Below are 56,965 nucleotides of genomic sequence, written 5' to 3' on the forward strand. Positions count from 1 at the left end.
TTCATTTCAAGGTGAACGATCTGAGCTTTCTGAGAAGTAACATTAAAGTGGAGGCCCATTGGAGATAAAAGCTCTTCCGCCCAGGCTCCAGCTGTCAGAATTACTTTGTCCGCTATAAAGGTCTCACTACCTACCGTAACACCAGTCACTTCGTCTTCTGACAAATAAAGCTTAGCATCACCATACATGATGGTAGCTCCGTGTTTTTCAGCTGAGCGAAGTAGCGCATTACGAAGAGCTGAACCGTTCACTCTTGCCGCGCCACTAACAAATACAGACTGGTAATCTCCAGCTATAGGGGGGAATATTTCTCTTGTTTCCTCAGAAGATAGCTTCTTGATTTCCCCGATTTCTGGTGCATCTTCTCGTCGCTTTTTAGCACGCTCGATCATTTTATCTAATTTTGTTTCATCAGTATGGAGGCTGATTGCCCCTACTTTCTTATAACCCGTTTCTGTTTCACCATCCTTTATTAATTGGTCAATCAAGTCTGGATAATATTTTGCTCCCCCTTTAGCAAGTCGATACCAGACTTTATTCCGACGTTGGGAAAGCCATGGACAAACAATACCAGCTGCCGCTTCTGTCGCTTGTCCAGGTTCACTACGATCGATAATCGTAACGTCTATTCCTTCTTTTGCAAGATGATAAGCCGTTGAAGCTCCAAGGATACCGGAGCCGACAATAATTGTTGAATTCATATGTAACACCTTTTTCATTGATTTCGATTCTTTGTCCATTTTACATAAATTCAGTTAAGCACACAAACCGACTGTATTGACTAATATTCTTTTAATGAAAACGCACCTTTTTTCAACCTATTTCTTCAGGTGAAGTCTTTCATTATGCTAAAATAACACCATTACACGAAGAAGGAGTCTCACTATGAAAAAAACATTAGACCACATTGGAATTGCAGTCAGACGTTTAGATGAAGGAGTTCAGTTTTATACAGAAGTATTAGGTGGCAAGCTTTTCGACCGTTACCGTAGTGAAGCAACAGGTGTAGAAAGCGAAATTGCCGTTATAGATCTTGATGGCAGTCGTATTGAACTACTGATGCCTACGAATAATTCCACTTCCCCAATCGCACGTTTTATGAAACAAAAAGGGAAAGGAGTCCACCATGTTGCCTATGTTGTCGATAACCTTGATGAGGCGATAAAGGAATTAGCTCAACAGAATATTCGTGTAATGGAAGATACGCGACGAGTGAACAAACACGGTAGAAGATTAATTTATTTAAATCCAGCTGATACAGAAGGAACAATCATTGAATACTGTGATTATCCTGAATCAGGTAAAACTACAATTGAATAACTGCCAGTCGAATGACAAGGATCATAAACAACAAGAATGTGAGTACAAGTAGTACATTCAATCTTGTCGGTAGGTCATTATTCCGATTATTTTTATCGCTCATATGATTTCTCCTTCCTTATATGTTAACTACGTTCAAAAAGGCGGTGCTTATGAAGCATATCTATAATCTTTTTTACTTCGGTTACTTGCAAGCCATTTCTTGTCTGTTTCCATTAATTATTTTTGTAACGCTAGCATTAAGCGAAAGAATGACGCTTTTTTTTCTACCAAGGTATGATTTTATTCTTATCGTTTGCATTTTAGCACAAATCTTCTTATTAATAACCAAATTTGAGACAATTGATGAAATGAAAGTGATTCTTGTTTTTCACATTATTGGTTTGGCACTCGAGATATATAAAGTTCATATGGGTTCCTGGTCTTATCCAGAGGAAGCTATCTTCAAAATAGCGGGCGTTCCACTGTATAGCGGATTCATGTATGCAAGTGTTGCTAGTTACATGTGCCAGGCCTGGCGAAGACTGGATTTACAATTAGTGAATTGGCCTACTTCCTGGATGACGATCGGTTTAGGAATTGCCATCTATGGAAACTTTTTTACCCATCATTTTCTATATGATTTTCGCTGGGTGTTGAAGATCCTTGTTGTGATTCTCTTCTTTCGAACGATGGTGTACTTTACAGTCAATCATACAATTTACAAGATGTCTCTCCCTATATCATTCGTACTCATTGGTTTTTTCATATGGATTGCTGAAAATATTGCGACGTTTTTCGGAGCATGGGCGTATCCAAATCAGCAAAGTGATTGGGAAATCGTACATATTGGTAAAATTAGCTCGTGGCTTTTATTAGTCATTGTGAGCTTTATGATCGTAGCTCAGTTAAAGCATACAAAATATGAAAAATTAATTCACAACAAAAATGCAGCTCTTTAAGAGAGCTGCATTTTATAATCCATCTATTTCTAATGAAATGTTCGTCTCCAGATGAACATAGCTATTTTCTATGAACTGTGAATGCTACGATATGGCAATTTCCATCCATAACGGAGGGACAGCATTCGTAGAAAGACAATGGCACCAAATAAGAACATGAGCTGAGGTAATTCTTGTGGATAACCAAGCCCAATTAACAGCCCTGCCATCATGGCCCACACTGCATAAACCTCTTTTTGTAAAACGGTCGGTTTTCTTCTCGCTAATAAATCACGAATAATTCCACCACCAGTTCCCGTCATGGCTGCAGCAACCATGGCAGCAATAAAAGGATGACCCATTTCTTCTGCGAATAGCGCGCCCTGGATCGCAAATGCAGCAAGACCAATTGCATCAAAGAAGCTCCCCCACTTCTCCCAATAGTAGTTAATCCAGCTTGCAGGAAAAACAAAAATGATTAGGATTGTACCGATCGCAATCATAATAAGCACATCCTGTTCCCAAATCGAAGCGACTGGCACCCCTATTAATAAATTCCGTATAATTCCACCACCAAATGCTGTAGCAAGTCCAAGAACAATCACACCGAGAAAATCAAACTCCTCCTCTAGTGCAACGAGTGCTCCACTTGCAGCAAAGGCAATTGTACCAATGATATTTAATATTTCCCAAGTCACACCATTACGCCCTTTCACGATCTATTGAAAGTTAAAGTGTACGTCAGCTTTTATCTGTTATCAACCCTTATTTTTTGGTTAAAAGAATTAAAAAACCTCCTAGTGGAGGTTTAAGAAGAAAGATGATAATACATTTCGATGATGTCCTCATCTGAATGAGGAATTTCATTTCCTTTTACAATTTGAGCACCGTTGATACATCCACTTGTTAAAAGGATAATATCTTGTTCGCTGCCAAGTTGTAAAGATTTCAAGACGCCCTCTCTTCTTGTGTTCGTTCGATAAATATTAGGATCATTGGGATTCAAAAATCCTGACATAACCTTGTCGACAATGAGAGATGGCTCATGATAGCCGGGATGATCAACTGTGACGATAATTTCATCCGCTCTACCTTCAATTGCTTTCGCCATTTTAGGCATCTTCTCAAAATCCCTGATCCCAATTCCAGCAATCATAACAATGAGCTTGCGATGATCCATCTTTTTCACTTCATCTACAAGACGTGTTAAAGCTACTGGAGTATGCGCGTAATCCAGGATGATCGTTTCCCGGTTAGGCCCACTAATTACTTGAAAACGACCTTCAGGGCTTTCTAATTGTGGCAGCACTTTAATAATCGTTTGCAGTCGGTATCCAAGTAATAAAGCTGTCCCTACAGCAGAAAGCACGTTTGCAACATTATAATCTGCAAAAACTGGTACAAAAACATCGTATGCTTCACCATGTGAGAGCAATTTGAATGAGGTACCATCTAGTCTATATTCCAACTCAGTGGCTATGAGATCCGCTTCTGCATGTGGATTTAAGCTATAAGTCACTTTACGATGTTCATAAGCTCGGCTAAGCTCAACGCCCATTTCATCGTCTACATTGACTACAGCCGCTTTTGCTTGATTGAAGAGTTTTTCTTTACAAGCTTTGTAGTGTTCAAAAGTATGGTGATATTCCAGGTGTTCTGGAGAGATATTAGTGTGAATGGCGACATCAAATTCAATTCCTTCTACGCGCTTTTGATCAAGGGCAATAGATGAAACCTCCATCGCTACTCCCCCATCTCCTTCGTTGATCAAATCCTTGAAGATGCGATGAAGGTCAAGTGACTCAGGAGTCGTTGGTGTGCTTTTCTTATAGGGAATTTTTTTCTTTGAAGACCAAATGCCGGTTGTTCCAATAGACCCTGTTGGCAATCCAAGCAGTGTGAGTAACGAGCGCACATAAGCTGCAACGGTTGTTTTACCATTTGTACCTGTAACGCCAACTGTCTTTAATTTCTCGTCTGATGAGCCATAATATTGTTTTGAAAAGGATGCCATTGCGTTTCTAACATCATCAACAAGAATAAAAGTACAATTAGGATAACTGTGAGCAAGACTTGTAATGAGATCATCTTGATCTGCTACTACTGCTACTGATCCATTCTTAATCGCATCTTCTATGTATTTATGTCCATCGTGATTCTCGCCTTTAATTGCAAAAAAAACAGAAGAAGACCCTGACATTTTCGAATGAAATGTAAGACGCTTAATCGTTTGAATGTCTGGTCCATATATATGGGTGATCGGAGTGTATTGAAGTTGGTTAAAATTAATCTTCATGGTGAATTCCTCGCTTCAGTGGTATCATTTACTTTTATTGGAAAATTTTTATAACGAAAGTAAATAATATATTTTTACTTAAATTCCCCATTTTTCCTTACTTAAAACAACATCGTTACATTTAGCATACTCAATTAGTACCATGCTTCATTCATGTGAAATCAACAGACAGCTAACGAGCTGTCTGTTATGTTCATTATTCTGCCGCGTTGTAATGATTGCGAACTAGGTCTGTTAAACTCAGTTCATCTAATAAGTGTACAGGTACTAATAATGTAATCGTGACAACACCAGGATGCCTCCCTATTTCAATCGAACCAGTGATCGTTGCTCTATTCATAACTTCTGGAACTGATATTCCCAGAGTTTCTGCTGCACGATTAAGGCCGTTATCTGTTGCCTCATTAAGGTTTGCTCCTGTGCCTATAAAAGAAAGAGGTAAAGATTCTTCTATTTTTGCAACCCCGTACATATCTGCTACTTGTTTAGCTGATGCTTTTTCCTTATCGGTGAAAGGTTTAGCTAAATGAGGTAGTTCTTCTAGTACCGGGAGTAAAATAGGGCCTTCAATGTTAAGATTCTTGATTACCTTTGCTTGAAGGTTTACGATACCAGATACGTCAGCAGTATGGCCGGCGATTTCTCCATTCCCCTGCATGGCATGCATATCCCCAATATAAATGCCTCCACCTGGGACCTTTACAGGACAAATGAGAACCGCACCTTCTCTAACGCGATTAATATCCATATGACCATCTGTACGATCTTCTAATTCCTCTTTCGTTACGCCATAATCATGCGGAGCATCAATGAGAAATTGACCGAAGTCTCCAGCATTATGAGAATCGGGCAATGGGCGTGAAGGTGTTGTTCCGAGCTGCCCTAAAAATGGACGGAGCCTAGCCATTGTTCCAACGAGATCACTTGGCGCAAAAGTAACAACTGGATTTTGTACAGAGTTCTCGGGAGTAGCCATAAATGATTTTCCATGTTCTGCTATGTACTTCGCAGCTGCCTCATCCACTGTCACACCTATTGTTCGATTCGAATCAAATGCCATTGTATACCCATTCGTAAACACAAATGGCGTCACATCTTCTCCACAATTTGAACACCGAATAGCTTCTGGTCCTGTACCTTCAATCTTAGTCTCTGGATATAGTTCACCGCAGCCAGGACACTTGACAGCAACGAAAGGATCACCGACAAATCTTCCATCAACGGGACGATCATTTCCTGAAGCAGTAGCCATAGATGTAACTTGAACGGATTTAATTCGAATCGCTATGGCGTCACCAACTTCAGCCCCTTCCACAAAAACAGGTTTTGTTACTTCATGGCCGCCTCTTAAGCAGGGGGTGATCATGGGTCCCCAACAGCCAGGTGCAGTATTTGCAATAATATGACCGCCGTCCTTCAATGGTCCTATCATCTCTTCCTTTGGATCCAAAATACCATTCGTAAACTCATTTACAAAAACGGTTTGCTTCGCTTCCATTGCCTCTCCCCTTTTCATCATTATTCCTACCTACATTATAAGAGTAATGTCGATTCATGTAAAAATTTAATTGGCTAAATACAAAAAAACTTTGAATTCAAAGAAATATTCCTTCTCTAAATCACTTCTTTTCAGTGATTGACGAAATGCAAAACCTTGCCTATACTGAATAAACGCAAACGTAAAGACAGGTGATGAAATGGAATTTAAAATGCAGTATCTTTCCTTTTATTTAATACAAGTAGAAGGAAGCGGAGAAAGTGAAGAACGACGTTACAAGCATTATCAAACTCTTGACGCAGATGCCTATGAGGAAAGCTCACTAAAAGACTTTCTAAACGGTGAGTTAACGAAAATAATGAAACGTAAAGTAGATCGTCACGCGAAGTCAGAAGGAGCACCTACGAAAATTGGGCGCTTCATTGTTGAGCAAGGTCATGATTTAACATCGAATCCAAATTATAATTTATTCGATCGGACACGCTATGCTGAATCAGCAGATGATTTCGAAACTTCATCCGATCAAATTGTTCAAATGTATTTGGATACAAGCGCTATCAGAGGTGGCGTGTTAATTGTGGCCACTTCAAAGCTTACAAAACTCTTTGATGATCCTTTTCTCTTTATCTTGAAGTGCGACTTTGAACCGAAAGTAGCAACAATTACTGATGAAGATACGCTGATTCAGAATGTGGAAATGGCGATCACAACAAAAAGCATGAAATCCGTCCAATACCCCTACATGCCAGAAGAAGGCATGATTGACAGTGCTGAGATTAAAGTCCATCAGTCCTCTCACGCCCGTTACTTCGAAGACTTCTTAAAATGGGTCGAATACGAAAAGTCGATGCCTGAAATCGTGAAGACTCAGACGATGGGTATGGTACAAGAGCATATCCAAGAAACGTATCAGGAAGAAAGCGAAGAAAAAGAAGAGTTCGAACAAGCGATAGAGGAATGGTCTCAGAGTCCTAAGCGAGAGCTACAGGAGCGCTTTACGACCGAACAAGTCGTGGAAGCTACTTCACAAATCGTGGAACACTCCCCTGACGTTGAGTGGAAGCTGAAGCTTGACCATGTGTCAGTCAAAGCCATGCTGTCTGACTTCGGCGAATCGATTCATCTTGCGAAGGTAAACGGCAAGTATGTGCTTGCGATTGAAGCCGATTCGATTACGTTCGAGAAAGGCTTTTCTCCTGTCGAGTTTCATAAGCCTGATACGCTTCAGGAAGTGGTGGAGCGGATTTATAAGAAGAATGAGAATGAATCATAATTAAAGCGTTTTGGTCTCCCGAAAGTCCTGATAAAGAAGAATCCATTTAATTTCTTAAATAAGGTGCCTCGCAAATGGAAAGAACATTTTGCGGGGTATTTTCATTTTCGTATTGCTCAGTGAAACGAACAGATTAGTAAAAAGACGATCAGAAAGCAAAACCGATTTCCAACTCTCACCAAATGCCGTTATCGATTTCTCACTACTTAAGACGGAATAACTCCTTAATGGATGATAAAACTAGTAATCTATTTTGATATAGTGACTGCATCTTCTCTTGCCATTTCTTATTCTATCGCGTTTATTTTTCCCTTTTTCTGGGTAGAAAATCATATCATTTAATTAAAGGTGGAATTGAACTTATGACATCCTTTGAAAATGCATTAAAACATCAAGTAGGATTAGGTACTGCTCCTTTAGGTAATATGTTCAGGGAAGTTCCAGAAGAAGAAGCACGCAAAACGATTCAAACCGCGTGGGATCAAGGAGTACGTTATTTTGATACTGCCCCTTTCTACGGTGCAGGTTTGGCAGAGATGCGCCTTGGTAACGTACTATCGCAATATAACCGGGATGACTACTTATTAAGTACAAAAGTCGGCCGTTATATCACTGACGATACAGAAAACAAGGAAGGTTTATTCCAACATGCCCGGAATAATAAAGTGATTACGGACTACACGGAAGATGCAACGAAACGATCTATTGAACAAAGCTTGGAGCGATTAAAAACAGATCGATTAGACTTTGTCTTTGTTCATGACGTTTCCCCTGATTTTCACGGGGATGAGTGGCTAGCCAAATTTGATGAAGCTCGTGAAGGAGCTTTTCGTGTGTTGACACGCCTGCGCAAAGAAGGAGTAATCAAGTCGTGGGGCCTTGGTGTTAATACGACAGAACCGATTGAAAAAGCAATGGAACTTGAAGAAACTCAACCGGATGTATGCTTGTCGGCTACCCAATATACATTGCTACAGCATGAACAGGCTTTACAAAAAATGTTGAAAAAAGCTGTAGAAAATAATGTTGACATCGTCATTGGATCACCTTATAACTCCGGTGTATTGCTGGGCGGGGATTATTACAATTATGAGAAGGCGGATGCTGATATTATTGCCAGAGTCAATCAGCTAAACGAAATAGGTCAGAAATATGATGTCCCATTAAAAGCAGCAGCCCTTCAATTTTCAACTTCTCATCCTGCCGTAAAATCAGTCATTCCGGGATCAACACGTCCAGATCGAATTAAGGAAGATCTCAATATGATTCAACGTGATATACCGAAAGCGTTCTGGGATGAATTGCTCAGCAGAGGATTCATTTCATCAAATGCCCCTTTGCCTAGCAATGTTAGATAGATTATTTTTCTTGGTAAGTTTCGCTTAACTAAAAGAGCAATAATTAAAGCTCAAAGAAAGAATGGACTTCTCTTCATGAGAAGTCCATTCTTTCTTATATATTTTCCAATGGCACTGTAACCCTAAACAGATACTTTATTGAGTTCAACCCCATAGCCAAACTGTAACAATTACTTTCTAAATATCTTTCGCTTATGCCACTTGAAATAGACTTTATTTTCCTGATGAATGCTGATTTTTGCTCGCTCCACTAATCCGTAAATTTCGTAGTCTTTTTCTTGCATAATCGAAGAAATATGCAAGCGACCCTGGCCATCAAACGCAATTAGCCCTTCCTCATATAAACCTGCATGGTTTCGACAAAGTAACAACCCATTATAAGGATCCAATCGCTCATCATTGGAGCAATCCTTCCACGGTTTAGAGTGACTAGCCTTCAATAATTCCGGCAAGTTAATTGCACATAATGCACATTGTTCTCTCCATAACGGGGCTACTTCATTTCTAAATTTAAGCTTGCCCCACCTCATTTTCGTTTTTGCTTCTGATTCCGTTTCTGTAATCACCGGAACGAGCGTATTCCGATCGGTTCGTCTTACTTCATCGACTGTAAGTTCTAATTGCTCTTCATTTACGCGATAAAAATTCGACTCACTAATAAGCTCAAGCAATTTAATCGTTAATGCTTCATTACAAGGATATAAGTATCCAGGATTCCCGCTAGCATCATTTTGAAACGGCGAATATTTAAGAGGTAATAAAGGAGAAATTTCTTGAAACTTCTCTTTCACATTCACCGGAACATCCAATTCTTGATATTCTAACTTCACTAAATACCCCTGTTTAGATTCAGTTTGATCCCACAACGTTGACGGTTGCATTTCTTCGCTACAATCAACCTTTGCAATACTAACGGCAACAATATCTCCCTTAACATAGTGGAAAATAGGATCTCCTTGTCTCACTTCTTTCAGCCTTTTCCAAGAATGAGGTACCTGACCTCCCCTGTCCTCTTTAGGAGACCAAATCACTCCCGATTCTTTTTCCTCATGGTATGTATCTCCTTGCATGACAATAAAACTATTCATCTTTCTTCCCCCACCTGACGAGCATATTCCTCTAGTTGTTATTCTACATGAATCACAAGGGTTTTTCCCTTTTAAAACGTTATTCCTTGTCTTAGTATGAGTATATGGTGGATGAAAGAATCATTCAAGTAAAGTCTACGCAATTTTTCTGACAAAAAACCTTATAAGATAGTTTCTATTGCATCATTTGCATGACCACATACAAATAATCCTACCACCACACGAGCAATATCATCTGCGTAAAGAGCTTTAGTATGAACGAGGTCAGAAAGTCTTTCTTGAAGTTGTCTAATAGTCATGAATTAAATTCATACGCGAACTCAAAAGAGACCAACAAAGTTTCCTTTGTTGGTCTCTTTCTTAGTATATGGATGTCGTTTAAATTCTATAAATTGAGAGCTTCTCTTAATTGGCTCTTCAATAATTCTAGCTGATCGAGATCTGGAATAAAGTAAGAAGGACCACTTACATCTGGTGTCGTACCCCTGATTTCTTTCGTTTCAATTGCAGTTGAACTAAGTGATGGAAATTCTCTCTGCAGAGCGAGAATCTCTCCTGGTGTAATATTTGTTTCCACATTATTTTTTAATACATTTGAAATTTTATTAATCTCAAAGATCGTGTCTCCAGACTTCATTTCGTCGACCGTTGCTTTAATAAATTGCCTTTGACGCTCTTCTCTTGAATACACCGTATTTATATCACGTTTCCTCATTCTTACAAAGGCTAGTGCCTCTTCACCATTCATTTCGGTTAAGCCTTCATCGAAATAGATGCGATCATTTGAATAGTAGTTTTTTTCCCAGAAAGGGTATTTAACATCAACTTCCACTCCGCCGATAGCGTCAACAATATCATGAAAACCATCAAAATCAACAGCTACATACCGATCTATCGGAATATTCAATAGATCTTCCACCGTTTCTACAGCTAATTTCTTTGCCCCATAATCACTAAGATATCCGTATGTATAAGCAGCGTTTATTTTATGACTACCATCATATTCCTCTCCTACTTTCTCTATAGGAACTTCTACCTTCGTATCTCTTGGAATACTTGTCATAGTAACATTCTTTGAACCAGGATCAAGTGTGAGAACAATTTGGGTATCAGCTCTTCCACCCTTTCCATCAGAAGAGTAGTTTTCAATTCCAAGAAGGAGAATCGAAATCGGTTCTTCTCCAATGTCCACTTCTGTCTCTCTCAATTCTGAAATATCATTCTCCCGATCAAGCTCACTATAAGATTGCTTCGCCGTGTTATAAACCTGATAGCCTAGATAGCTACCAATACCAACGATAACTAGTAATAGAAATGAGACACTGAGCAATATTTTCTTTTTACGCTTCTTTTTCCTTCTATGCGCTAATCTATTTTTCATATCTTTCACCGCTAATTATTCCTTTCTTTCACTTGTTCTGTGTTAATGACTATCGATACTTTTGGCTTATTTACGCTCTATGTTGAAAAAGGATTGAAGTAAATGTTTCACTCAAATTTAGCAAAAATCATACTATCCACAATATAAGCTCATATCGTTAATTGCATAAAAATTTTTCTAAAACAAACTCATCTACTACATGAGCCACTTTCTAAAGCTATCATCAGAATACCACTATTTATCGTAACATTAATTTACCAATTATTTCATGATTTTTTTATAGGTTATATTCACTTTTTATTTCGTTGATCTGAAAAACAGATGAAAATCCTTGTGAACCTAGTATTAATTAATATGTATATTCAACTTTAAACTCTACATTTCAAACTATTAAGAGGAGGTTATAATTTCCTTAATTCGGTATATTTTAAACGATAACCTTTCTAGATGTTTTACTGAAAATAAAAAATGAAATGGTGAAAAGATGAGAAAAATTGTTGCATCTCTTATTATAGCTCTGATCAGCGTCCTGCTTATATCCGTTTTTTTGTGGTACGAAGGAATCATTATCCCTAACGCTTCTAATATAAAACCTTTTCCTGTGAAAGGTGTCGATGTTTCATCTTATCAGAGGGAGATTGAGTGGACCAAAATACAGGACCAAAGTATGTCCTTCGCTTTTATTAAAGCGACAGAAGGAAGCTCATTTGTCGATCCATATTATCAAACGAATTGGAAAAATGCTCAAAAGACTAACTTACGAATCGGCGCCTATCATTTCTTCAGTTTTGATAGTAAAGGAGCGACGCAAGCCAAGCATTTTATCGAAACCGTACCGATTGATAAGTATGGATTACCACCTGTTATTGATGTTGAATTTTATGCTGATAAAGAAAAGAATCCTCCTGATAGAAGCGAAGTAGAGTCAGAGCTTCAGACAATGATAACGATGCTAGAAGAACACTATGAAAAAAGGTCATTCTTTATACCACTCATGAGGCATATGAGCTCTATATCAAAGATTCAATCAGTGTGATCTTTGGATAAGAGATGTTTTAACTAAACCAACCTTACCTGATAATCAATCTTGGACTTTTTGGCAATATACTGACAGAGAGCAGTTTAATGGGTATAACGGAGAAGAAAAGTTCATAGATGTTAACGTATTTCATGGTAACAAGAAGGAGTTTAAAAAATATGGTTATTAATTTCGAACCTTTTAAAAACTCAAATGAGCTAGAGTTGTTATTTACAGAATATCCCTTATAAAAACAGCCCACATTTCTGTGGGCTGTTTTTATAGTAAACCGCAATTGTAAATTCGTTTATACCCTGGCATGTGATTCCTTTAATTTACATAACGATATTCCATTAAACTATTTAAAAAATAGACTTCCTGTAACAATTCTTCTCCAACGTTCGTTTCGCGAACCTTTTTCCTCTCTAACTCCTTATCTACCAATCTTTTTACTGATAAAACATCTGCTCCATTTAGTAAAACCTCATCTTTGGAATTAAAATGTTTATGTGCGACAAGTTGCATGCCGTATGAATTAAATAATAACGTGTATCCTGCAATACCTGTGGTTGATTGATAAGCCTTAGAGAAGCCTCCATCTATCACTATCATTTTACCATTTGCCTTAATTGGGTTCTCACCGTCTATTTCTTTTACTGGTGTATGCCCGTTTATAATATGACCTTGATCTGGATTAAGATCAAATTCTTCAAGAATATCTCGGCAGGTATTCTCGTTTTCACGTAAATAGTAATATGGGTTCTTTCTTTCTTTATGAGTTGCTTTATCTTTAATAAAATAACGTTCAAAAGTGGTCATTTCTCTTTTACCAAAAAGTGATGAATATTGTCCGGTCCACAAATACCAAACCATATCCGTTGCTAGATCGTCTGTTTCATCAGGATGTGCAAACGCATGTCGAAGATAATTTTCAAAAACGTCAAGCAGTTCACGACCTCCATAAGATTTATTTTCAATCATCATTTCTTCCATATTACCTTTTTCATCTAAAGGAATACATCCATGTATTAATAAATTCCCGTTGTACTTCAAATATAGAGAACCTTTTTTCATCAAGAAATTCATATGCCTTGCCAGCTTTTCAGAGTGTTGGAGAGAAAAAAGCAGCTTATCGATTACTTCTTCCTCTTCTTCTAATAACTGATCCGGTCGCTCTGGATTAACGGTCGCAAAACAAGTGTTATCAAGCAGATACGTTTTACCGTGAAGTGTAATGTTATTCTGCTCAAAGTCTATTTTCTCAAGCAACAGCCTTTCCGACATATTAAAATATGAGCGCCTCTTTATAATCGGACTTTCAAGTTTGAACTGAATCATAGTTATCGCCTGATGAATTTTGGTGATTTGACATTTTTCATGATTCGATTGCTTCTCATCCGAATCAATTTTAGGCGTAAACGCTGAATTGTCATGATAGTATTTTTCTGCAAGATTTAAAAGAGGTCTAAGATTGATTCCATACACATCTTCAATAATCTCCAGATTGTTATACCTTGCGCATATACGAATAATGTTAGCGAGACATACCTTTGAACCAGCAAATGCACCTATCCATAGAACATCATGGTTTCCCCACTGGATATCAACTGAGTGATAATTAATCAGTGTTTCCATAATTTTGTCAGGCTCTGGACCTCGATCATAGATATCCCCTACTACGTGAAGGTGGTCAACGACTAATCTCTGAGTCGTATATGCGAGACCAATGATGAGTTTATCAGCTTGTCCGAGAGAAATAATTTGCTGGAGAATTTTTTGGTAATACGTCTCCTTATTTGTAAGATCGTCCGTTTTGTATAGTAGTTCTTCAATCACATAAACAAACTGAGCAGGTAAAGCTTTTCGTAATTTCGAACGTGTATATTTGGAGGACGCATAAGAGATGAGCTTAAGCATCCGCTCTATGATTTCTGCGTACCATTGGAATAATTCTGGTTCATTGTCAAAAGCATTTTTAATTAACTTTATTTTTTCTTCAGGATAATAAACTAATGTGGCAAATTCATTAATTTCATTCTCTGGTAGTATCTCATCAAAAAGATCAGTTATTTTCTCCTTCACTTTCCCAGAACCGTTTCTTAAAACATGTTGAAAGGCTTGATATTCTCCATGTAAATCACTCACAAAATGCTCCGTACCCTTTGGTAAGTTAAGAATGGATTTAAGGTTGATTATTTCAGTGACTACCTTTTCTTCACTATCATATTTTTGAGCTAATAAATCTAAGTATTTCGTGTTCATGATTATGTATCCCCTTTCAATATTAATGACTATGTAAGTTAAATTACCGTCTTTGTATAATCTATTCTATTAGGTGATCGCATGTTTCTTGATTTCCATGCTCATTCATTACTGCTGAAAGGAAAAGGCACTCACTACTCATCACTTCTGTGTGAAGCGATGAATAAACGATTCATTATCTATGATAGTATCACATTTTTATCTTACTGAAATAAGAGACTATTATAAAAACTATGTTCGTTCGTATAATTGATCACCTTACATAATTCCACTATGTTCATAACCAAGGTGGTATGATTGAATTTAAAAAGCAGCTTAACTTAAAGGACAAATTAAGTATTTGTCCTCCTACATTAAACTGCTTTTCATATCTTATGTTATTTTAACGAACTGTTTTCTCAGCTGCATCAACCGTATGCTTTAGTAGCATAGCAATTGTGACAGGTCCAACTCCACCTGGGACAGGTGTGATATAGGAAGACTTTCTAGCAGCAGCCTCATATTCAACATCCCCGATGTTGCCTTTGTTGTACCCGGCATCGAGCACAACCGCTCCTTCTTTGACCCAGTCCCCTTTAATAAATTCTGGTTTTCCTACAGCAGCTATCACAATATCTGCTTGACGAACATGAGAAGCAAGATCTGCGGTCCTTGAATGACACGTTGTAACTGTAGCATTCTGATTTAATAAGAGAGCCGATACTGGTTTTCCTAGAATTGGACTACGCCCAACAACAACAGCGTGCTTTCCTTCAGCTTGAATATCATAATCTTCCATAATTTTCATAATAGCCGCTGGAGTACAGGATGGGAAAGTTCCAAACCCAAGAGCTGTTTGGCCATATCCAGCACTTGTTACCCCATCAACGTCCTTCTCAATAGCAATGGTTTCAAAAGCAAGACGCTCATCAACTTGTGATGGCACTGGATGTTGAAGTAAGATACCGTGTACTGATGTATCATTGTTTAATTCTTCAATAGTTTGAACTAACGTTTCTGTTGTCGTGTCTTCAGGGAGATGAATTTTTTTAGACGTAATTCCTACCCGTTCACAAGCGTTGCCCTTCATTCTCACATACGTTTCAGAAGAAGGATCATCTCCAACTAGAATCGTTACAAGACTTGGTGTAACTTCTTTTTCTTTAAGAGAAGCTACTCTTGTTTTCAGATCTTCCTTTATGCGATTTGCAACTGCTTTTCCGTCTAAAATTTTAGTTTCAATTGTCATTTCTATTCCTCCTGAAAATTGGTAAAGAATGAGGTCACTCACTTCTTCGCCCAGACGACCGGCATTGTACACCGCAGCTCCCTCGTGGTTATTTCCACATTTGTCGTCAGTTACTGCAATGAATCGTTTCTACGGATATAGTAGCACAATTCATAAAAAAACAAAAGAAACACACCTAAAAAACTCATCAAAAGTGAATAAACAACTTCGAATAACAAGTATCGTTCGTCTTTTTCTAATTTTCAGCTATATTAGCTTATCCTATTGATTCTTGATTCGGGCACATTCGAGTAAAATCTTCGTTTCACTCGCCTTTCATTCCAATATGTGCTGATCTATCATAAGACGAGGTAGTTTCATTTCAAATGTAGACCCTCGCCCTTCTTCACTCTCAATTAATAACTCTCCTCCGTGTTGTTCTATAATCTTCAAACACACTGATAACCCAAGCCCAGTACCACTCTCTTTTGTTGTAAAAAATGGTTCCCCTAGTCGATCAATATCTTCTTTAGAAATACCGGCGCCATTGTCGGTAATCCTTACAGATATAAACATCTCTTGAACATCCATACTCACATGAAGATATTTCGATTTCTCCATTAGACTCATTGCTTCAATAGCGTTTTTCATGAGATTAATAAACACTTGCTTTATTTGATTAGGATCAGCAAAAACAACTGCTTCCTCATTCCCAAAATTCGTTTGTAATGTCACATCGTTCAATAGAGCATTAGACTCAATCAAGGTTGAGACCTGCTTTAATAAACCTTTCATTTCAACATTCGTAAATAATGTACTATGCGGCTTTGCTAGCGTTAGGAGTTCACTTAGCACTAATTCGATACGGGATATTTCTGAAAAGATTATTTCAAAATACGGCATAGTGGATTCCTTCTTCTCAAGCAGTTGAAGAAATCCTTTCACTGATGTTAGAGGATTCCGAACTTCATGAGCAATTCCAGCGGCAAGCTGTGCAGCTGATGCTAGCTTTTCAGATTTAACCGCAAGGGCTTCATTTGTTTTAAGTAACCGCTCTTCTGATTGCTTTCTAAAGGTTTTATCCTTAATCGTTCCTGTCATTCCTTCAAATCTTCCTTTAGAGCTATATTCATATTTAATAAAGACCTCACACCAGACGAACCCCCCGCCTTTTTTCTGAACCCTGAATTCAAATACGTTAGATTTTTCTGCGCCATCTTGGAATCGAGATAATTCTTTATGTATATTCAGCCGATCATCTGGATGTATATAAGATAAGCTGTATGTGCCTATTGATTCCTGAACGTCGTATCCAGTTAACTCACCCCACGCTTCATTCAACCAGATCCAACTACCATCTATTCCAGTTTGAAAAACAACTTCGTTTAAGCTGTTTATGACACTATTATAGTTTTCTGATAGTTTACGATATTTTTCCTCACTATCTTTTAATTTGGACAGAAGTATGACAGAGCGATCATAATAAGAAGAGAACCACCAAACAATTACCATAACTGAGATCGTAAAGAATATGTCCATTAACCAATTGATTTTAATTCCATTAACAGAATAAAGCCAATAATCCCATAATAAAATCGCTATTAAAAACGTTACAACAGATATAATTCTTCCTTTATATCGCTTCATTTCGTCACCATTTCCTAAGTGATTTATTAATTACTAGTTTATTGGAAATGGAGCGTATGTGCAAACACACATGTGCCATTAATAGGATAAAAAAACTCCTTGAATAAGTAATCTTATTCAAGGAGTTTTGGGTATGCGCCTTAGAGGATTCGAACCTCTGACCCACAGCTTAGAAGGCTGTTGCTCTATCCTACTGAGCTAAAGGCGCACGATATGAATGGTATTCCATCTCAACAAAAGTATACCATGATTAAAATCAGGTTGTGAAGTAGCTTTTAAAACTCTTCTACAATATGTAATGGAGCGGGTGATGGGGATCGAACCCACGACATCAGCTTGGAAGGCTGAGGTTTTACCACTAAACTACACCCGCAAAAATGGCTGGGCTAGCTGGATTCGAACCAACGCATGACGGAATCAAAATCCGTTGCCTTACCGCTTGGCTATAGCCCAATCATGGTGGAGGGGGACGGATTCGAACCGCCGAACCCTGAGGGAGCGGATTTACAGTCCGCCGCGTTTAGCCACTTCGCTACCCCTCCATGATGAAATTGTAATATGGTAGCGGCGGAGGGGATCGAACCCCCGACCTCACGGGTATGAACCGTACGCTCTAGCCAGCTGAGCTACACCGCCACTTAAATTATGTATGGTGCGCCCGAGAGAAGTCGAATCCCTAACCTTCTGATCCGTAGTCAGACGCTCTATCCAATTGAGCTACGGGCGCAAAAAATATATGGTGCGGGTGAAGGGACTTGAACCCCCACGTCGTAAGACACTAGATCCTAAGTCTAGCGCGTCTGCCAATTCCGCCACACCCGCATGTGCTGTGCATCAGCGACGTTTAATAATATACCATTGAATCATTTAAAATGTCAATCGTTATTCTAAAAAAATGTAGAAAGTTTCTTTTGCAAAGAGTGAAAGCGTTGACATGCTCTTCTCCCTCTCATACGATAAGTTGTAGAAAAGGAGCTGTTACATATGAGTTTATCACAGTCCATTACAGGCGCAAAAGAATTCGACAAGAAAGACCCTTTAGCCCATTTACGTGATAAGTTTTACTTAAATCCAAATACGCTATATTTGGATGGTAATTCACTTGGTCTTCTATCAAAGAATGCGGAAGCATCCCTTCTTCGATCTCTTGATGACTGGAAGCAACATGGAATTGATGGCTGGTCTGATGGAAAGCAGCCCTGGTTTTATATGGCAGAAAACATCGGTGAGATGACATCAACGCTAATCGGTTCACATGCTTCTGAAACAATTACTACCGGTTCAATTACAACTAACCTTCATCAGATGCTCGCTACTTTTTTTAAACCTTCAGGAAACAAAACAAAAATACTAGCCGATTCTTTAACATTTCCATCTGACATTTATGCTATTCAAAGTCAGCTTGAACTCCATGGGTTATCCCCAAAAACTAATCTAGTACAAGTTCCGAGCCGTGACGGAAGAACAATCCTGGAAGAAGATATCATTGAGGCCATCGATGAGACTATAGCCCTTATTCTCCTCCCTTCCGTACTTTACCGGAGCGGACAATTACTAAATATAGAAAAAATCACAAAAGCAGCCCATTCTAAAGGAGTAATCATTGGCTTTGACTTAGCTCATTCAATCGGAGCCATTCCACATAAACTTCACGACTGGAACGTTGACTTCGCGGTTTGGTGTACATACAAGTACTTAAATAGTGGCCCTGGTGGTGTTGGTGGACTTTTTGTGCACGAAAACCACCTTGGCAGACGACCCGGTCTTGCTGGATGGTTCAGTTCCAAGAAAGAAGTGCAATTCGATATGAGCCATACGCTTACTCATGCTGAAACCGCTGGCGCATTTCAAATAGGCACACCCCACATTTTTAGTATGGCTCCTTTAATAGGAGCTTTGGAATTGATGAACGAAGCTGGCATAGATGCGATTCGAGAAAAATCATTGTCTCTTACCAACTATTTAATGTGTCTTATTAAAGAAAATCTTGCTGAAGATGGTTTTACAATCACTAATCCATCAGAAGATGATCGACGGGGTGGGCATATTTGTCTCGAGCACGATGAAGCTGCTCGAATTTGCAAAGCGCTAAAACAAAAAGGCGTCATTCCAGATTTCCGCTCACCAAACGTCATTCGCCTTGCACCAATTGCTCTCTATTCATCATTTGAAGATGTTTATCATGTTGTCCAAATTCTAAAGAGTATTATGATTAAAAAAACGTATCAGCAGTTTTCTAACGAGCGAAATGTTATCGCTTAAGTGAGTATAATTTGGTTTTTCTCCATTCATACTATGTGAAATGAAGGAGGGAAACAGGATGACTCAGCTGAACGAACTTGAACTTCAAAACCTGCGTCACATGATCGGCGGACATGAAACACTCGCAAACAAACTTGATTCCTATGCCCAATCTTGTACTTGTCCGCAGCTTAAGCAAATGCTTCAAAAGGATGCACAAGACGCACGCAACACACAACAACAATTAATCGGCTTCTTAAGTTAAGGAGGGATTTTATGAATGAGAAAGACATGGTAAATGATTATTTATCCGTATTGAACAGCAGCTTAAGTAATTACGGGAGCGTCATTTCTCAAGCTGACAATCAACAACTTCGTCAGGCTCTTCAACAAATTAGAAATACTGATGAGCAGCGACAGTATAACCTTTATCAATACGCTAAACAAAAAGGGTATTATCAGCCAGCTGCCAAAGCCCAAACCAATGAAATTCAACAAGTTAAAAACCAACTAACAGCTCCGCAGCAACAACAGAATAATCAGCCTCCCCAGGTCCATTAATCCAGAGCCGGTGAAAACCGGCTCTGTGTCTTTATGCTCATTTTTTCATAATTTTGTAAATAGCGTTTCGGCCTCCCTTTATATGGATAATTAAATGAGTATTACCTATAAGGAGAGATTGATATGGACTATATTCTTAATGCAATAACTGAATTTTCCGCGTTCATCTGGGGTTATCCTATGATGATTTTACTCTTAGGCGGTGGATTATTTTTAACAATCCGCCTCGGCTTCTTTCAAATAATCTTTTTTCCCCACGCTTTAAAACATACCATCGGTAAAATTTTCAAAAAAGAAAAAGGTGATGGAACAATTTCTCCATTTCAAGCCTTTGCCTCCGCTCTCGCATCTACTGCAGGTGCTACAAACATTGTTGGGGTTCCTGTGGCAATCGCTTTTGGAGGACCTGGCGCTATTTTCTGGATGTGGATTGTCGCTATTATTGGAATGTCTACAAAATTCTCGGAAATTGTTCTTGGGATCAAATACCGAGAGGAAGACAAAAATGGCGTTTATGTTGGTGGCCCAATGTATTACATAAAAAAAGGCTTGGGATGGAAGTTCGCTTCATCTCTATTCGCTTTTGGACTGATGATTGAAATCATTCCAAGTGTCATGGTCCAAACCAACTCCATTTCAACACTCTCAGAAAGTTCTTTTGGATTACCGACTTGGGTAACAGGTGTCTTATTAATTATCCTTATATCAATTGTTGTATTCGGTGGAATACGTAGAATTGGTTCTGTAGCTGAGAAGATTGTTCCATTCATGGTACTTACATATATTGCAGGCGCTATCGGCGTTATGGTGATTAATATAGAAGAGTTTCCAGCTGTTATGAACCTTATTTTCGTACATGCTTTTCAACCGATCTCAGCAGCTGGAGGTTTTGCTGGAGCTGGTTTTGCTGCAGCTGTTAGATGGGGCCTTGCTAGAGGGCTTTATTCAAACGAAGCTGGTATGGGTACGGCGTCTATTGCCCATTCTGCAGCACATACGCCTCATCCATGTAGACAGGGATTATGGGGCATTTTCAGCGTTTTTGTCGATACAATCGTTCTCTGCACAGTAACAGCTTTTACAGTGCTTCTTTCAGGAGCTTGGAAAGACGTTAAACCCTCAAATGCAGCTGATATGGTTTCAGATGCTTTCTCTGGACTAATGGGAGCTACATGGGGCCCCATCTTTGTTTCTTCCCTCCTATTGATTTTTGTTATCAGTACGATAGGTGTCCTTGTCTTTTATGGTGAGAAACAAGCTGAATACTTATTTGGCACACCCTTTTCTAGAGTAATGCGATTTGTTTATATTATTTCTATTTTTGTTGGAGCTATAGGAGGACTTCAATTTGTTTGGGAGCTAGTCGACATTACACTCGCCTTGTTTGTTATCCCAAACGTTATTGCGATCTTATTCCTTAGTAAGGAAGTGAAAGAACTAACTGATGACTACAAATTAAATTTCTTAAAGCAAGCCCAAACGAAAGACAAAGGCATTAGTTCATAAGAAATTCACATGGGACATTCACCTAATTTAGGTTCCTCTCCGCTCCTGCCTATATCTTTTCTAGACGGAAACATACAGTGGTAAAGAAAGAGAATTTAAAGGGGGACCTAATATGTATCATGCAAACAATGCACCATACGGAAATGAGCCTTACCAACCAGTAGCTGGAGCTTCTTACGGCATGCCTTGTCACCGACCAGCTGGAAACGGCTTTGCGCTAATTGTTGTACTATTTATCCTGCTTATTATAGTAGGAACAGCTTTTATTAAATGTTAGTTTTTAACAAGCAAGAGCCACTTGGTTCTTGCTTTTTTTAATTACGCTATGTTAGCTTAATTTTCGATTTATAGTTCATTCATTTTTTGATGAGTCAAAAATCAAGAACGTTCGTTCCATGTCCTTTCCTGAACAATTGTTCCAATTAACTTTGCCTGTTATAGTGATAAAGAATGTATGATGAAAGAAGTGAGACAATGAAAACCTTATTAATCGATATGGACTCGGTTATATGTGACCTTATGTCTGAATGGCACCAGAGATACAATCATGATTACAATGACGACTTGTCTGTTGAGAAACTTGAATGCTGGCGATCTGAAGACTATGTAAAAAATGAGTGTGGAGATAAAATTTATGAATACCTTGATCAGCCAGGTCTATTTCTTGAACTCAAGCCTCTACCACATGCTATTGAAGTAATGGAACGTCTTTCATCCGTGTATGACGTAATGATTGTCACGAGTAGCCGTACATATGCTTACACTGAAAAAGAACAATGGGTAGAAAAACACCTTCCGTTTATCGGCAAAAGAAATTTGATTTTCTCGCATAGAAAAGAAATGATTCGCGGAGATTTATTATTTGATGATGCTCCACACAACCTCATCGCATTTAAAAATTCAGGGAGAATGGCCATTGCGATGAACTATCGTTATAATCAATATGTCGACGTCCCTCGCGTGAATAACTGGTTGGAATTTGAAGAATGGCTTTCAACATGGAAGTGAGGGTACAGTGGTGACTCAACGAACAGATTTGCTAATAATCGGTGGAGGACCCGCTGGAATTTCTGCTGGAATATGGGCTAAAAGACTAGGCATTAATCATTTATTGCTTGAAGCAAAGGATAGCCTTGGGGGGCAATTAAGTACAATCTATAATCAAATTGTAGACTACCCAGGTATGGTGGTTGCAAACGGTCAGGTTTTACAGGAACAGTTCATCAAACATGCTGAGGAAATCAAATGTGATTATGTTACAAACACTTGCGTTAAGTCGATCGATTGGACTAATCGGATACTTCAAACAGCAGAAGGCAATTCATATACATTTCGCACTTTGCTAATTGCATCAGGGTCTTCCCCACGTAGGCTAGATGTTCCTGGTGAACAAGAAATGATCGAGCAAAAAGAAGTATACTCGGCAACTCGAGATAAATTGAAATTCAAAGGCAAACATGTTGCTGTAATCGGGGGCGGAGACCGCGCATTCGAAGGAGCTCTTCTTCTTGCTGAAGCTGGTTCTCAAGTTACACTAATACATCGTTCTGATTGTTTTAAAGCTCGTAAGGAATACAAAGAACCTGTCATGCTCCACCCAAACATCGACATACTAACAAAAACGTTTATTACAAAAATAGATGGAAAAGGAAAGAAGAAACTATTCCTCGCTGACGAAGATCATCACTTTACAATGATGGTTGATGGTCTGTTCATTCGAATTGGTGTTAAACCAAACACTGAACCTTACGAGGATGGCATTGACGTCGATCAGGAAGGATACATTCGATGCAACTCTTATGGTGAAACATCTCTGCCATTCGTCTATGCTGCAGGAGATGTTTGCACTAGACCGCTGTTATCAAGTATTGCCTCCTCAGTTGGACAAGGAATGACCTCTGTCAAACAGCTATCGTTCTTTCTTGAAAATTAAAAAAGGACCCTGAGGTCCTTTTTTAATTTTCAATGTTAGGTTTGAAAGTTGATTTTAAGGAAAAGTTCGATGTCTTTTTTGAGAAGAGTGACTTCTTCCAAAAAATAAAGATAGTAAAATTACCACAAAAACGCCGATCCCAAAATAGAAAATATTTTCACTAGACAGCAATGATGCTGTTTCTTCATCTTTTACTTTTGCTGCTGGTTTTGTTTCACTTTCCACTATTGTCGCACCTTTGTCTTCTTCTAAAGAATTCACTTCAAGAAAATCAGCATCCAGAATGGAAACATATGAAGCCCCTTTACTTTCAAGAATATTGTTATCAGATATGGTAAGATCTAGCTCGTCATCTCCAACTTGATAAAGGGTCATATCCTCAGAAAGACTATATTCCTCATTATTTCCAACTCCTAAATCAGTCCCCTTCTTATACTCAACTGGCGTGAAAGCATTAAACCCATAGTTAAGCATGGATAATGTGTCCTGATAAGCGATTTGATCATCGTTTGCTTTCATCGTAACAGCAATCAATTCTTGACCGTCTTTTGATGCGGTTGTCACTAAAGTGAAGCCAGACTCTGAGACATACCCATTTTTTCCACCTGTAACAAAGTCATAATCGAGTAAGAGTCGATGATGGTTAATAAGCGTCGTTTCCCAATCTTCACCAACCCATTCTAATTTTTTGATTCCTATCAAAGATCGAAACTGCTCATTTTTCATGGCGTACTGTGTTATTCTAGCCATATCTTCTGCAGTCGTTACATGATTCTCATTAAAAAGTCCATTTGGGTTAACAAAATTCGTATTTTTGACACCAATTTCTTCACGTAAAAATTCGTTCATATCTTCAGAAAACGATTCCACACTTCCACTTAAATGCTCAGCTATAGCGATTGCAGCGTCATTTCCGGAATTAACCATCATTCCTTTAACTAATTTTTCTAACGAAACGATTTCTCCTTCTTTCAAATACACCCTAGTACCATCTGCTTTACGTGCACGCTCGCTTACCGTTACCATATCATCCATCTCTCCGGATTTAACAGCCATAAATGCAGTCACAATTTTTGTAATACTCGCCGGGTACATTTCGTCATTGCCATTCTTATTAAAAAGAATTTGTCCTGTTTTGCCATCGATCAGTATAGCGGTTTCGCTTCTTACATTTGGTAGTTCCTGTGCTTGCGTTACTGATGGAAATAAGCTTACAGTTAAACATATGACCATTATAAGATTCGAATAGTGTTTTAGAATCATGGAAGCTCCTCTTTCTTTTAAATGCTATTTAAACTGTTCGTTCCATATTTTCATACATTGTCTAGTATAAAAGACCTGATCCGTTTTCTATTATAGCTAAGAGTGGTAAAACAGAAAATACTTATTTCTTTATACCCTCTCTAACAACTTTTAATATAAAAGTATTGGAATGAACTAATTTTTCATTTTCTTTTTTATTTGTGAATCCTGAATTTGATAGAAGTAAAAATAAATTCAACCATAATAAAAACCGCTCAGGGCGGTTTAGTTAAGAAGCATACGATCCTTTCCACTGCTCTACCATGGTTTGAGGGGCACTCCAGCAGACCCAGGATACAAGCACTTTATTTTCTTCAGATATCACCAACCAATATTCCAACCTTCTTTTATCGAGGTTTTGATAAAATCCTGTCTTAGTAATAAAGCGATCCATTCTTATATCCCTCCAGTTCATTAGTCTCTAAATAACATATTCGTTACCCAAATACAGAACCCTCTAAATTTTCAGAAAAATGAACGTCTCCGTAACTACCAAAAAGTTCCTATATTAAGATTGTATATCATTCTTTACTCCTGAGCATTATATTAGTCAAGGAGGTGTACACAACATGGCAAACAACAATAGCTCAAACAATCTGGTAGTCCCTGGTGTACAACAGGCTTTAGATCAAATGAAGTACGAAATTGCTAGCGAATTCGGCGTTCAACTTGGCCCAGACTCCACTGCTCGCTCTAACGGTTCTGTTGGAGGAGAAATCACTAAGCGCCTTGTCCAAATGGCTGAACAGCAAATGGGCGGCGGAAGCTACTAATCACCAACTGCATAGTATGGATATAGAGGGCGGAGCAATCCGCCTTCTTCTTTATTCTCCAAGTAACGTTGAAGTTTGTACAGCATGTGCAATTAACTCCGAAAGATCACTTATTTGATCTTCATTAATTCGACGGTTAAATTCTAAAACAATGTGAGTCTTTAATTGTTCCTCATCCTCGTATGGGAAAGATATCGTTTGTCGGATAGCAGGTCGATAACCCCAAATACTTCGGATATCTTCTTCAATCTGTTCACAGTCCTCTGCATCTGATATGGCAACATCAAACAGAATTTTGATTTCACATCCTGCTTGAACATGCTCTAGCTTAAGCTGCTCCGCACTGAAACTAGCTAGATCAGCAAAAAGTTCAATCGTTACATTCACATGTTCATTTTCACTAAACTCTACTTGATACTTTCTTGAAAGAGAAGCTAAATCAACCAGATCTTTTCGATTGATGATGGAGATCTCACCATCAAGATCTCGATCATATAGCTCTCCCTCAAGAACTACTTTTACATTCTCATATATAGTTGGATCAAACATCCTGTCCCCCTCCTTACATTCTCACTATATCATGAATAAAGGAGGGAAAAGTCATTAAGAATTAGCACGTGGATGTGATCGAGCAAATTGAATAAAGGTTTCTTCGTCTCCAATTTCGCCACATGCCCCACATTGAACTCGTATGCTTGGTCCTTTATAAACCATATGGAATGGATCAGCTTTTCCCTCTTCTATAATAGACATCACTTCTCCAGATTGAGGATCTAATTTAACTGAAGTCGCTTTTTGCTCAATTTTATTAAATCTCATTCGATTGGTTTTACATCGTGGGCACAAATACGCAGTCATAAACTCACTCCCTTTTTCTTTAGTGTTACTCAAAAAAAGGGAAATTTATTCATTTTAGTATGGTATGTGAAATTATACATTAAATAACGAGCATCAAGCTCGTTATGTTACTTGCTCAATTATTTTTTCAAGTACATATTCAACAGATTGGACACGCTCATTAAATTTCTTAGGTCCAGTATCCTTCTGCCACGCCACAACTGAAACCATTTCTATATTTTCGAATGTGTTTTTAATTTGAATTGGATATAAATATTTAGGTTTGTTTTCCATTACCCATGCTCTTGCTAATGGTTCCCATACCTTCAAAATCTCAAGTGCTCGATCGGCAAAAGGTTTCACTTCTTCATAGAAGTTAACTTTGTACGTATCAAGATGTGTGCGAGTAGTATATTGTACTCTCGCTTCTTCATTTATTGTGATTAGCTGTTTTGTTAGCTTTAATAATTTTTGTGTATCTTCCATTTCATTCACCCCTACTCCCTTATCCTACCATACTCACTGGTCACCAAACACATACAAAAACCTTATATCCATTTAGGACATAAGGTCAGAAGGGAACGTAAAGATCTCTAGAAACTGAATAAACTCATGATCCAGGGACGCTTGCCTTTGCCCGTCGACTGACCTACCGCCTCTTGTATCGAAGTATGATCCTCAAGCTCAGATAATTTTTCTTCTAACGAAGAAACTTTCTTGACTAGCTCTTCCAGTTCAGATCGATGCTGAAGTACTTGAACGGTGATAACCTCATTAGCTTTTTCATCTAACTGTCGCTCAAGCTGTTCTAGCCTTACTGAGAAGCGATCTAACCTTTGCTCAAATCGTTCCGGTGTTACCATTGCAACTTTTGAATTGTTTTTACCAGCTGATTTAATTTTCTCCATTGAGTAACCCCTTCTTAAATCGTTTTTAATCGATTTTAGCTCCTCAAGTGTTTCATTAGAAAATAAAAAGTGGCCAAGTTCATTCTTCTCACATGATAGGTCAAAATACTTAACCCAACGCTGAACAGTAGTAGGGTTTACACCAAGTTCATCCGAAACTTGCTTTGTTTTTAATAACATGCAATCCCATCCCTTCTGTCATTCTCAGGCCTTCGCCTGTTAGTTTGTATACGTAATATTCGCCTTTCTTTTTTATTTGCCTTCTTCGTTGACAAAACTAGTACGGTTTCGGCAAAGGTAGTGGTTTAATGCTAAAGGAAAAGGATTTCGACAATGAATAGGAATGTTTTTGTAACATCTGCTCAAACTAAAGTAAGGAGGTGTCAGTATAATGACCAAAAAGCAAAAACTTGATCAAACAAAACGTAAAGGCAAAACTCAGGAAGAAACTAGAACTGGATATGGAAATAAGAAAATGGAAGGACCAGATCGACCTTCCACTTAAAAGCAGGGCTATTTCCTGCTTTTTTGTATGAGCAGATTTTCCACTTCCATCGCAATTCTGATCTGACTTCTCTTTCTTTCATACCAATCTGAAATGAGAACTTTATCTGGTAATTCCGCTTCAACTTTCATCATTTTTTTTACTAGTAATTGACCTCTAAACCAATCTTTCTTATCCTGTTGATGATGAGGAATAATTGGATAAACCTGTCTTAACATTGGTCCCTCTCTTCTCTTCCCCATGAACCTTTCATAATCGTAGCGTGATCCCGTTGGAGCAACTTTCATTGCAAAATGATAAAATGCACTAAAATAATTAGGATGAAAGAGGAGCTTAGCTAAGCTTTTTCCTAGCTTAATTCGGTTACGGGTATGACGAAAACCACTAACTGATAAACCAAATAGCTCTCCCCTCACTGTCGGAAAAAGAACTGTGCTAAAATGGAACCAATCTTGAATGGTGAATAGCAATGAATGAAATACCTTCTTAGCATATAAATGATGTTCCATAAGCGGTCCTTCAATCACGTGCTGCTCATTAATAATTAACGCCGTCATTAAACGATCCTGATCACCTAACTCAAGAAAAGTTTTCCATTCTTCTAACATAAAGCACGATATTCCAAGATCTCTACCAAAATGGAAGAAGGAAGTGCTTGCTTTCTTACCTAGCTCATAGAGCAATAGCTGTGGGGCTGCGTCTGCAAAGATGATCCAATTAGCTCGTTCATATGTTAGGAATAACTTCATTAATTGCTCTTCCTTTATTGCCTTAGGAAACCATTCTCCTTGTAAGTCAGTCATACTCCAACCGGCATTCCTAGAAACCATTGCGGCAAGGAACGACCATTTTATTTCTGGATTCCGATTGAAAAAATCTTGATAAAATACGGTACGTGAAATATTGTCAATGTTCCATTTTTCTATCGCTTTTGTGATTGTTTTCGTGACGTTCTCCACAATTTTTTTCACCTGCTTGAAACATTTTTGTCGTACAACTCGTAATAAGTAAAGTAAAATAGATTCAGTGCACCTTTTATATAGAAAGGATGGTTAACGTGCCGATTCGATATCCGAACGGAAAGCCGTACGTCCCTTCGGCTCAGAATCAGCTAGCAAATCAGAAACAAAAAACATACAGCAACCGTGGTATGACATTAGAGGAAGATATTAATCATAGTAATACGTATTATCTCTCAACAGGCAAAGCTGTTATACACAAAAAGCCTACGCCTGTTCAAATTGTTAACGTTGATTATCCCAAACGAAGCGCAGCCGTGATAAAGGAGGCCTACTTTAAGCAGGCATCTACGACTGATTATAATGGCGTTTACAAAGGAAGGTATGTGGATTTTGAAGCGAAGGAAACAAAAAACAAAACTGCTTTTCCATTAAGTAACTTTCATGAACATCAAATTGAACATATGAAACAAGTTCATGAGCACAACGGAATCTGCTTTGTGCTTTTACGTTTTTCAATCACTGACGAAGTGTTCCTTATGGATGCCGCTATGCTCTTTTCCCACTGGGAAACAATGAAAATTGGCGGAAGAAAATCCATTAGAAAAGAGGAGATTGAAAAGCAGGGAACGCATATTCCTTATACCTATCAACCGCGCATTGACTATATCAAGATTATTGATAAAATGTACTTCAGTTATTAAACAACTGGTTTTAATTCATAAAATGAAGGGTTCATTCGAATCCTATTAACAGTACAGGCTTGAAAGGCAGGAATATTCATGAGTGAATATCAATCACGTCAAGAACGACGTAAATCAAATGACAAGAAAAAGAAGTCCCCGAAGAAAGCTGGGAAGAAAGGTATTTTCAAAAAAATCTTTCTAACCCTCGTTGTTTTGTTTTTAGTTGGTTTAGTTGCTGGGGGAATCACCTCAATTGCCTATATCAACAATGCACCAGAGCTAGATCCAGAAAAGCTTACGAATCCACAGTCCTCCATCATACTGGATAAAAAGGATGAAGAAGTTCAAACTCTCGCAGGAACCGATGCAAGAGAAGTCGCTAAAATTGATGAGATTCCGGATATTCTAAAAAATGCTTTTGTCTCTGTTGAAGACACTCGTTTCTATGACCATTTTGGAATTGATCCACGAAGGATTGGCGGAGCTGTTCTTGCAAATATTACGCAAGGGTTTGGCGCTGAGGGTGCTAGTACGATTACACAACAGGTCATCAAGAACTCTCTCTTAACATCTGAAAAATCATTAGAACGAAAAGTTCAAGAAGCTTATCTATCCATTAAGCTTGAACAAGAATATTCAAAAGATCAGATCTTAGAAATGTATTTAAATAAAATTTATTTCGGTAATGGTGCATGGGGAGTTGTTGATGCAGCCGAAACTTATTTTGGCAAAAATATTACAGAAGAAGACTTAACACCTGGAGAGGCCGCACTACTAGCGGGACTTCCGCAGCGTCCTACCTACTATAATCCATATGAATACGCTGATCAGGCAGAACAGCGTAGAAATGTTGTGCTTAGCTTGATGGAAAAACAGGGCGTTATTACAGCTGAAGAAGCTGACAAATATCAAGCAGAAAAAGTTAGTGACATGGTTGTTGCATTAACAGAAGATAAAGAAACAGATCAATATAAAGTCTTCATGGACCAAGTTGTGAAAGAACTACGAGAACGTGATGATATTTCTGAAAAGGATATCTACTCAGGGGGACTTGAAATTTACACAACCCTTGATACACGCGCTCAAGATATAACAACTGATGTGATTGCAAACTATCCTTATTCGAATGAAGATATGCGATCAGGGCTAGTCCTGATGGATACTAAGACTGGTTCGATTAGAGCCATTGGTGAAACACGTAAAGATGAGAACGTAATTACTTACGCAACGACAGGGAAGTTTCAGCCAGGATCAACCGCTAAACCGATTGTTGCTTATGGCCCTGCAATTGATACCGAGCAGTGGTCAACTGGGCGCTCCATTAAAGACGAGCCTCTAAAAATAGGTGACGCTAATATTCGTAACTGGGACCGCGAGTATCGTGGTCAAGTATCAATGAGACGTGCTCTCGAGATGTCTTATAACGTTCCGGCTGTTAACACTTTCCTTGAGATTGGTGAAAAACCTGCTCAAGAGTTTGCTAACAAGCTTGGTATGGATTTGAAAGATGAAGATATGGTACCTACTGCTGCTATCGGAACATTTAGCACCTCTCCCCTTCAAATGACTGGTGCTTATGCTGCTTTCGGTAACGGTGGAACGTATAATGAGCCTCACACGGTACGAAAAGTGGTCTTTCCTGACGGAAGAGAGATTAACATCGAACCTGAACCAGTAAAGGCAATGAATGATTACACAGCCTACATGGTTAGCGATATGCTTAAATCCGTTGTAAACGAAGGCACTGGAACCGATGCTAAAATTTCCGGTCTACCTGTCGCTGGTAAAACGGGTACAACAAACCATCCTCAAGAAGTCGTGCAATCACAAGGGTTCCCTACATCAGGTATTGTAAGAGATGCCTGGTTTGCTGGATATACTACGGAGTATTCCATGGCAGTATGGACAGGATTTAACGAACCAAATAAGCACTATTTAGATTCTAGCAAAGGCGAAGATGATACTTCCAAGCTCCTTTTCAAAGAAATTATGAGCCAAGTATCTGAAGGTATTAATACTGCCGACTTCCAGAAGCCCGACTCGGTCGTAGAGGTTGGCGTTGAGAAAAGCACTGGTCTATTGCCAAGTGACTACACGCCAAAGGATCAAATCGTCTATGAGCTATTTGTAAAAGGTAGTACGCCAGAAAAGACTTCTGATAAGTACAAACAACCAGACGGCGTCAAAGGACTTTCTGGAAAGTATAATGCTGACTCCAATAGCATTTCACTATCATGGCAGCCTGGTGAAGATAAGAGCTTCACTTATAAAGTAGAAATGGCTGTAAATGGTGGAGGTTATCAAGGGGTGACCGAAACAGGAGATACTGGATTTACGTTAGAAAATGCCCAAAAAGGTAGCGAATATAAATTTAAAGTAACAGCCGTTTCAGACTCAGGAGTATCAACGAAGCCTGCTGAAACATCCGTATCAGTTCCTAAAGAAGAAGAACAGGAACCTGAGGAGCCTACAGAAGAAGATACAAACGAAGATAGTGAAACACCGCCGGACGAAGGTAATGATGAAAATAGCGATGCTGGAGACGGAAACAGTGGTGACAATCAGGGAGAAGAAGAACCTCCAGCTGACGACCAAAGTGGCAACACTGATGAAAGTGGTAACGGAGGCCAGGATCAAGGAAACAATGGTTCTGGAGAAAATCCTGGTAACGGGTCTGGGAACGGTTCTAGTGACGGTTCTGGATCTGGCAATGATTCTGGATCTGAGACTGATAATCCTGGTGACACAGGAAACACAGGTTCAAACGCTCCACCAGCCAGCACACCACCTAATGAGGAAGAATAGCTTTAAAGCCCAATCTGCAATGCAGATTGGGCTTTATTTATACTTATTTGATTTAAAGACTAACTAATTCTGTTTATTAATTCATTGTAATAATACATAAAATCTATTTGCCTTTCCGAGCTCGCTGATTCATTCTCTTCTGTCCTTCTCGGCATAGCTCGAGAAGTGGACAAATTTCACATTGCGGAGATTGAGCTTTACAATGGTACCTTCCAAAAAAAATAAAGCGATGGTGAGAAACGGACCACTCCTCTTCTGGAATTTTTCTCATGAGCGTCTTCTCAACTTCGAGAACGGAATCCTTCCATCTGCATATGCCGAGCCTCTTGCTCACTCTCTCAACGTGGGTATCCACGGCGATCGCAGGAACATCAAAAGCTACTGAAGCAATGACGTTAGCCGTTTTTCTTCCAACACCTGAGAGCTCCATTAGCTCTTCCCTCGATTCAGGAAGAGATCCGCCATATTGTTCAACAACCGTTCTGGCAAGCTTTTTTATATTTTTTGCTTTATTTCGAAATAAGCCGATCCTTCTTATATCGTTCTCGAGTTCTTCTATGGGTACTTGAAGAAAGTCTTCAGGACCGTTATATTTTTCAAACAAACCAGGAGTAACTTTGTTTACTAGTGCATCTGTACATTGAGCTGATAATACAACTGCAATAGCAAGCTCAAATGGAGTAGAATGATTCAATTCACAATGGGCATCTGGAAACATCTCCCCCATCGTATCAAGAACTGTTCTTATCTTGGCTTTCGTTAGCAAAAGTCTGTCTTCCTTTCTTATGTCTAGTATAGGCTTTAATTTGTTCATAAACAAAAAGCGGAAGCAACACTTCCGCTTTACATATGACCTATCTTCCAAGCCAGTTATATATAGGAGCACTCTGACCTGAATCTTTCTTCACATCAGGCTTAGCAGGTGCTTTTTTATCATATTGGTGCTTTCTAAACTTCTCTCCGTAGGAACGTGCCTGCTCTAATGTCTTAATGCCGTTTCGCTTCCATTCAAAGAGTATCCGGTCAATGTAGCGAAAGTTTAGCTTTCCAGCAAGAACAGCTTCTTTTAAAGCCCCTTTAATTAACTCAGCATCATGCTTATCACCATCTATCCACATGGCAAGCGTCTCGCATTCAATGGGGGAAAGTGGCCTTGCAAATTCACGCTCAAACAACGTGTAAAGACTTTCTTCATTCTCATCGTTTTTCGCAGCAGCCTTCTCTGCTTCTTCTTGCTCGATCGCCTTAAAAATTCGCTCCCACAACGGGATTAGCGAATAGACTTCAGAATAATAATTCTTCGATTCGTTCTGGTGTTCCTCGATCGTTAAAACACCTTTTTGCATAAGCTGCTGTATTTTATCTAGACAAGCTTGTGGTGAATATGTCATTGCTTGGGCAAGTTCCTCCGGTGTTGGAAAAGAATTCCCCTGTTCAATAAAACTGTGTAGTCTAATTAAAAAGAAGGCATCTTCTTCATGTAAACCAACGCTAACATAGTAATTGAGCAATAGCCTTGGTACTGAAACATGACCTTCATTAATGATTTGAATGATGTGTTCCTTCTTCATCCCATCCACCTCTACCTTTCATTATAGCACGCCGGCATTTTGTGATGGGAGTAGAAAAATCTGGCTATGTACTTTCACGTACATACCATTTTTTCCTCTCATCTTCTAATCTTATCCATCTTCACTTCGTGAAATGCTTTAACCTACGGCTTTTTCATCAGATAAAGACGCTTCTTTCACATTGAAAGAAGCGTCAGCTTTGTTAGTTTATCACGGATATAGTCTATTTAAAAGACGTGGGAACGGAATTGTTTCACGCACATGTTCCACACCAGATAACCATGCCACAGTTCGTTCTAGTCCAAGACCAAAACCAGAATGTGGAACAGAACCATAGCGGCGAAGTTCAAGATACCATTTATATGCATCGTCTGTAAGACCATGTTCTTCATATCGCTGCTCCATAAGTGCTAAATCATCAATTCTCTGACTACCTCCAATGATTTCACCATAACCTTCTGGAGCGATTAAATCAGCGCATAGAACAACTTCTTCACGCTCAGGATCAGGCTTCATATAGAACGCCTTAATGTCCTTAGGATAATTAGTAATGAACACTGGTTTCTCAAAGCTTTCAGCGATTGCAGTTTCATGAGGAGCACCAAAATCTTCGCCCCATTCAATATCTGTAAAGCCTTTATCTTTCAATAGCGTAATCGCATCATCATAAGAAATGCGAGGGAATGGCGCTTGAATCGCTTCTAATTTCGAAACATCACGTTCAAGCGTTTTTAACTCAAGTTGACAATTATCTAATACAGATTTTACAAGGAAGCTAACATACTGCTCTTGAACTTCAAGACTTTCGTCATGATTCATAAATGCCATCTCAGGCTCAATCATCCAAAATTCGATTAGATGACGGCGCGTTTTTGATTTTTCAGCTCGGAATGTTGGACCAAAAGAAAAGACGCGTCCAAAAGCCATAGCTGCTGCTTCCATATAAAGTTGTCCACTCTGTGATAGATAAGCATCTTCTTCAAAATATTTTGTATGGAAAAGATCTGTTGTACCTTCTGCAGAGCTACCTGTTAGAATAGGCGGATCAATTTTAACGAAGTCATTTTCATTAAAGAATTGATAAGTTGCACGAATAATCTCATTTCGAATGCGAAGAATAGCGTTTTGGCGTCTAGAGCGAATCCAAAGGTGACGATTATCCATTAAGAATTCTGTACCATGCTCTTTTGGCGTAATTGGATAATCCACAGCTTCATGAATTAATTCAATGTTAGTAACAGTTAATTCATATCCTGATTGTGAACGATCATCTTCACGGACAACTCCTGTCACCCATACTGAGGATTCTTGAGTTAAATTCTTAGCAGCTTCCCATGCTTCTTCTGTTACTTCCTTCTTAACCATAACGCCTTGAATGAATCCCGTTCCGTCGCGAAGCTGAAGAAACTGGATCTTTCCGCTTGAACGTTTATTATGTAACCAGGCTCCAATTGTAACGGTTTGTTCAACCTGTTTATTTACGTTAGAAATCGTTGTTTTCACTTCTTATTTCCCTCCAACTAATTAGAAAAAATTGGCGCACATTCTTTATACAATAGGAGAATAGCGCCATGAATTAATTTGTTTAAATAGATGAATCTATTGTTCGGTTCTTATTATACCGATTATTTGGCCATACAACAACTTGCTTAAACTGTCTGTTTCGTTTTAACAAATCGTTCAATTCGATTTATAGCTTCAAGAATCACATCAAGTGATGTTGCATATGAAAGCCTAACATTATCAGGTGAACCAAAGCCAGATCCAGGCACAAGCGCTACTTTCTCTTCTTCAAGAAGGCCTTTTACAAACGCATCAACAGAATCAAAACCTGTCTTCTCTGCCGCTTCTTTAGCATTAGGGAAAAGATAGAATGCTCCTTGTGGCTTCACACATGTAAACCCAGGTATCGCATTTAATTGTTCATAAACGGTGTTTAATCTACCTTCAAATGCTTCTTTCATTTCACTAACAGGCTCCTGTGACCCTTCATATGCTGCTAGAGCTGCATATTGGGAAATGGAAGTTGGATTTGAAGTGGAATGGCTTGCAAGGTTTGTCATTGCTTTAATGATCTCTTTTCTCCCTGCAGCATAACCAATTCTCCAACCTGTCATGGAATGGGATTTGGATACACCATTAATAATAATCGTTTGATCCTTCAATTCAGGTGAAAGCTGTGCGATAGAAGTATGTTCTGCTCCAGCATACACAAGCTTTTCATAAATCTCATCAGAAACAATGAGAATGTCATGCTCTAAACAGAATGCACCTATTTGCTTAAGCTCTTCAGGGGTATAGATCGATCCTGTTGGATTAGAAGGAGAATTAATGATCACAGCTTTTGTATTGGACGTTACTGCTGCTTCAAGTTGAGAAATTGTCACTTTAAATGACTGTTCTTCTTTACCTTCTACATAAACGGGCTTGCCACCAGCAAGCTTAACTTGTTCAGGATAACTAACCCAGTAAGGTGTAGGAATAATAACCTCATCACCTTCATCTAGTATTACCTGGAACAATGTGTAGAGAGCATGCTTCGCTCCAGTACATACAATAATTTCATCAGCTTTGTACGTTATATTCTGATCTTCTTGGAATTTAGCGATAATGCTTTCTTTTAGAGGAAGAATGCCTCCAGAAGGAGTATATTTTGTTAACCCTTCATCCATTGCTTTCTTCGCTGCTTCAAGAATGTGAGATGGTGTATTAAAATCTGGTTCACCTGCACCTAATGCGATAACGTCATGTCCTTCAGCCTTCAATGCTTTTGCTTTTGCAGTTATTTCAAGCGTAGCAGACGGTGTAAGAGCTGCTACACGTTTAGATAAATTCATTTCTCTTCCTCCCTTAATCACATTAACTTTGTTTTATTGAACGAGATCGCCAATATTCACCATTACTAAAATAATAATATGCAAATGTATAGCGGTTGTCGGTATCAATGAATGTGGCTTCCCATACAAGCACTTGCTTCTCTTCTTGATTGATTTCAATACCTGGTTTAATATTAATGACTTCTTGTGGAGAAAATTCTTCAGAAAGCTTCTTTTTGATGGCTTCTAACGTAACGCCGTCTTCTATTTTCTTTGTGACAAGCGCCCCATCCTTTCGTGGCACGAAAACATAAACCTGATCTCCATCTGCATCGCTACCTTTTAAGACAACATATGCACTATTTGTACCATGATATTGAACCGCTTCATCAACTTTTTCTATCACCGATTCCGATTCAGCTCTCTCAATCGCTTTTTCTTCTAGCCGATCAGGTTGATCGGTTACGGAAGAATAAAATGAAATGCCTTGCCAGATCAAAACTGCTAAAATCACGCCTGCAATTATTCCTATTACTCGCATTCGCTCACCCTATTATGTACGATAGATTGTAAAAATCATCTGGTCCTGGTCTTCTTCATCAAGTGCAAGTCCAAACATTAAATCTTTTTCTTTTAAGGTGCGATTTAACGAATCAACAATTTTGTAAATATCGAGGGATTTACTAACCTTCACAGTCGACAATACTTCAATGTTGCTTTCCATTGCTGTCATCTCCCTATAGTATGTGTTTTAAGCTACCAATCCTTTTATAGAGACGTTTTCTCACTCAGGGATAAATTTACTACTTATAGATGCAAAAAGGTGTGACAAACTATAAGTACCGTCAAAGACGGTGCACTATATCTGCTCCACTTCCAACAGTGCCTGCGCCTTGCGCAGGCTATTTTAGTGGGACGGTTTCATGCGATTCATTGATCCCTCTTGGAGATATGAGACACTTTTTCTATAAGAAAATAGGACGGCTTCTTTTCTATTCCTATTTTTAAATAAGTTACGGGATTTTGCAACAAATACTATGACGAATTTTCATCTAACTTCTTTAGTAGGAAGTGTGATAACGTCATAACGATCATGTTGCATCCTTAGGGTTACGCTTCCGATTCGGTATGGGTAATAGACATCAGTCCAGCTTTCACTTAACCGTTCAAGGACTGATTCACTTACATCAATGTTATTGTGACGAAAAATCACGGCCATTTGTGGATCGATGGCGTTCAATAATTCGGTTGAAGTTCCATTACCTGATCCGAAATTCGCAACTTTCAATACCTCTACTGCTCTCCCGGAAGACGCGATCTCTTCCTCTAGTTCGAGATTCGTTTCTCCCATCAGTAGTAAATCCTGACTTCCTAAGGATAGCACAAATGTTACAGAACCCGCCTTAGATATGTTTATAATTTCGACATCCACGCCATCCATCAGTGTAAGCTTTTGATTTATCTTTAAGTTAGTCTTTTGTAGATGAGTTGGTATCTTCGTAAGAAATGCCTTTTCTGCTTGATCAGATAAAAATACTTCGTCTATATCAAAATATTTGAGCAATGCAGTGAAGTTTCCTGTATAAGCTTCCTCAGCATTCGTAAGCCAAACTTTTCTCAGCTCCTTCACCTGGTACATCTGTAGTCGATTCATTAGCTCTTTTTCGGAAAGGCTACTCCCTGTATTAATCAGAATTGCCTCTCCATCTGATCCTTGTATCAAAACCGCTTCTCCAATTGATAGATCAAGAAAAGTTACGGCTACTTCGTGGTGCTTAAGGTGTAAGTCAACAGATTGAATAGCTGCGTCAGCACCCGGGCAAGCCAAACTAAAAAAAAGGAAGCTCGCACTAAGTAAAAGTAATTTCTTCATCACAAAACCCTCCTGTAGAATTAGTTTGTGATGAAGTGGAGCTTTATAACCAGAGATCTAATTCATTTACTAATTCTTCCGTTGTCCCTTTCATAAGAGGAACGTCAGGGAGTGACTTTACAAATGAACGACCGTATCTTGTAGAAATGATTCTGCGGTCAAATACAAACACAGCTCCTCGATCTCGCTGTGATCGAACAAGCCGACCAAAACCTTGTTTGAATCGAATGATTGCTTCAGGTAGAGAAAGTTCCATAAATGGATTTCCACCTGACTGCTTCAATTGCTCTGATCTAGCCTGAAAAACGGGATTATCTGGTGGTGAAAATGGAAGACGAACAATGATAAGGCAGCTTAAGTCTTCGCCTGGTATATCTACGCCCTCCCAGAAGCTGCTTGTACCAAACAGAATCGCTTCTTCACTTTCCTTGAAATTCTTCGTAAGCCTTACTCTACTTCCACTATCTACGCCCTGACTGATCAAAGTTAACTCATCATGAACAATGAGCTCCTTCATACGGTGGTGAGCTTTTTTGAGCATATCATAAGATGTAAAGAGAACGAGCATTCTCCCTCGAGTGACGCGGGCAATTCGAAGAATCGCTTCTGTAATATGGTCTACAAACTGATTGTCCGATACATCTTTAATCATTGGTAAATCAGTCGGAATCATTAGCCTTGCCTGTTCACTATAATCAAATGGAGAATGATATTGGTGAATAAGTGGCCCAAACTCCTCTAATCCAAGTCTGTTAATAATGAAATCAAACGAATTTCTGACAGTTAGCGTTGCAGAGGTAAGCAAAATACTCTTTTTCTTTCCAAAATAGTCGCTTGATAGTAATGAACCTACCTCAACAGGTCTACTAAACAAAAAGGCTGAATTTAATGAGCCCTTCGGATCAATCTCCACCCACTTCACATCATTTTCGCTTTCGTTTAGTAAGAGGTAATCTACTTTTGAAAGTTCCTCCAAAACAGAAGCATGAATTCCTTTAAAATCAGCTGAAGTGTTCAATTGCTCTCTTGTGAGTTCATCTTCTTTTAAATCAAGTTCTTTTTCTACCTTCTTTAAACCTTTATCCAAATCTTTCAAGTAGAACACTAATCGATGAGCTGCTTCTTGAATAGCTTCCCATGTAGGACCTTTTTCATCAGAAATACGATAGCTTAATCGACCAATTTCATTCGAACGATGAGTGTTTTTCTGAACGTAACGATGAAGCATGCGAAAAAGCTCATCTACATCTCCAAGAATCGTCTTCACATAAGCATCAATTTCCCTTTTGGTTTCATCTATTTCGATTTCAAGGTTTTTGAGGATACTAATTACCTTTCCGTAAATGCCATCACCATCTTTTAATCCCATCCGAACAAACCCTTGTAGGATAGAAAAGTAATCCGTTTTAATACCGAAGAATTCTGTAGCAATATCTTCTAGATGATGGGCTTCATCAATTACTGCCTGTTGATAAGCGGGTAATAATTGATGGTCGTTAATTAAATCACTAAATAATAAAGCGTGATTTGTGATGATTAAATCAGCATTCATCGCAAAGCGCTTTCTTCGATGGTAAAAATCACGGGAGAACCACGGAGAACGGTGGTTTGCAGATACAGCTGCATCGCTTTTCACCTGTTGCCAAAAAAGCTTGCCTCCACTAGAGAGATTTAATTCCTCCACATCCCCATAATCTGTTTCTAACAACCATACGAGAATTTGAGCTTTCGTTAAAATCGTATCATAATTATCTTCTTCTACATGATGAAGCTGCTGTTCAAATCGCGTTAAATCCAAATAATGACTTCTGCCTTTAATAATCGTGGCTCTAAAAGGGAACGGCAAAATATCACGAAGAAACGGTAGGTCTCTTTGTAATAGCTGTTCTTGTAGTTGGATTGTATGCGTACTGACAACAACAGGCTTACCTTTATTTTTGGCATGAACAACCCCAGGTAATAAATACCCTAAAGATTTTCCTATACCCGTCCCAGCTTCAATCAAAATGTGCTGATTTGTTTCAAAAGCTTCTGAAACCTGCTTCATCATGTCACTTTGACCTTCTCGCACTTCAAAACCGGGGATAATCTTAGACATTTTTTCCTCAAATTCATTTTGGGCATCATGGAACGCGATACGCTTCTGAAGTGACTCAACTTCGTCTACTTGCTCTTGTAATTTAATCGCTATATCCCGAAACACTTCAAAATTCCCTTCAGGCTCAATCCGTTTCTGCTTATCTTGAATAAGCTCATGAAGGACTACTTCTATATCACTATAAAGCCGAGTTGAAAGCTCCTCGAGCTGCGTTAACGTTACGAGCGGTAAATCACCCATCTTATCAAATAGATAAAGCAAAAGCTCCGCTGTTACCTCCGCATCACTATCTGCTTGATGCGGATTATCATGCTGGATTTCTAAAAACTCTGCTAGTGAAGATAATTTATAGGCCTCTGCTGTAGGCAAGAGGATTCGTGCAAGTTCTACTGTATCGAGCGTTGGTCCAGTAAAAGCCTCATATCCACTTGAATCAAGCTGTGCATTCATGAAATTAAGATCAAATCGAACATTGTGCGCAACAAAATAAGCACCGTCAAGACGTTTAAGAAGTTCAGGTGCGACTTCTTCAAATAGTGGCGCATCTTTAAGATCTTCATCCGTTATCCCTGTCAGCTGCTGAATAAATAACGGTAGTGGTTTTTCAGGATTAACAAACGAAGCATATCGGTCAACGATCGTGTCATCCTCTACAACAGCAAGTCCAATTTGAATAATGCGATCCCCGTTTTTGGGGGAATTACCAGTTGTTTCAAAATCTATAATTGTATATCGATTCATACGTTTTCACCTCAGTTGCTTAAACCGTTCAAGCGGTCACCTTACTAACTTTATCATTTTTTCTATGGAACGGAAAATAATTTCTTATAACATGAGATAAGAATCCACGAAAATGCGATAGATTCGATTGTGAGGATATGATTTGAAAGGAGTAAAACTAGGATGGCCCTTCAAAAAAAAGCCCTGGACCAAAGTCCAGAGCGTAGGTATTTATAATATAGTCGCCTCAGGCTCTACCCCAATCATATCGATGATCGTATTGTGATCGTCCATAATCGCAACACGAGGCGTAAAGTTTCTGGCTTCTTCTTCACTCATCATCCCATAAGCGACAATGATGACGACATCGCCCTCTTGAACATGACGAGCTGCAGCACCATTCAAACAAACTACACCTGACCCTCTTGCCCCAGGAATAATATACGTTTCCAACCTTGCACCATTATTATTATTAACGATTTGAACTTTCTCATTCGGTAGCATACCAACCGCTTCGATAATATCTTCATCTATTGTGATGCTTCCTACATAGTTCAAATTTGCTTCTGTCACACGTGCTCGATGAATTTTCCCCTTCATCATTGTTAGAAACATGTTCTACACTCCTATCGCTATTTCGCTTTTTAGCGCTACAATATTATCAATTAGCCTTGCAGCAGAGAATTGAACGGCAACCGCTATGATAACGTCTTCTGTTATCACATGTACCTTCTCTAATGCAGGGTAGGCTAACACTTCTACATAATCAATACTTCCAGAAGTTTCGCTTAAGTAAGTTGAAACGATGTCTTTAATTCGTTCCGGATTTATTTCGCCATCACTAAGTGCTTTTGAAGCAGCACTTAAACTTCGTGAAAGTTGAATGGCTTCTTTCCGCTCGGTTGGTGTTAAATACACATTCCTTGAACTTTTGGCAAGCCCATCCTTCTCTCTAATGATAGGACAAGGGATAATCTCAACAGGTACATTAAAGTCATCGACTAGCCCTTTTATCACAGCTACTTGTTGAGCATCCTTCATACCAAAATAAGCTCTATCAGGTAGTGTAATTTGCAACAATTTCAAAACGACTGTAGCTACGCCATCAAAATGACCAGGTCTAGATTCACCACATAATGTATTAACACGTTCTTGAACGGTTAGCTTTGTCGTACGCTCCTTCGGATACATTTCCGTTACATCAGGGTAGAATAAAACATCTACTCCTGCCTGACTTGCTAGTTCTTCATCTCGCTTTAGGTCTCGGGGATAGCGATCAAAGTCTTCATTCGGACCGAATTGAAGTGGATTCACAAACACACTCATGATAACGCAATCATTTTGCTTCACAGCTTCTCCCACAAGGCTCATATGCCCTTCATGAAGATAACCCATGGTTGGTACAAAACCAATCTTCTGTCCTGATCTCATCGCTTGTTTTGAGAATGATTGCATTTCGTTAATAGTCTTTATAATCTTCATAGCCTTGTTCCCCCATACATTCCTGAAAGCTGCTCCTCTTTCATATTAAATGAATGTTTTTGTTCGGGAAAATGACTTCCTTTTACATCAGAAACGTATTGTTCAACAGCTTTATGAATTAAGTTAGACACGTTAACATATTGCTTGACGAACTTAGGTACATGACCAGAACCATATCCGATCAAATCATGATAAACGAGTACCTGGCCATCAGCTTTGACCCCTGCTCCAATCCCTATTACTGGAATAGAAAGCTCGCTAGATACAATTTCAGTCAGCTGTTGCGGCACACATTCAAGTACTAGGGCAAATGCTCCAGCTTCTTCAACAGCTTTCGCTTCTTTTACTAATAATCCGGCACTTTCTGACTCTTTTGCCTGTACTTTATATCCCCCAAGAACACCTACTGATTGCGGAGTTAATCCTAAATGCCCCATCACTGGCACTCCAGCTGAAGTTAACTTTTGAATATGATGGATAACTTCTCCACCACCTTCAAGTTTAACAGCGTGAGCTCCTGCTTCTTGAAGTAATCGACCAGCATGAGAAAGCGTTTCAGAAACGCTGCTATGATAAGTGAGAAACGGTAAATCTGTAACGATAAAAGTATTTGGGGCGCCTCGCTTAACCGCTTTTGTATGAAGGACCATATCATCCATCGTTACTGGAATAGTTGAGTCATAGCCGAGCGCCACCATTCCAAGTGAATCACCGACTAATAACAAATCAATATGAGCTTCTTCTACTAACTTAGCTGAGGGATAATCATATGCCGTAAGCATAGCAATTGGTTCTTGATTTGCTTTCATTTTTCTAAAATCACTCGTTGTTTTCATATCTTTTCCTCCTTTATTCAGAGGAATACCGCACAAAAAAACTCCTGAAATGGAATTGCAGCAGACAGGGGTATCCCATCAGTCTATGACAACATAGACTAGCTGCAACGCTCCATCTTCAGGAGGTTACTGTATCGGTCTCATCCCTCTGTCCCAGTCCATATGGATCAAGGCAGATTATTTTTTTGAAGTTACGATTGGTGCGGCTCCATCCGGATACCACCCTTACATCTGTTAGTATAGCAGAAATCATCAGCTATAGTTAACAAATTTCGATATCTGCTGAATAAATGTAATGCATCTTACCACTTTCATCTTCCAAAAGGAGTACCCCTTCTTCTGTTATTCCTTTCGCAAGACCTTCAATCACACCATTCAGAGTTCTCGCCTTAATTCTTCGACCAAGACTGACGGCATAACTTTCCCAAAGTAGCTTGATCATTCTAAAACCGTTATTTAAGTACTCTTCATAGAGCGTTTCAAGTTCATTTAAGATAGCAGCTAATAACACTGAGCGCTTTATTTCTTTTCCTAATTCAATCCTAAGGGAGGTAGCTGTCGTTAAATCTTCTGGAAAATCTTCTTTTGTGGCATTGACGTTAATACCCATTCCAATAATAATTGATTTAATTTGATCAGCTTCTGCTTGAAGTTCCGTTAGGATTCCAACTACTTTTTTTCCATCTATGAGAATATCATTTGGCCATTTAATTTCTGCTTCAAGCCCTGTTTGTTTACGGATGGCATGGACAACACTAACAGCTGCGATAAGAGTGAATTGAGGGGCCCTTTGAGGCGGTAATTTTGGACGAAGTATAATGCTTGTCCAAATACCACTCCCAGGTGGAGAATGCCACGAACGTCCAAGTCTTCCTTTTCCCGCTGTTTGCTCATCAGCAACAATGATCGTACCGTCTGCTGTCCCTTTATGCGCATAGTCATGCGCAATAAACTGGGTCGATTCGACAGTAGGATAGGTGTAAATGGTTTTGCCAAGAAAATCTGTTGTTAACTTTAAGCTGATTTCTTCTTTACTTAACATATCTGGTCTAGAAACAATTCGATAACCTTTTTTCTGAACAGCCTCAACCTCATATCCGTTTTTACGAAGTTCAGATACATGTTTCCAAATGGCTGTTCTAGATACATTAAGCGTTTCGCTGATCATTTGACCAGAAACATATGATTCTGCATGTTCTTCAAGCATTTGCAGCAGGCGCTGCCTTATTGAGTCTGCCACTGTTCAAGCCACCTTTTAATGCTGAATTTCTCATTCTTTATCTCTTCTGTTATTACAGCATGCTCAATTTGTTTAAGAGCTTCTCCAACCCATGGCCCGGGCTTTGTACCCTTCCATTTAATCAATTCTTCTCCAGTCACAACGAGCATTTCGGCTGATGTTATCACTAGTTCTGAAGCGATTCGATCCACTTCTAAAAGATTTGGTGTGCGCTTTTCAAAAACGGATAAAAGCCGTTCGCATGACCTTACTTCGGGTATAGCTTCGTATATGCGCCACCTGCTCCAGCCCTCTCTTTTAACAAGATCGACATTCCTTAATAGAAATTCGACCTTTTTAACGATCCGATTTGGTAAGCGCCATTCTTTAAGAAATCGAACGGGATCATCTGTAGTCCGCGCAAGAAAAGCCCATCTCTCTTCTTCCGAAGCCAGATAGTGCAGGTACCTTGTCTCTTCAAGCCATTTCTCTAAGTTTTGGAGTCCTGGTAAAATTTGATGCAAACGTGCTTGGACAAGCTGATTGATGGCTGAATGAACAGCCTTTCCGTACAACAATTTGCTTATCTCAATTTGAATTCTTTCAATCGCCACACGCTTAAGGAGAGGCGCGTTCAGTATTAACGCTTCTTCCGTTTCTTTATCCAACGAAAAGTCCAGGACACTTTGAAACCGAAGCGCTCTTACCATACGTAGAGCATCCTCTTGAAAACGCTCAGCGGGATCTCCTACAGTGCGTAAAAGGCGACGCTTCAAATCATCTAGACCATCGTATAAATCAATCACATCCCCCTTTATTGAAAGAGCCATGCTATTTATAGTAAAATCTCGCCGTCCTAGGTCATCTTCAATCGTTCCAAGAAATGATACTGCTGATGGATGTCTAAAATCCCGATAACCTTTTTCAGAGCGGAACGTTGTCACTTCAAAAGATAACTCCTTATAGATGACTGTCACGGTGCCATGATCAATCCCAGTAGGTACAACTTTATTGAATAGCCTCATTACTTCTTCCGGTTTAGCAGACGAAGCAATATCAAAATCAGCAACAGGTATACCTAGTAAAGCATCTCTCACAGCTCCTCCAACAATGTAGGCTTCAAATCCATCTTCAGTTAGGATGTGAAGCACTTCCATACATGTGTTGTAAGCCTCCCCTTTTAGGTCAATCAAGTCAATGCCCCTTGAAGTGTTTTATAATAAATGGCTTCATATTGTTCTAGAATCCGTTGTGAAGCAAATCTCGTTTCAACAGCTTTTACAGCTGCCGTACTCATTCTCTCATGCAGAGCGTCGTCCGATAGCAACTGCTTTGCGTAAGAAGAAATCATATCTATATCACCGACTTCTGCAATAAAACCGTTCACATCATGTTCGATCACTTCTGGGATTCCCCCAATGTTCGTACCAATGGCTGGAACTCCACAAGCCATCGCTTCAAGTGCAACAAGCCCAAAGCTTTCTTTCGAAGAAAGCAATAATTTCAAATCACAAATTGAAAGAATTTCAGCGATATTTTCTTGTTTACCAAGAAATTTCACTTTATCTTTCAAACCAAGTTCATTAACGAGTTTACAGGCAACTTGAATTTCAGGACCGTCTCCTATGAGTAGCAGCTTCGCTGGCATGTCATTTTGAATACGATGGAACACCTTAATGACATCCGGTACACGTTTCACTGCTCTAAAGTTTGAAATATGAACAATCACTTTCTCCTCTTCCGAAATACTGTATGTTTTCCTTAAATCGGCAGGCTCTTTTGGATAATAAATCCTTTCATCAACAAAGTTATACACTGTATCGATCTCTTTATCTGTTTCAAGGAGCCGATGCGTTTGTTCAACGAGATCATCTGACACAGCTGTAACTCGATCAGATTTTTCAATCCCAAATCGAATCAATTGTGTTAAGGAAGGATCATAGCCAAGCACGGTAATATCCGTACCATGGAGCGTTGTCACAATTTTTATGTCTCCTCCCACCATTTCTTTAGCAAGAAAAGCACAGACCGCATGCGGAACAGCATAATGTACATGAAGCAGATCAAGGTTTTCTCTTTGAATAACCTCTGCCATTTTACTTGCAAGGGTTAAATCATACGGAGGATAACGGAAAACCGCGTATTGATTTACTTCAACTTCATGAAAATAAATATTCGGGTGGAACGTATCCAAACGGAAAGGAACGCTACTCGTAATAAAATGGACTTCATGCCCTTTTTCAGCAAGCATTTTACCAAGCTCAGTTGCGATCACTCCAGAACCCCCGACAGTTGGATAACAGGTAATACCAATTTTAAGTGTCATTTGCTTTCTCCTAACGGAAATTCTTCCATACATAACAGATTCTTTGCGATAAACCCTTCCGCATAATCTACTCCAGATTCTTTGCCATATAAGTATTCACGATTGATTACTTTCTCAACGTAGCCATTCGTTAGTGGAGTTGAGACGCTTCCGTTACTTAGAACGAATTGACTTTCATAGGCTTCTAGAGACTGTTTCTTTGCTTCTATTTGATGTGAAATATTAATTGTAAACTGAGGGCGGTGAAATCCATTAATAAAATAATAATAGACCTGACTTACTTTATGAGCAGATCCTAATTCAGGATTGTATTTTCGGATTCCAGCTGAAAAAACCGCTTCTTCAACTAAACGAGCAGCATGTTCATGATCAGGATGGCGGTCTTCTGGATATGGAACAAAAATAGCCTTAGGTTTTGTGCGGCGTATTAATTTAACAAGGGAAGAAACTTTATCATCAGAGATCGTCAATCCACGGTCAGGAAACTTCATATTCACCCTCGTTTTAACAGATAAGATTTCTGCCGCATTCCTTGCTTCATGGTGCCGTATAAACACGGTCCCATTAGATGATAGGTCTGCCTCGGTTAAATCACAAATCCCCGTCTGTTTACCTTCGTCGGCAAGTTTCTTTAATGTTCCAGCCATTCCAATCTCAACGTCATCAGCATGAGCTCCGAACGCAAGTATATCAAGTGTTATTTCTTCCATGTACAATTTCTCTCCAATCCAATTCTCCCCTAGCAAGGGCATGTACAAGAATCTCTGCACTGCCCATATTTGTTGCTAGCGGGATATCGTATACATCACAAAGCCTAATAAGAGCAGTTATATCAGGCTCATGAGGCTGTGCTGTGAGGGGATCTCGAAAGAAAATCACTGCATCCATATCGTTTTCTGCAATCATAGCGCCAATCTGCTGATCTCCACCAAGAGGTCCTGATTGATACCGGTGCACGTCTAATCCCGTTTCATCAATAATTCGCTTACCAGTTGTACCAGTTGCAAAAAGTTCGTGTGGATCTAGAATCATTTTATACGCAAGAGTAAAACGAACAAGATCATCCTTTTTCTTATCGTGCGCGATTAAAGCGATTTTCATAAGGTCATCCCCTACTCCATAATATTTTCAAGACCATAGACAAGCTGATCAATTTTCAAAACCGTTTCAACAGCTAACTGCACACCTGGCATAAAGGAAGCTCGATTCATTGAGTCATGACGAATTTTCAACGTTTGTCCTTCTCCACCAAATAAAACTTCCTGATGAGCAACAAGTCCCGGTAAGCGTACGCTATGAATTCTCATTCCTTCATAATCTGCACCACGCGCACCTTCTAAATCCTCACGCTCATCTTCATGCCCCTGTTTCTTTGCATCTCTTACTTCTGAGATCATTTTCGCTGTTTTGACAGCAGTTCCTGATGGAGCATCAAGCTTACGATCATGGTGTTGCTCGATAATCTCAACGTCATCAAAATATTTAGCTGCCATAGAAGCAAACTTCATCATAAGAACTGCACCGATAGCGAAGTTTGGAGCAATAATGGCTCCTAATTCTTTTTGTTCAGCTATTTTGGATAATTCTTCAACATCATCATTAGAAAAACCTGTTGTCCCAATGACAGGACGGACGCCATGATTAAAAGCAATCTCCATATGTTTTTTTCCATATTCAGGCGTTGTTAGATCAATTAATACATCACATTCTACTTCTGACAAGCACTTGTCAAGATCCGTATACACAGGAGCATCTAGCGACGGAAGTCCTTCGATATCCGCTACCGTTTGCCCTGTTTGTTTGCTGTCAATAACTGCAGTAAGAGTAAAATGACCTGTACGATCTACCAACTTCACTGCTTCGCTCCCCATGTTTCCTCTTGGTCCTGCGATTACGATTTTCACTTCTTGCATGCCTATTCACTCTCCTCTTCAATTCTCGTCCATCGATCTTTGTCTCTCGTGTTAAATTTAGTCATCACTTTTCCAAATGCTTCATCAAGATCTATATCTAACGAATTTGCAAAGCAGGTTAGTACAAAGAGGAGATCTCCCATTTCATTTTCAATGGTACGCTCTTCCTCTGTATTTTTTTTCGGTTTTTCACCATGGTAATGATTAATTTCACGTGCAAGCTCACCAAGTTCTTCGGTCATTCTTGCTAGCATCGCAAGGGGAGTAAAATACCCCTCTTTAAACTGACTTATGTATTGATCTACCTCTTTTTGCATCTCACTAATCGATCTATTAGCCATCTGTCAAACCACCTTTCACATCATTTCTTATGTTAGCTAAAAGATAGGCATTTGACAAATGTTTCACAAGTTTTTTCTTTATCAAATCTTCACCTCGTCAGATCTTTAACACCAAATTCGTAAAATCTAACAACATATTCTTATCAAACCTAAAGTGAGTATAACAGATTCAAATTGCTGTCTGCTCAGTATTTGATTATAATGAATTCTGTTGGCTCTACTGGAGGGATAGGAGTGGTTATTATGGAAGGCATACGTGGAAAAAATGTATTGTTCATCTTACTTGGGTCTGCAATCTTTGCATTTGGCCTTGTGCATTTCAATATGGAAAATAATTTAGCGGAAGGTGGCTTTACTGGCATTACCCTTTTGCTATACTTTCTATTTCAAATTGATCCTGCGATTAGTAATCTAGTTCTTAACATTCCATTATTTCTAGTTGGATGGAAGTTGCTTGGTCGAAAGGCATTTATTTATACGATTATTGGAACCGTTTCCTTATCTGTGTTTCTATGGATTTTTCAGCGATATTCCGCTCTATCCATCCCACTTCAAGACGATTTAACTCTTGCAGCATTGTTTGCAGGAGTGTTTGTAGGGGTTGGTCTTGGCATTATCTTTCGTTATGGAGGAACAACCGGTGGGGTGGACATCATCGCGCAGCTCGGTTCTAAATACATTGGCTGGAGCATGGGTAGAACGATGTTTATTTTCGACTTTTGCGTTATAGCTTTATCACTTGTTTATTTAAACTATAAAGAAGCGATGTATACATTATTAGCGGTATTTGTAGCTGCTAGAGTCATTGACTTTATCCAACAAGGGGCATATTCTGCGAAAGCGACCATGATCATATCTGAGAATAATAAAGAAATCGCTGACAATATTATGAAGCAGATGGATCGGGGAGCGACCGTATTGAATGGAAAAGGCAGCTTTTCCGGTCTTCAAAAAGAAGTTCTTTATTGCGTTGTTGCTCGAAATGAAATTGTACGTTTGAAAAATATCATTCGACAGGTTGATCCACATGCTTTTGTAGCCGTTAACGATGTTCAAGATGTTTTAGGTGAAGGCTTCACCCTAGATGAAAACAAAAATCCCATCGACCAATAAAAAAATCTCGCCCCATAAAGGGCGAGATTTTTTTATTTAATCTTCGTTCATTCCTATAAAGATGAACACAAAGCGGAGTAATTCTAATAGAGCAACTACTGCTGCTGCAACATATGTTAAAGCCGCTGCATTCAATACTTTTTTCGTTTCTCTTTCTTCATCATTTCGAATAACGCCTGTTGATACAACTTGTTCCATTGCTCGATTTGAAGCATTAAATTCAACTGGAAGTGTTACCAATTGGAACAACACAGCTGCACTCATAAAGACGATCCCAAGTAAAATAAAGTTTTGCGATGCCATCAAAATACCAGCGAGAATGATGAAATAGCTAAAGTTTGAACCAAGATTCGCCACAGGAACAAGCGTATGACGGAAACGAAGCGGTGCATAGTTCTGCTCATCTTGAATCGCGTGTCCTACCTCGTGTGCAGCGATCGCTGCTCCCGCCACTGATTGACCATGAAAATTACCTGATGATAGTCTTACTGTTTTTGAGCGAGGATCATAATGATCCGAAAGGTGCCCGCGCACTTCTTCAACCCCTACAGAATATAACCCATTTTCATCGAGAATTTTTCTTGCCACTTGAGCACCAGTCATCCCAGACGAGTTTGGAACTTTTGAGTATTTTTTGTATGCGCTCTTCACTCTACTCTGAGCCCAGAGTGGAATGATCAACAAAAGCGCAAAATAGACTAGAAAACCAGCCATTTCCATTCCTCCATCATATGTGTAATTGCTTTCTAAACTGTTATTAACGTCAATTTTAGTCAAATCCCACTAGAAAGTCAATCACACTGTTTCAGGTTCACAAGATCTTCAAATTTAATCGGCTTGTTTCCTTTTTAAGCCTTCTTTTTCGCCTCTGTATTTTCGATAGGTCACATAAATCAGTGTCGCGATGATAATACCTCCAATTGAAACAATTAACCATAAAAGGGAAGATTCCTCAGATGAAGAAGGATGGTAAGCTTGTTTGAAATCATCTTTCATGGTTTGCAATTGACCCGATAATTCTGAATTACGATCAGACCCATATCGCTCAATAAATGCAATATGCGAATCAAGTCGTTGCTGAGTTTCAGGCGAGAGATCAATTGCCATCGCTGGGCGTATTACACTGTACGTTCCAATAAAACGATCCTTACTCGCATTGTAGACGTCTACGTCTCCGTGTTCAATAGCGGTGGACATTTCGGTAATAAGCGGGAGAATTTGGTCATCCGTCTGTTTCCACATTGGCTGATCTTCAGCTACTAGCGCATCAACAGCCAGACGAAATTCCGTTAAGGACTGAATTCTTTGATCAACTGCTTTATCCATAGCTGTCACTGCCTTTAGTGCACGGTCATGTGTATTGAGGATCACTCTTAATTCAGTAGTCGAAAGTTCACTAGACTGATCACCTGGAAAAGCATTAGAAAATTCATCAAGCATCGTTTTAGCACGGTCAAACTTCTCTTGTTTGCCAAATTCCAACGCATTTGCTGCTATATCATTCCAGACTTGTTTCGTATCTGTTTCCGAAGCATGTACATTGACGGGAAGCGTCAAAAGCAACACTACAAGGAGCCATCGTCTACCCATTCCCTGTCCCTCCTTCTTCCTACTTCAATGTATGAAGAAATGGACAAGAGTAGACCATCTTAGATAGAAAGCTGATAGCGTCCTTTTCGAACAGATAAGAAATAGACAAGAGCTAGAGAAAAGATCGACAGCCAGAATGTAAAATATCCAATAAGCGGTGTATACTCACTTAATATTGAATAACTTGGCATTTGACCGAAAACATAATCGATCACATCATTATGTAATGTCCATATCGCCACTAGCACGAGATGCCACAACTTAATTCTGTAGAAAGGAGTAAAAAGCAATCCTTCTATCGCCATTCCAAGATGAGATAAGATGAGCATAATTGCGATAGGAGATAGCTGTCCTGTCACAACCATCACTAGAGCATTCATAATGACCGCCCAAATCCCATACTTGAATAAAGTCACGGCAGCTAGACTTTCCATCAGTGGCCAATTTTTACCGAAGAGAAAGGCCAGTAAAACAAAACAGAAAAACAGACTCGCTGTAGGACTATCCGGAACAAATAGTAAAAAGATAGGCTTTGTTTCTGCTAACTGCCATCCATACCAGTAATAGCCGTATATGGTACCCGGAATGTTAATGATCAACAGAAGTAAAAGAAAAGGTCTTGATTTTAGCAGGTATAAAAATTGAGAAATCATAGGCATCTCCTTTTCAATATCTTTCATCGATTGAAGTGCATAAGCAATTTAAATGAGAAAAAGCTGACTGTAACAGTCAGCTTTTCATCTTATTTATTTGCTTCTGCCGTTTCGACAATAAATTCAGCTAGCTTCTCACGTTCTTCATCAGAACCTTTAAAAGCATTCGCTGGCATTCCGCCGATCCCGTTCACAGCAATGTCCATAATCGACTCTTTGGTTTGCTGTGTTTCAAGAAGAGATGGACCTGAACCACCTTGAAGGCTGTCCCCATGACAACCAATACAGGATTGTCCAGAATAAATGGCGTAACCTTCTGATTCTTTGTCAACTTCAGCTTCAACAATTTCCCCTTGCTTTGCTGCTTTTTCCCAGTCATGAGTTACAACTGATTCCCACGTCAAGTATACCGTTGAAATAAGACCAAGTAACATAAGCGCTGTCGCAACAGGACGCTTAGCTGGTCTTCTTTCTGGACCGCGGTCAAGCCATGGAGCAAGAAGAAGTGCACCAAATGCAAGGCCTGGCATAACAACTGTACCTACAAGCGTATAGTCACCGGCGGCAAATTTGTACTTCAAGAGCTGGTATAAGAAGAGAAAGTACCAGTCAGGAAGCGGCGTATAGGTCGCATCTGTCGGATCCGCTACACGCTCGAGTGGAGATGGATGGGCAATTGTTAGTGCTAGATACCCAACTAGAAATACAGCACCTACCATCCACTCTTTTAATAAGAAGTTCGGCCAAAACGCTTCTGTTTTGCCGGGGTACTCTGAATAATCTTTTGGAATGTTAGGCTTTCTCTGCGCAGGAATACGCGAATCGCCAACAAACTTCATTCCTTTTCCGCGATGCATCTGTCCCCCTCCTTCGTATAAAAAATTGTGTCGAAATGATTATTATAAGTTCTGAGATTACATCTTATAGCGGGCCAGAAATACCCTGTTTACGAATCATGATAAAGTGAGCACCTAGCAATCCAAGAAGTGCAGCTGGCAAGAAGAATACATGAATCGCAAAGAAACGAGCGAGCGTTTGAGCTCCGATAATTTCTCCACCTGCAAGAAGAGTTTTTGCCCATTCTCCAACCACTGGTATAGTCACTGCAATTTCAAGACCAACCTTCGTTGCGAATAGCGCTTTCATATCCCATGGTAAAAGATATCCTGTAAACCCTAGACCAAGCATAACGAAGAAAATCAATACACCTACAACCCAGTTTAATTCACGAGGTTTTTTGTAAGAGCCGGTAAAGAACACGCGAAGGGTATGTAGAAACATCATAACGATAACGAGACTGGCTCCCCAATGGTGCATTCCTCTTACAATTTGTCCGAATGCTACTTCGTTTTGAAGATAGTAGACAGACTCCCAGGCATTCACAATGTCAGGTACATAATACATCGTAAGGAACATCCCGGATAGAATTTGAATAACGGTAATAAAAAACGTTAAACCGCCGAAACAATAAACAAACGCCGAAAAGTGATGAGCAGGGTTAACGTGCTCTGGCACTTCGTGATCTGCAATATCGCGCCACATTGGCGTAATATCTAAGCGTTCATCTACCCAATCATAGATTTTATTTAACATAGATTACGCCCCCTAACGTGGTTCAGGTTTTCCGAGGTAAAGTTTTCCATCTTCAACTTTCTTGTTGTAAACATCAAGCGGCGCAAGAGGTGGTGTTCCTTTTACATTCACACCATCTTTTGTGTAACGGCCACCGTGGCACGGACAATAAAACTGATCTGGATATGCTGCGTTTGAAGCCCAGTCCACCGTACACCCTAAGTGTTTACAAACAGGTGAAAGTGCGACGATTTCGTCTTTTTCATCTTTGTAAACCCATGCGGATTGAGTGACCTCAGATTCATACCAACCGTCTACCTGGTCAATTTTGAATTCTTTACGAACAGGTTTGTTCGTAATCTCACTTGTGTCCATTACAGGAACAAAATCCTGCTTGGCACCTTCTTTTAATAATGGATCAATTGCAAAACGAACCATCGGCATTAGCATTCCTGCTGCCATAAAACCGCCGACACCAGTCAGGCTGTAGTTTAGAAATTGGCGTCTTGTTACTTCCTTCTTCTTCGCCATTGGTTTCCCCCCTATCCTATGAAGTCAGTCCAGCCGGACATAAATAGTACATACATATAACTAGGACATTCCTATGATAGCGTAGTCACTCTTGCTCTGTCAATATTCGGATTGGTCTTTAGCATGCCACAAACTAACTATTTATATTACTTTGCCACGTATTTGTTACAAATTGTAAAACTTGTTTCACTTGCGCTGATACCGTTTCCATTTTATATTGTTCATCCATATGCTCTAGAGGGATCGCTGGCATCCATAGCATAGCACTATCTAACTGATCTTCAAGTTGCTTCCATTCAACATCGGCTGTTAGGGTAACAATGTGCTTAATTCCACCTTCGAATAACTCTTGTTCTACTTTTTTTAGACGTTCTACTTTTGATAATGATTCCTCAGAAGTCAAATAAGTAAAGGAAGGTAATAATAATAGACGCCCTTTTAACTGTCTTTCAAGCTCACTTGCTATTATGTTTATATATTCTCCCATCGATACAGTTGTTTTTATGCTACTCGTCATCGATATCGGGACAAGCGGAAGCACAGCAGTATCTACATATTCTTTTTCTTTTTCAAATAGAGCGATATCAGCTTCTGTCCATTTCATTTTGATAACTCCTTTTCTGTCCATATAAGTGCCAAATGGTTTGGTGGGACTTCATTTCTAGCCACTTCGCTTCTTTCATTGGTAAATCAATCCAAATCGTTCTCGCTTCCTCGCTTGCACAGTTGCTTGCAATCTCCCACATTTCTTTACTATAAAGGACCGTTTCATTAAATACTTTCACATGCAAATAAGAAGCTCCCTTCTCCTCCTTCGTCATCATAAAGCTTCCATATTCATTTAGAAAGATCTCAGTGCTATCAATGTAAGAAGACGATAGAGAAGGAACGAAGGGAAGTGGATAATAGATTGAATACGGGAAAAAAGAATGACTATTATTTCCCCATTCTTTTTCTATTAGACCTTTCTTTTCTGTTCCGGTCACTTTTTGAAAAGGTGACGTCACGATGTCACCAGAAACAGAATGAGGACTTATACGCGATGAGACTATAACTGCCTCAAGGTTCATATGTAAGTGAGGTGCTAAGCGATTACCTGCTATATTATACTCTTCTGTCGCATACCCGATCCATTTCACATTTGAATTGTTATGTGCTTCTTTACGTAGGAAGTTCATTAATGCTGAAGCAACACCTTTACCACGATAGTCAATATGAGTTCGCAATCTACCTAGAACGGCAGCTTCATCTTCATAGAGCGTCATCCCCGCTATGCCGATTAATTTCCCTGCTTCAAAATAGCCGACCATCTTCTCTTCTTTAATCAACCTTTTAGTAATCCGGACGACATAGTCATCTTCAATTCCAGTCGGCATTTCTTCTACAAGAGCGATATCATTCCACTCTAAACTTCGGATCAACACGTCTTCTCCTCTCTTGACTGTGAGTCGGTTAACTCAAAACGAATTCGACTAGCGACATTCATTTCTTTCTTAGTATACCATCTGTAAGATCATCGATGAAGGGGTATTCTCGAACGCACGTTCCAAGTATATGCTCATAACGATAGCCACCAAAATAAAAAAACCCTTGAAAAATCAAGGGTTATAAATTACTTAATTGCTTGCTTAAATTTTTGAACGCCATTTCATCATTGCGATCCAGTGCTTCATCAATCTGCTTCAAAATCGATTCTTTCTTGAACCGTGTAAACGACTCATCAAGAACCATTTCAGCCATAAATGAATACTTTTTATCCGCTGCCATATTTTCTGGTAAAAATGGATTTTCCTCCAGAACAGCCACATAGTGTGGAGAAACGTTTTTACTCTTGAAATTCAATTGAATGTAGATAGGCTCGTCCTGATTCAGACGAATGTCATGAAATGATTTTTCAGGGTCAGTCGTGATGATGTTGTGCTTATAAAAACGGAATGGAGCATTTTCTACACAATGAGTTGAGATCACAAGCGCCTTTGGACAAAACTCAGCATTCTCAACAAAATGTACGTTACCCATGAGCACTT

The 56,965-nt window shown here is 39.2% G+C and carries 59 protein-coding genes, 7 tRNA genes, 1 pseudogene and 1 riboswitch (2 of these 68 running past the window's edge); of the genes and pseudogenes, 16 read left to right on the plus strand and 51 right to left on the minus strand.

Going from position 1 to position 56,965, the window contains the following annotated elements; all coding sequences use genetic code 11:
- On the minus strand, window positions 1–701 hold the 5' portion of the coding sequence (locus AC0VYV_RS12610; protein ID WP_475373894.1) for an NAD(P)/FAD-dependent oxidoreductase. 427 nt of this gene lie to the left of the window's left edge; only the first 701 of its 1,128 coding nucleotides appear in the window; it begins with the start codon at window positions 699–701; the stop codon falls past the left edge of the window.
- A 184-nt stretch (window positions 702–885) separates the two neighbouring features.
- On the opposite strand from AC0VYV_RS12610, the gene AC0VYV_RS12615 reads away from it, so the two are divergent.
- Window positions 886–1,320, plus strand: coding sequence for a VOC family protein (locus AC0VYV_RS12615; protein ID WP_475365343.1), 435 nt, complete (start codon window positions 886–888; stop codon window positions 1,318–1,320).
- A 152-nt stretch (window positions 1,321–1,472) separates the two neighbouring features.
- Complete coding sequence (locus AC0VYV_RS12620; RefSeq protein WP_475373895.1) at window positions 1,473–2,261, plus strand: DUF817 domain-containing protein; 789 nt, start codon at window positions 1,473–1,475, stop codon at window positions 2,259–2,261.
- A 68-nt stretch (window positions 2,262–2,329) separates the two neighbouring features.
- Here the strand turns inward: AC0VYV_RS12620 and AC0VYV_RS12625 are convergent, their stop codons facing one another.
- The 3 genes from AC0VYV_RS12625 to AC0VYV_RS12635 form a co-directional block, all read right to left on the minus strand.
- Window positions 2,330–2,938, minus strand: coding sequence for a trimeric intracellular cation channel family protein (locus tag AC0VYV_RS12625; RefSeq protein WP_226613615.1), 609 nt, complete (start codon window positions 2,936–2,938; stop codon window positions 2,330–2,332).
- A gap of 110 nt (window positions 2,939–3,048) precedes the next feature.
- Window positions 3,049–4,536: a UDP-N-acetylmuramoyl-L-alanyl-D-glutamate--2,6-diaminopimelate ligase gene (locus tag AC0VYV_RS12630; RefSeq protein ID WP_475365345.1), complete on the minus strand. Its 1,488-nt coding sequence runs from the start codon at window positions 4,534–4,536 to the stop codon at window positions 3,049–3,051.
- A gap of 196 nt (window positions 4,537–4,732) precedes the next feature.
- Window positions 4,733–6,034, minus strand: coding sequence for an acetamidase/formamidase family protein (locus tag AC0VYV_RS12635; RefSeq protein ID WP_475365346.1), 1,302 nt, complete (start codon window positions 6,032–6,034; stop codon window positions 4,733–4,735).
- A gap of 199 nt (window positions 6,035–6,233) precedes the next feature.
- On the opposite strand from AC0VYV_RS12635, the gene AC0VYV_RS12640 reads away from it, so the two are divergent.
- Together AC0VYV_RS12640 and AC0VYV_RS12645 are read left to right on the plus strand one after the other, a co-directional pair.
- A complete protein-coding gene (locus tag AC0VYV_RS12640; protein ID WP_303531051.1) occupies window positions 6,234–7,307 on the plus strand; it encodes a DUF3900 domain-containing protein in 1,074 nt (357 codons plus the stop codon).
- A gap of 362 nt (window positions 7,308–7,669) precedes the next feature.
- Window positions 7,670–8,665 carry an aldo/keto reductase gene (locus AC0VYV_RS12645; protein WP_475373896.1) on the plus strand — a complete coding sequence of 332 codons (996 nt, stop codon included), beginning with the start codon at window positions 7,670–7,672 and terminating at the stop codon, window positions 8,663–8,665.
- 170 nt (window positions 8,666–8,835) lie between these two features.
- Here AC0VYV_RS12645 and AC0VYV_RS12650 read toward each other — a convergent pair whose 3' ends face one another.
- The 3 genes from AC0VYV_RS12650 to AC0VYV_RS12660 all read right to left on the minus strand — a co-directional run bounded on the left by AC0VYV_RS12650 (window position 8,836) and on the right by AC0VYV_RS12660 (window position 11,134).
- Window positions 8,836–9,753, minus strand: coding sequence for an HNH endonuclease (locus AC0VYV_RS12650; protein ID WP_475373897.1), 918 nt, complete (start codon window positions 9,751–9,753; stop codon window positions 8,836–8,838).
- A 161-nt stretch (window positions 9,754–9,914) separates the two neighbouring features.
- Entirely contained in the window at window positions 9,915–10,052 is a 138-nt protein-coding gene (locus AC0VYV_RS12655) for a hypothetical protein (RefSeq protein WP_475365348.1), read from the minus strand.
- An 86-nt stretch (window positions 10,053–10,138) separates the two neighbouring features.
- A complete protein-coding gene (locus AC0VYV_RS12660) occupies window positions 10,139–11,134 on the minus strand; it encodes an LCP family protein (protein WP_475365349.1) in 996 nt (331 codons plus the stop codon).
- Between the two features lie 484 nt (window positions 11,135–11,618).
- Between AC0VYV_RS12660 and AC0VYV_RS12665 the strand changes: the two are divergent.
- Window positions 11,619–12,342, plus strand: a pseudogene (locus tag AC0VYV_RS12665) (GH25 family lysozyme).
- A gap of 140 nt (window positions 12,343–12,482) precedes the next feature.
- On the opposite strand, the gene fbp reads toward AC0VYV_RS12665, so the two are convergent.
- The 10 genes from fbp to AC0VYV_RS12715 form a co-directional block, all read right to left on the minus strand.
- Window positions 12,483–14,414, minus strand: coding sequence for a fructose-1,6-bisphosphatase (gene fbp, locus AC0VYV_RS12670; RefSeq protein ID WP_475373898.1), 1,932 nt, complete (start codon window positions 14,412–14,414; stop codon window positions 12,483–12,485).
- Between the two features lie 382 nt (window positions 14,415–14,796).
- Window positions 14,797–15,642 (minus strand): bifunctional 5,10-methylenetetrahydrofolate dehydrogenase/5,10-methenyltetrahydrofolate cyclohydrolase, encoded by an 846-nt coding sequence (locus tag AC0VYV_RS12675; RefSeq protein WP_194221872.1) that lies wholly within the window; start codon window positions 15,640–15,642, stop codon window positions 14,797–14,799.
- 41 nt (window positions 15,643–15,683) lie between these two features.
- A riboswitch (ZMP/ZTP riboswitch) is annotated at window positions 15,684–15,766 on the minus strand.
- Window positions 15,767–15,957: 191 nt separating this feature from the next.
- Window positions 15,958–17,268 (minus strand): ATP-binding protein, encoded by a 1,311-nt coding sequence (locus AC0VYV_RS12680; protein WP_475372605.1) that lies wholly within the window; start codon window positions 17,266–17,268, stop codon window positions 15,958–15,960.
- Window positions 17,269–17,402: 134 nt separating this feature from the next.
- A tRNA-Arg gene (locus AC0VYV_RS12685) sits at window positions 17,403–17,476 on the minus strand.
- Between the two features lie 91 nt (window positions 17,477–17,567).
- A tRNA-Gly gene (locus AC0VYV_RS12690) sits at window positions 17,568–17,641 on the minus strand.
- Between the two features lie 5 nt (window positions 17,642–17,646).
- Window positions 17,647–17,721: transfer RNA gene (locus AC0VYV_RS12695), tRNA-Gln, on the minus strand.
- Between the two features lie 4 nt (window positions 17,722–17,725).
- A tRNA-Tyr gene (locus AC0VYV_RS12700) sits at window positions 17,726–17,810 on the minus strand.
- A gap of 17 nt (window positions 17,811–17,827) precedes the next feature.
- A tRNA-Met gene (locus AC0VYV_RS12705) sits at window positions 17,828–17,904 on the minus strand.
- A 14-nt stretch (window positions 17,905–17,918) separates the two neighbouring features.
- Window positions 17,919–17,995, minus strand: a tRNA-Arg gene (locus AC0VYV_RS12710).
- Between the two features lie 10 nt (window positions 17,996–18,005).
- A tRNA-Leu gene (locus AC0VYV_RS12715) sits at window positions 18,006–18,090 on the minus strand.
- A 162-nt stretch (window positions 18,091–18,252) separates the two neighbouring features.
- Between AC0VYV_RS12715 and kynU the strand changes: the two genes are divergently transcribed.
- The 7 genes from kynU (at window position 18,253) to AC0VYV_RS12750 (ending at window position 23,509) form a co-directional block, all read left to right on the plus strand.
- A complete protein-coding gene (gene kynU / locus AC0VYV_RS12720; protein WP_475372606.1) occupies window positions 18,253–19,530 on the plus strand; it encodes a kynureninase in 1,278 nt (425 codons plus the stop codon).
- Window positions 19,531–19,588: 58 nt separating this feature from the next.
- Entirely contained in the window at window positions 19,589–19,774 is a 186-nt protein-coding gene (locus AC0VYV_RS12725) for a hypothetical protein (protein WP_226613644.1), read from the plus strand.
- Window positions 19,775–19,785: 11 nt separating this feature from the next.
- Window positions 19,786–20,070 (plus strand): spore coat protein, encoded by a 285-nt coding sequence (locus tag AC0VYV_RS12730; protein WP_475365355.1) that lies wholly within the window; start codon window positions 19,786–19,788, stop codon window positions 20,068–20,070.
- A 123-nt stretch (window positions 20,071–20,193) separates the two neighbouring features.
- Window positions 20,194–21,576 carry an alanine/glycine:cation symporter family protein gene (locus AC0VYV_RS12735; RefSeq protein WP_475372607.1) on the plus strand — a complete coding sequence of 461 codons (1,383 nt, stop codon included), beginning with the start codon at window positions 20,194–20,196 and terminating at the stop codon, window positions 21,574–21,576.
- A gap of 112 nt (window positions 21,577–21,688) precedes the next feature.
- Window positions 21,689–21,853 carry a YjcZ family sporulation protein gene (locus AC0VYV_RS12740; protein ID WP_370314233.1) on the plus strand — a complete coding sequence of 55 codons (165 nt, stop codon included), beginning with the start codon at window positions 21,689–21,691 and terminating at the stop codon, window positions 21,851–21,853.
- 197 nt (window positions 21,854–22,050) lie between these two features.
- Window positions 22,051–22,584: a 5' nucleotidase, NT5C type gene (locus tag AC0VYV_RS12745; RefSeq protein ID WP_430243023.1), complete on the plus strand. Its 534-nt coding sequence runs from the start codon at window positions 22,051–22,053 to the stop codon at window positions 22,582–22,584.
- A gap of 10 nt (window positions 22,585–22,594) precedes the next feature.
- Window positions 22,595–23,509: an NAD(P)/FAD-dependent oxidoreductase gene (locus tag AC0VYV_RS12750; protein WP_430243025.1), complete on the plus strand. Its 915-nt coding sequence runs from the start codon at window positions 22,595–22,597 to the stop codon at window positions 23,507–23,509.
- Window positions 23,510–23,563: 54 nt separating this feature from the next.
- Here the strand turns inward: AC0VYV_RS12750 and AC0VYV_RS12755 are convergent, their stop codons facing one another.
- Entirely contained in the window at window positions 23,564–24,772 is a 1,209-nt protein-coding gene (locus tag AC0VYV_RS12755; protein ID WP_430243027.1) for a D-alanyl-D-alanine carboxypeptidase family protein, read from the minus strand.
- 268 nt (window positions 24,773–25,040) lie between these two features.
- The gene (locus AC0VYV_RS12760; RefSeq protein ID WP_194221881.1) at window positions 25,041–25,205 is read right to left on the minus strand and encodes a hypothetical protein; all 165 of its coding nucleotides are present in this window, start codon (window positions 25,203–25,205) and stop codon (window positions 25,041–25,043) included.
- A 175-nt stretch (window positions 25,206–25,380) separates the two neighbouring features.
- On the opposite strand from AC0VYV_RS12760, the gene AC0VYV_RS12765 reads away from it, so the two are divergent.
- Window positions 25,381–25,584: an alpha/beta-type small acid-soluble spore protein gene (locus AC0VYV_RS12765; protein WP_098443926.1), complete on the plus strand. Its 204-nt coding sequence runs from the start codon at window positions 25,381–25,383 to the stop codon at window positions 25,582–25,584.
- Between the two features lie 51 nt (window positions 25,585–25,635).
- Here the strand turns inward: AC0VYV_RS12765 and AC0VYV_RS12770 are convergent, their stop codons facing one another.
- The 5 genes from AC0VYV_RS12770 to AC0VYV_RS12790 all read right to left on the minus strand — a co-directional run bounded on the left by AC0VYV_RS12770 (window position 25,636) and on the right by AC0VYV_RS12790 (window position 28,793).
- A complete protein-coding gene (locus tag AC0VYV_RS12770) occupies window positions 25,636–26,133 on the minus strand; it encodes a hypothetical protein (protein WP_430243029.1) in 498 nt (165 codons plus the stop codon).
- Between the two features lie 54 nt (window positions 26,134–26,187).
- Window positions 26,188–26,442, minus strand: coding sequence for a DNA alkylation repair protein (locus AC0VYV_RS12775; RefSeq protein WP_194221883.1), 255 nt, complete (start codon window positions 26,440–26,442; stop codon window positions 26,188–26,190).
- 102 nt (window positions 26,443–26,544) lie between these two features.
- Entirely contained in the window at window positions 26,545–26,907 is a 363-nt protein-coding gene (locus AC0VYV_RS12780; protein WP_194221884.1) for a YppE family protein, read from the minus strand.
- A gap of 107 nt (window positions 26,908–27,014) precedes the next feature.
- Window positions 27,015–27,509 carry a MerR family transcriptional regulator gene (locus tag AC0VYV_RS12785; protein WP_283154077.1) on the minus strand — a complete coding sequence of 165 codons (495 nt, stop codon included), beginning with the start codon at window positions 27,507–27,509 and terminating at the stop codon, window positions 27,015–27,017.
- Window positions 27,510–27,842: 333 nt separating this feature from the next.
- Complete coding sequence (locus AC0VYV_RS12790; protein ID WP_475373899.1) at window positions 27,843–28,793, minus strand: DUF2515 family protein; 951 nt, start codon at window positions 28,791–28,793, stop codon at window positions 27,843–27,845.
- Between the two features lie 98 nt (window positions 28,794–28,891).
- Between AC0VYV_RS12790 and recU the strand changes: the two genes are divergently transcribed.
- Together recU and AC0VYV_RS12800 are read left to right on the plus strand one after the other, a co-directional pair.
- On the plus strand, window positions 28,892–29,497 hold the full coding sequence (recU, locus tag AC0VYV_RS12795; protein ID WP_430243033.1) for a Holliday junction resolvase RecU: 606 nt from the start codon (window positions 28,892–28,894) through the stop codon (window positions 29,495–29,497).
- A gap of 78 nt (window positions 29,498–29,575) precedes the next feature.
- Window positions 29,576–32,284, plus strand: coding sequence for a PBP1A family penicillin-binding protein (locus tag AC0VYV_RS12800; protein WP_475367670.1), 2,709 nt, complete (start codon window positions 29,576–29,578; stop codon window positions 32,282–32,284).
- A gap of 103 nt (window positions 32,285–32,387) precedes the next feature.
- On the opposite strand, the gene nth is transcribed toward AC0VYV_RS12800, so the two are convergent.
- The 18 genes from nth to AC0VYV_RS12890 all read right to left on the minus strand — a co-directional run bounded on the left by nth (window position 32,388) and on the right by AC0VYV_RS12890 (window position 49,479).
- Window positions 32,388–33,050 carry an endonuclease III gene (nth, locus tag AC0VYV_RS12805; RefSeq protein WP_475365362.1) on the minus strand — a complete coding sequence of 221 codons (663 nt, stop codon included), beginning with the start codon at window positions 33,048–33,050 and terminating at the stop codon, window positions 32,388–32,390.
- 88 nt (window positions 33,051–33,138) lie between these two features.
- Window positions 33,139–33,855: a DnaD domain-containing protein gene (locus AC0VYV_RS12810; RefSeq protein ID WP_194221889.1), complete on the minus strand. Its 717-nt coding sequence runs from the start codon at window positions 33,853–33,855 to the stop codon at window positions 33,139–33,141.
- A gap of 210 nt (window positions 33,856–34,065) precedes the next feature.
- A complete protein-coding gene (gene asnS, locus AC0VYV_RS12815) occupies window positions 34,066–35,358 on the minus strand; it encodes an asparagine--tRNA ligase (RefSeq protein WP_194221890.1) in 1,293 nt (430 codons plus the stop codon).
- A gap of 146 nt (window positions 35,359–35,504) precedes the next feature.
- Complete coding sequence (locus AC0VYV_RS12820) at window positions 35,505–36,692, minus strand: pyridoxal phosphate-dependent aminotransferase (protein WP_475372610.1); 1,188 nt, start codon at window positions 36,690–36,692, stop codon at window positions 35,505–35,507.
- Window positions 36,693–36,714: 22 nt separating this feature from the next.
- A complete protein-coding gene (locus AC0VYV_RS12825) occupies window positions 36,715–37,212 on the minus strand; it encodes a cell wall elongation regulator TseB-like domain-containing protein (RefSeq protein ID WP_283154073.1) in 498 nt (165 codons plus the stop codon).
- Window positions 37,213–37,224: 12 nt separating this feature from the next.
- Window positions 37,225–37,395, minus strand: a complete 171-nt coding sequence (locus AC0VYV_RS12830; protein WP_098443938.1) for a YpmA family protein — start codon at window positions 37,393–37,395, stop codon at window positions 37,225–37,227.
- Window positions 37,396–37,719: 324 nt separating this feature from the next.
- Window positions 37,720–38,544, minus strand: a complete 825-nt coding sequence (locus tag AC0VYV_RS12835; RefSeq protein WP_226613685.1) for a ComEC/Rec2 family competence protein — start codon at window positions 38,542–38,544, stop codon at window positions 37,720–37,722.
- Window positions 38,545–38,587: 43 nt separating this feature from the next.
- Window positions 38,588–41,383 (minus strand): ATP-dependent DNA helicase DinG, encoded by a 2,796-nt coding sequence (gene dinG, locus AC0VYV_RS12840; protein WP_475373900.1) that lies wholly within the window; start codon window positions 41,381–41,383, stop codon window positions 38,588–38,590.
- A 210-nt stretch (window positions 41,384–41,593) separates the two neighbouring features.
- On the minus strand, window positions 41,594–41,977 hold the full coding sequence (gene panD, locus AC0VYV_RS12845; protein WP_430243045.1) for an aspartate 1-decarboxylase: 384 nt from the start codon (window positions 41,975–41,977) through the stop codon (window positions 41,594–41,596).
- A 3-nt stretch (window positions 41,978–41,980) separates the two neighbouring features.
- Window positions 41,981–42,844: a pantoate--beta-alanine ligase gene (gene panC / locus AC0VYV_RS12850; protein ID WP_475367673.1), complete on the minus strand. Its 864-nt coding sequence runs from the start codon at window positions 42,842–42,844 to the stop codon at window positions 41,981–41,983.
- Window positions 42,841–43,680: a 3-methyl-2-oxobutanoate hydroxymethyltransferase gene (gene panB / locus AC0VYV_RS12855; RefSeq protein WP_430243048.1), complete on the minus strand. Its 840-nt coding sequence runs from the start codon at window positions 43,678–43,680 to the stop codon at window positions 42,841–42,843. Before panB ends, panC begins: the two co-directional genes overlap by 4 nt.
- A gap of 262 nt (window positions 43,681–43,942) precedes the next feature.
- The gene (locus AC0VYV_RS12860; protein ID WP_283154068.1) at window positions 43,943–44,920 is read right to left on the minus strand and encodes a biotin--[acetyl-CoA-carboxylase] ligase; all 978 of its coding nucleotides are present in this window, start codon (window positions 44,918–44,920) and stop codon (window positions 43,943–43,945) included.
- A complete protein-coding gene (locus tag AC0VYV_RS12865; RefSeq protein ID WP_430243049.1) occupies window positions 44,905–46,092 on the minus strand; it encodes a CCA tRNA nucleotidyltransferase in 1,188 nt (395 codons plus the stop codon). The genes AC0VYV_RS12860 and AC0VYV_RS12865 overlap by 16 nt, the downstream gene beginning before the upstream one ends.
- Window positions 46,089–47,225: an N-acetyl-alpha-D-glucosaminyl L-malate synthase BshA gene (gene bshA, locus AC0VYV_RS12870; RefSeq protein ID WP_475373901.1), complete on the minus strand. Its 1,137-nt coding sequence runs from the start codon at window positions 47,223–47,225 to the stop codon at window positions 46,089–46,091. Before bshA ends, AC0VYV_RS12865 begins: the two co-directional genes overlap by 4 nt.
- Window positions 47,222–47,935, minus strand: a complete 714-nt coding sequence (bshB1, locus tag AC0VYV_RS12875; protein ID WP_475365369.1) for a bacillithiol biosynthesis deacetylase BshB1 — start codon at window positions 47,933–47,935, stop codon at window positions 47,222–47,224. Before bshB1 ends, bshA begins: the two co-directional genes overlap by 4 nt.
- Window positions 47,916–48,326 (minus strand): methylglyoxal synthase, encoded by a 411-nt coding sequence (gene mgsA / locus AC0VYV_RS12880; RefSeq protein ID WP_194221901.1) that lies wholly within the window; start codon window positions 48,324–48,326, stop codon window positions 47,916–47,918. Before mgsA ends, bshB1 begins: the two co-directional genes overlap by 20 nt.
- 11 nt (window positions 48,327–48,337) lie before the next feature.
- Entirely contained in the window at window positions 48,338–49,138 is an 801-nt protein-coding gene (gene dapB / locus AC0VYV_RS12885) for a 4-hydroxy-tetrahydrodipicolinate reductase (protein WP_475365370.1), read from the minus strand.
- A gap of 2 nt (window positions 49,139–49,140) precedes the next feature.
- Window positions 49,141–49,479, minus strand: a complete 339-nt coding sequence (locus AC0VYV_RS12890) for a nucleotide pyrophosphohydrolase (RefSeq protein ID WP_194221903.1) — start codon at window positions 49,477–49,479, stop codon at window positions 49,141–49,143.
- A 243-nt stretch (window positions 49,480–49,722) separates the two neighbouring features.
- Between AC0VYV_RS12890 and AC0VYV_RS12895 the strand changes: the two genes are divergently transcribed.
- On the plus strand, window positions 49,723–50,592 hold the full coding sequence (locus tag AC0VYV_RS12895; RefSeq protein ID WP_475367490.1) for a YitT family protein: 870 nt from the start codon (window positions 49,723–49,725) through the stop codon (window positions 50,590–50,592).
- 36 nt (window positions 50,593–50,628) lie between these two features.
- Here AC0VYV_RS12895 and AC0VYV_RS12900 read toward each other — a convergent pair whose 3' ends face one another.
- The 9 genes from AC0VYV_RS12900 to AC0VYV_RS12940 all read right to left on the minus strand — a co-directional run.
- Complete coding sequence (locus AC0VYV_RS12900; RefSeq protein WP_194221905.1) at window positions 50,629–51,306, minus strand: zinc metallopeptidase; 678 nt, start codon at window positions 51,304–51,306, stop codon at window positions 50,629–50,631.
- 114 nt (window positions 51,307–51,420) lie between these two features.
- On the minus strand, window positions 51,421–52,182 hold the full coding sequence (locus tag AC0VYV_RS12905) for a sporulation protein YpjB (RefSeq protein ID WP_430243055.1): 762 nt from the start codon (window positions 52,180–52,182) through the stop codon (window positions 51,421–51,423).
- Between the two features lie 59 nt (window positions 52,183–52,241).
- On the minus strand, window positions 52,242–52,835 hold the full coding sequence (gene lhaT / locus AC0VYV_RS12910; RefSeq protein WP_475365373.1) for a lipoprotein heptaprenylglyceryl N-acetyltransferase LhaT: 594 nt from the start codon (window positions 52,833–52,835) through the stop codon (window positions 52,242–52,244).
- Window positions 52,836–52,924: 89 nt separating this feature from the next.
- The gene (locus tag AC0VYV_RS12915; RefSeq protein WP_194221908.1) at window positions 52,925–53,692 is read right to left on the minus strand and encodes a menaquinol-cytochrome c reductase cytochrome b/c subunit; all 768 of its coding nucleotides are present in this window, start codon (window positions 53,690–53,692) and stop codon (window positions 52,925–52,927) included.
- 64 nt (window positions 53,693–53,756) lie between these two features.
- Window positions 53,757–54,428 carry a menaquinol-cytochrome c reductase cytochrome b subunit gene (gene qcrB / locus AC0VYV_RS12920; protein ID WP_194221909.1) on the minus strand — a complete coding sequence of 224 codons (672 nt, stop codon included), beginning with the start codon at window positions 54,426–54,428 and terminating at the stop codon, window positions 53,757–53,759.
- Between the two features lie 12 nt (window positions 54,429–54,440).
- Complete coding sequence (locus AC0VYV_RS12925) at window positions 54,441–54,938, minus strand: ubiquinol-cytochrome c reductase iron-sulfur subunit (protein WP_194221910.1); 498 nt, start codon at window positions 54,936–54,938, stop codon at window positions 54,441–54,443.
- A gap of 133 nt (window positions 54,939–55,071) precedes the next feature.
- Complete coding sequence (locus AC0VYV_RS12930) at window positions 55,072–55,542, minus strand: YpiF family protein (protein WP_430243061.1); 471 nt, start codon at window positions 55,540–55,542, stop codon at window positions 55,072–55,074.
- Window positions 55,523–56,359, minus strand: coding sequence for a GNAT family N-acetyltransferase (locus AC0VYV_RS12935; protein WP_475373902.1), 837 nt, complete (start codon window positions 56,357–56,359; stop codon window positions 55,523–55,525). Before AC0VYV_RS12935 ends, AC0VYV_RS12930 begins: the two co-directional genes overlap by 20 nt.
- A gap of 184 nt (window positions 56,360–56,543) precedes the next feature.
- Window positions 56,544–56,965, minus strand: partial view of a ReoY family proteolytic degradation factor gene (locus tag AC0VYV_RS12940; protein ID WP_194221913.1) — the 3' portion only. It continues 115 nt past the right edge of the window; only the last 422 of its 537 coding nucleotides appear in the window; its start codon lies off the right edge, out of view; the stop codon is at window positions 56,544–56,546.

This window comes from Anaerobacillus sp. QJM3NY_17, from assembly GCF_056173665.1.

Bases quoted from the DNA above. Each gene is read 5' to 3' on its own strand.
- AC0VYV_RS12810 (WP_194221889.1), bottom strand. From the start codon at position 33,855: ATGAAGAAGGAACACATCATTCAAATCATTAATGAAGGTCATGTTTCA.
- AC0VYV_RS12640 (WP_303531051.1), top strand. From the start codon at position 6,234: ATGGAATTTAAAATGCAGTATCTTTCCTTTTATTTAATACAAGTAGAA.
- AC0VYV_RS12835 (WP_226613685.1), bottom strand. From the start codon at position 38,544: ATGAAGAAATTACTTTTACTTAGTGCGAGCTTCCTTTTTTTTAGTTTG.
- AC0VYV_RS12800 (WP_475367670.1), top strand. From the start codon at position 29,576: ATGAGTGAATATCAATCACGTCAAGAACGACGTAAATCAAATGACAAG.
- AC0VYV_RS12660 (WP_475365349.1), bottom strand. From the start codon at position 11,134: ATGAAAAATAGATTAGCGCATAGAAGGAAAAAGAAGCGTAAAAAGAAA.
- AC0VYV_RS12730 (WP_475365355.1), top strand. From the start codon at position 19,786: ATGAATGAGAAAGACATGGTAAATGATTATTTATCCGTATTGAACAGC.
- AC0VYV_RS12650 (WP_475373897.1), bottom strand. From the start codon at position 9,753: ATGAATAGTTTTATTGTCATGCAAGGAGATACATACCATGAGGAAAAA.
- AC0VYV_RS12725 (WP_226613644.1), top strand. From the start codon at position 19,589: ATGACTCAGCTGAACGAACTTGAACTTCAAAACCTGCGTCACATGATC.
- AC0VYV_RS12785 (WP_283154077.1), bottom strand. From the start codon at position 27,509: ATGTTATTAAAAACAAAGCAAGTTTCGGATGAACTTGGTGTAAACCCT.
- qcrB (WP_194221909.1), bottom strand. From the start codon at position 54,428: ATGTTAAATAAAATCTATGATTGGGTAGATGAACGCTTAGATATTACG.
- AC0VYV_RS12740 (WP_370314233.1), top strand. From the start codon at position 21,689: ATGTATCATGCAAACAATGCACCATACGGAAATGAGCCTTACCAACCA.
- dinG (WP_475373900.1), bottom strand. From the start codon at position 41,383: ATGAATCGATATACAATTATAGATTTTGAAACAACTGGTAATTCCCCC.
- AC0VYV_RS12745 (WP_430243023.1), top strand. From the start codon at position 22,051: ATGAAAACCTTATTAATCGATATGGACTCGGTTATATGTGACCTTATG.
- AC0VYV_RS12760 (WP_194221881.1), bottom strand. From the start codon at position 25,205: ATGGATCGCTTTATTACTAAGACAGGATTTTATCAAAACCTCGATAAA.
- AC0VYV_RS12770 (WP_430243029.1), bottom strand. From the start codon at position 26,133: ATGTTTGATCCAACTATATATGAGAATGTAAAAGTAGTTCTTGAGGGA.
- AC0VYV_RS12680 (WP_475372605.1), bottom strand. From the start codon at position 17,268: ATGAAGCGATATAAAGGAAGAATTATATCTGTTGTAACGTTTTTAATA.
- lhaT (WP_475365373.1), bottom strand. From the start codon at position 52,835: ATGATTTCTCAATTTTTATACCTGCTAAAATCAAGACCTTTTCTTTTA.
- AC0VYV_RS12925 (WP_194221910.1), bottom strand. From the start codon at position 54,938: ATGGCGAAGAAGAAGGAAGTAACAAGACGCCAATTTCTAAACTACAGC.
- AC0VYV_RS12915 (WP_194221908.1), bottom strand. From the start codon at position 53,692: ATGCATCGCGGAAAAGGAATGAAGTTTGTTGGCGATTCGCGTATTCCT.
- AC0VYV_RS12780 (WP_194221884.1), bottom strand. From the start codon at position 26,907: ATGGAAGATACACAAAAATTATTAAAGCTAACAAAACAGCTAATCACA.
- AC0VYV_RS12895 (WP_475367490.1), top strand. From the start codon at position 49,723: ATGGAAGGCATACGTGGAAAAAATGTATTGTTCATCTTACTTGGGTCT.
- mgsA (WP_194221901.1), bottom strand. From the start codon at position 48,326: ATGAAAATCGCTTTAATCGCGCACGATAAGAAAAAGGATGATCTTGTT.
- kynU (WP_475372606.1), top strand. From the start codon at position 18,253: ATGAGTTTATCACAGTCCATTACAGGCGCAAAAGAATTCGACAAGAAA.
- AC0VYV_RS12635 (WP_475365346.1), bottom strand. From the start codon at position 6,034: ATGGAAGCGAAGCAAACCGTTTTTGTAAATGAGTTTACGAATGGTATT.
- dapB (WP_475365370.1), bottom strand. From the start codon at position 49,138: ATGCAAGAAGTGAAAATCGTAATCGCAGGACCAAGAGGAAACATGGGG.
- panD (WP_430243045.1), bottom strand. From the start codon at position 41,977: ATGTTTCTAACAATGATGAAGGGGAAAATTCATCGAGCACGTGTGACA.
- panB (WP_430243048.1), bottom strand. From the start codon at position 43,680: ATGAAAACAACGAGTGATTTTAGAAAAATGAAAGCAAATCAAGAACCA.
- AC0VYV_RS12655 (WP_475365348.1), bottom strand. From the start codon at position 10,052: ATGACTATTAGACAACTTCAAGAAAGACTTTCTGACCTCGTTCATACT.
- AC0VYV_RS12630 (WP_475365345.1), bottom strand. From the start codon at position 4,536: ATGAAGATTAATTTTAACCAACTTCAATACACTCCGATCACCCATATA.
- AC0VYV_RS12765 (WP_098443926.1), top strand. From the start codon at position 25,381: ATGGCAAACAACAATAGCTCAAACAATCTGGTAGTCCCTGGTGTACAA.
- AC0VYV_RS12755 (WP_430243027.1), bottom strand. From the start codon at position 24,772: ATGATTCTAAAACACTATTCGAATCTTATAATGGTCATATGTTTAACT.
- AC0VYV_RS12930 (WP_430243061.1), bottom strand. From the start codon at position 55,542: ATGAAATGGACAGAAGCTGATATCGCTCTATTTGAAAAAGAAAAAGAA.
- AC0VYV_RS12825 (WP_283154073.1), bottom strand. From the start codon at position 37,212: ATGCGAGTAATAGGAATAATTGCAGGCGTGATTTTAGCAGTTTTGATC.
- AC0VYV_RS12735 (WP_475372607.1), top strand. From the start codon at position 20,194: ATGGACTATATTCTTAATGCAATAACTGAATTTTCCGCGTTCATCTGG.
- AC0VYV_RS12820 (WP_475372610.1), bottom strand. From the start codon at position 36,692: ATGAATTTATCTAAACGTGTAGCAGCTCTTACACCGTCTGCTACGCTT.
- panC (WP_475367673.1), bottom strand. From the start codon at position 42,844: ATGAAGATTATAAAGACTATTAACGAAATGCAATCATTCTCAAAACAA.
- AC0VYV_RS12615 (WP_475365343.1), top strand. From the start codon at position 886: ATGAAAAAAACATTAGACCACATTGGAATTGCAGTCAGACGTTTAGAT.
- AC0VYV_RS12890 (WP_194221903.1), bottom strand. From the start codon at position 49,479: ATGGCTAATAGATCGATTAGTGAGATGCAAAAAGAGGTAGATCAATAC.
- AC0VYV_RS12900 (WP_194221905.1), bottom strand. From the start codon at position 51,306: ATGGCTGGTTTTCTAGTCTATTTTGCGCTTTTGTTGATCATTCCACTC.
- bshB1 (WP_475365369.1), bottom strand. From the start codon at position 47,935: ATGGAAGAAATAACACTTGATATACTTGCGTTCGGAGCTCATGCTGAT.
- AC0VYV_RS12675 (WP_194221872.1), bottom strand. From the start codon at position 15,642: ATGACAATTGAAACTAAAATTTTAGACGGAAAAGCAGTTGCAAATCGC.
- AC0VYV_RS12645 (WP_475373896.1), top strand. From the start codon at position 7,670: ATGACATCCTTTGAAAATGCATTAAAACATCAAGTAGGATTAGGTACT.
- AC0VYV_RS12905 (WP_430243055.1), bottom strand. From the start codon at position 52,182: ATGGGTAGACGATGGCTCCTTGTAGTGTTGCTTTTGACGCTTCCCGTC.
- bshA (WP_475373901.1), bottom strand. From the start codon at position 47,225: ATGACACTTAAAATTGGTATTACCTGTTATCCAACTGTCGGGGGTTCT.
- fbp (WP_475373898.1), bottom strand. From the start codon at position 14,414: ATGAACACGAAATACTTAGATTTATTAGCTCAAAAATATGATAGTGAA.
- AC0VYV_RS12775 (WP_194221883.1), bottom strand. From the start codon at position 26,442: ATGACTGCGTATTTGTGCCCACGATGTAAAACCAATCGAATGAGATTT.
- AC0VYV_RS12620 (WP_475373895.1), top strand. From the start codon at position 1,473: ATGAAGCATATCTATAATCTTTTTTACTTCGGTTACTTGCAAGCCATT.
- AC0VYV_RS12830 (WP_098443938.1), bottom strand. From the start codon at position 37,395: ATGGAAAGCAACATTGAAGTATTGTCGACTGTGAAGGTTAGTAAATCC.